The organism is Bradyrhizobium sp. 23AC (assembly GCF_054863025.1).
This window is the reverse complement of sequence record NZ_JAVAYN010000012.1, coordinates 57,672-114,067: the sequence shown is the minus strand read 5'-3', so window position 1 is coordinate 114,067 and position 56,396 is coordinate 57,672. Positions and strand designations below refer to the sequence as shown.

The window sequence follows — 56,396 nt, the reverse complement described above, 5'->3', positions numbered from 1 at the left end:
TCCAGACCCGCATCATGCCCGTCGACGTGATGCGCGAGACGCTCCGGCGTTTCGACCGCCACCGCCGTCAGCTGCTGATCTCGGAACTGGTCGATCCGCCCGGCCGCGCGTTCCAGCTCGCGTTCCAGCTGGGCCTCGGCGAATGCGCGCAAGCGCTCGAGACCATCATCGGCCGCGCCGGCCCGCTCGACGATGCGCCGCGGCGGCTGTTCCGCATCACGCTCGGCAATTATTTTGCGGCGGCCGTGATGATGCCCTACCCCGCGTTCCTCGCCGCGGCCGAGGCGCTGAATTACGACATCCACGTGCTGGCGCAGCGCTTCAATTCCGGCTTCGAGCAGGTCTGCCACCGGCTCACTACTTTGCAGCGGCCGAACGCGCGCGGCATTCCGTTCTTCCTCTTGCGCGTCGACAATGCCGGCAACGTCTCCAAGCGCTTCTCCTCCGGCACCTTCCCGTTCTCGAAATTCGGCGGCACCTGTCCGCTGTGGAACGTGCACTCGACCTTCGACACGCCCGACCGCCTGCTCAAGCAGGTGATCGAGCTGTCCGACGGCACGCGCTATTTCTCGATCGCGCAGATGGTCCGCCGCCCCGTCGCGCCGCACCCGCTGCCGCAACCGCGCTTCGCCATCGGGCTCGGCTGCGAGATCCGTCACGCCGCGCGCCTGACCTACGCCGCCGGCGTCGACCTGGAGAAAACCGAAGGCACGCCGATCGGCGTCAACTGCCGCCTTTGCGAGCGCGAAAACTGCGCCCAGCGCGCCGAGCCGCCGATCACGCGCACGCTGATTTTGGACGAGACGACACGGCGGGTGTCGAGCTTCGCGTTCTCGAATGCGCGGGAGTTGTGAGGCCGGACGCTCTCGTGTCCCGGACGCGCTGCAGCGCTCTTGCGCTGCTGCGCAGAGCCGGGACCCAGCGAGCCGCACTACATGGGCCCCGGCTCTGCAGCGCACCGCCGAAGAGGCGCTGCGCTGCGTCCGGGGCACGAGATTACGCCAGCGTATGCACGATCACCGGCCCCGCAGCCGCGCTCGCATGCCCCGCAAGCAACGGCCCGAGATCCTTCTCGATCCAGGCGATCGCGCGCCGGTTCGCCTCCTCCGCCTGCTCGAACTTGTCGAAGATCGAGATCGCGGTCACCGTGTCGTCGCCGGCATAGACGACGTAATAGGCACGGAAACCGTCGACGTCGCTGATGATCGGAACTGCGCCGTCCTTGATGCGGCGCGCCAGCTCTTCCGCGCTCCCGCTTTTCGCCTTGGCCTGACGGATGGCGGCATACATGGCATCCTCCATTTCCGGCTGTCTGGATTGTCGGGCTCGGTGCCCGGTGCTGGATGTTACGCCGAAGCCCGCCGCCAATCCACGCTTGGTTAATCCGGCACTAATCCGCCCTCGCGATCTGCAACCAACGGTTAAGCACGCCTCAACATCGCTGCCCTAGTCTCGCCGCACTCACTTTTCGCAAACGGCGAAGGCCTATTCTGCCGGGCGAAGTGACATCAGGGGGTTCATCATGCGCATTGCGTTGCTGCTGACCGCAACCATTGTCGGCGCGCTCTTCGCCAATCCATCCCAAGCCGGATCGCTCGATGCCGATGCAGCGCAGTCGCTGCCGCCGGGCTTCCAGAGCTATCGCGGCTACATGTTCGACCTGTCGGAGAACTCCGACCGCAAGGATGTCGACAAGCTCACCGACAATCTGAAGAGCCAGATCGACGCGGTCGAGGCGGCCGGCCTGTCGCCGCGCGTGCTGCGCTTCTTCCGCACCGTGCCGATCATCGCCAGCGAGCTCGCCTGCCTCGACGAAGGCGCCGCCACCGCCTGCTACGGTCGCGTCGCCCCCAACGTCGAACGCCGCGTGCCGCGGACGCTGACGGTCTGGGACCACGACAAGCAGCGCTGGACCAATCCGAACGCCGTCGACCTCGCGGTCGATTCGGGCCTCGGCGTGATCATGCTGCGGCCGGACATGATGCGCTACGAAAAGGAGGCCGTGCTGCTGCATGAGCTCCTGCACGCCTATCACGCGCGGCTGTTGCCGGACGGCTACGCCAACAAGGGCGTAATCGCCTACTTCGCCCTCGCCAAGTCCAAGGATTTACTCCCCAAGGAATCCTATGCCTTGAAGAACCCCATGGAGTTCTTTGCCGTGACCGCCAGCATCTTCCTGGCCGGAAAGAGCGAATTCCACGATCCGAAGTCGCGCGAGACGCTCAAGGAGAAGATGCCGGACTATTACAAATACCTGGTCGGCGTGTTCGGCTTCGACCCGGAGCCGGCGGCGGCAAACGGCCCGGTCGCCTCGCTGAAGTGAGGCGAACGTAGAGCTGCCTCAGCCAGATCAACCAAAGAGCCGCGCGAAATGCGCGGCTTTTTTGTTTTGCAGGCCGGAAGCTGCGGATGACGTCCAGGCGGGAATTGCCAAGGCGGGGCCCGATCTGCATAGTCCCGCCCGCATCGAGACCCATTTTTCGAAGAGGATAGAACAACATGGCGGACGCCGACCTGGATGTCGTGATCCGGCAACTGGCCAGACAGCTGCATACGGGCCTGATGACCCGCGCCAAGGAGCGGCGGGATCGCTTCAACGGCCTGGCGGCCAAGGCCAAGGGCAAGGAGACCGGCGATCGCTTCAAGATGATGGCCAAGGCCACCATGGAGCAGGCCACTGCCGCCGCCAAGCGCCTGCAGATGTCCGCCGACAACGTCGCCGACAGCTACGCGCGGTCAATGCGGCTTGCCGCCAGTACCCCGGTGGCGGCGAAGGTCGAGAAGCAGGCGAAGGAGAAGCCGGCAAAGAAGGCCGCGAAGGCAAAGAAGGCCAAAGCCAAGAAGGCGAAGTAGGCGGATGAGGAGTATCCCTCCGCACAATCAGCGCCGTAGGGTGGGTAAAGCGAAGCGTGCCCACGCGTCTGTTGCCGTATTGTAGAGATCGTGGGCACGGCGCAAGGGCGCCTTTGCCCACCCTACGATTCCAGGATTCGGTGGATAGAGCCCCCTCACTGCCTCGGCACTGACACCTGCGTCGGCTCGGCGCTGGCGAGTTCGGCGAGCCTGGCGCGCGCGGCTTCGCGGGTGCGACCGTCCTTGCCGGCCGGCAGCGCCAGCGCAGCCTCGAAATCGGCGCGCGCATCGTCGGCCTGGCCACGGGCGAGGAACGCCAGGCCACGGTCGAGGCGGGCCTGGGCGTCCGAGGGGTCGAGGCGAACCGCCGTGTTGTAGCTCAGAATCGCGCGGTCGAGATCGCCCGTGGCGGCGAGCGCGAGACCGCGCTGGTGATAGGGCGCAGCGCGCTTGGGATCATGCGCGATCGCCTCGTCATAGTCGGCGATGGCGAGTTCGAGATCGCCGTTCTGACGGCGCGCGAGCGCGCGGTCGCGATAGAGCGAGGCGCGGTTGGGATTGAGGTGAATGGCCTCGTCGAAATCGGCGACCGCCCGCCTGAAGTCGCCATGGCGCAGCGCGATCCGTCCGCGCCCCTCATAGGCAAAGGCGATCAGCGAGCCGCGCAGCGGCGAGAAGCCGATCACGGCCGAGCAGATGTCGGGATCGTCCTCGTCGCCGCAATTGACGACCATGTGCGTGGACAAGCCGACGAGCACGCACAGGACGATCAGCAATGGTACGGCAGCTCTGGTCATCTTCGACGGTGGCCGGCAGCGAGCCGGTCACGCATCCCCTTTCGAAGGAAGTGTCTCGCCCGGGTCTTAACACCGGCTCCGACGATCCTGTGTGCGCCAGGTCACAAAGCCGACCGCAAATTGCCGCAGGTTCCATATCAGCCCCAGGGACCACGCGAGGACGAGCGCCCCCATGGGCCGCGCGGCGGATAGTTCTCGTTGGCGCCAACCGACGGCGCCGGCCGCGTGCCGAGCTCGGCCGCGAGCTGCTGAAGCGCCGCGATGCGGTTCTGCGTCGAGGGATGGGTGGCGAACAGATTGTCCACGCCATGGCCCGACAGCGGATTGATGATGAACATGTGCGCGGTCGCGGGGTTTCGCTCGGCCTCATAGTTCGGCACCTGATGCGCGGCGCCCTCGATCTTCACCAGCGCGGAAGCCAGCCACATCGGCTGCCCCGCGATGCGCGCACCGAGATTGTCCGCGGCATATTCGCGGGTGCGGCTGATCGCCATCTGCACCAGCATGGCGCCGAGCGGGGCGAGGATCATCATCAGGATCGAGCCGACGATGCCGAGACCATTGTTGTTCTCGCGGTTGCCGCCGAAGAACATGCCGAACTGCGCCAGCATGGAGATCGCACCGGCGATGGTCGCAGTGATCGTCATCAGCAGCGTGTCGTGATTCTTGATATGGGCGAGCTCGTGCGCGATCACGCCGGCGAGCTCCTCGCGGCTGAGCTGGCGCATCAGGCCGGTGGTGACGGCGACGGCGGCGTTTTGCGGGTTGCGGCCGGTCGCGAACGCGTTGGGCTGCACCTCATCCATCAGGAACACGCGCGGCATCGGCAAGCCTGCCCGGCCCGCAAGTTCCGCGACCAGCCCGACCAGCTCCGGCGCGGTCGAACGATCGACCTCATGGGCGCCGTACATGCTGAGCACCATGCGATCGGAGTTCCAGTAGGTGAAGAGATTCGTTGCCGCGGCAATGACAAGCGCGATCATGGCGCCGGAGGCACCGCCGATCAGATAGCCGACGCCCATGAACAGGGCGGTGAGGCCTGCGAGCAGCATTGCGGTACGAAAATAGTTCATGGCCGTCTCCCAAGGCGGCCGCGGGCGAACCTCTGGCCGGCACCCCGGAGGTATGAAGGCTGCCTGCTACCGCAAGGTTCGTGCGTCGCCCGGCCGCACATTCCATCGTGGCGTCAGCCTTTCCCGCGCCGCTAAAGCTTGAGCGGGATTTGCGCAAAAACACCCGCAGACGTTTAGCAACCTGGAAAGCGCAATCGCGGCTTAATTCGTGGTAACCGGGCACGCCGCGCGGTCGCGGCGCATTGACCGGTTCCGTTGGCACCCCGTCAGCAAGGTGACCGTCATGATGGACCGCTCGAGCGCCGCCTCCGTCGACCCCGCATCTGCTCCCTCCCCTCACGACGCCAAGATTGACGCCAAGATCGACACGAGGACTGACGCGAAGGGATTGCAGGAGGCGCTGTATGAGCAGATGTTCGCCAATGACGAGCCCGGCCCCGCGCCCGATGCGCAGACACAGCCGGAAACGCAGCGGCGCTGGCCACATCTGAGGCGCGGCGCGAAGATCGCGATCGGACTTGCCCTCATCGCCATTTTCGGCTGGCTGCCGCTGCGCGCGGTCTGGGAGTATTCAAGCGTCGAGGCCGTGTTGAATTCCCGCCTCGTCACCCTGCGCACGCCGATCGGCGGCCGTGTGGCAGCCGCGCAGCGCTTGACCGATCAGGCCAGGCTCGACGCCGGGACCGTGGTCCTGCGCGTGGTCAACCCGCGCGGCGATCGCACCCGGCTCGACGATCTCCGGCGGCAGAAATCGCGCCTGGAGAACGAGCGGCCCAGCCTTGCCGCCAAGCTTGCCTCGGCCCAGGCAGCGCAAAAGGACCTGGCGCGGCAGGCGACGCAATTCCGCGACGGGCGCGTGCTCCAGCTCGAGGCCCGGATCGCCGAGATCCAGACCTCGATCGAGGCCGCCGCAGCGCGGCGGGAGGAAGCCAGTGCCGCGGTCGACCGCGCATCCTCGCTGGCGAAATCCGGCAATGTCTCGACCGTCGAGCTGGCACGGCTGACGCGCGAGCTCTCCGTGTCGCAGCAGACCGAGCTCGGTGCGCGCAAGCGGTTGGACGCGGCCAAGGTCGAGCTTGCCGCGGCACGGAACGGCTCCTTCCTCGGCGACAGCTACAACGACCGGCCGAGCTCGGTGCAGCGCGAGGAAGAGATGCGCCAGCGTGCCGGCGACCTCGACGCCGACCTCGCACGCGCCGACACCGAGATCGCCTGGCTCGCCAGCGAGATCATCACCGAAGAGATTCGCTTCGCCGATCTGTCCGAAGCCAACATCACGACGCCCGTCGCAGGGCGCGTCTGGGAGATGATGACCTCGCCGGGCGAGGACGTACAGGCCGGCCAGCCCCTGCTGAAGGTGCTCGATTGCAGCAGCGCCGTCATCACCGCGAACGTCACCGAGAACGTCTACAACCGTTTGCAGCTCGGCGACCACGCCACCTTCGAGCCGAACGACGGCGGTGCGCCGATCTCCGGCACCGTGGTCAACCTGACCGGCGCCGCCGGTGCGCCCGCCAATCTCGCCATCAATCCCGACGCGCTGAGCAAGGAGCCCTATCGCGTGACCGTTGCGCTCGGTGATGGCGCTGCCCACGCCTGCACGGTGGGACGCACCGGCCGCGTGGTGTTTGCAAGGCAAGAGACCGCGCCGTGACGACGGCGCTGACACCCGGCCTGATTGCGCTCGGCGCCTTCATGGCGATCGTGCCGCTGCTCAGGCGCGACAGCACGATGGCACGCTCGTTCCTGGCCATCGTGTCAGTCGTTTTCCTGCTCCGCTATCTCCATTGGCGCGTCACAGCGACTCTCCCGCCGCCGCATCTGACCGCGGATGCCGTGATCGGCTATCCCTTCATGCTGCTGGAAGCGGCCTCGCTCGTCGCGGTCAGTTTGTCTCTGCTGTTCCTGAGCCGAACAATCGATCGTTCCAGATCAGCCAGGATCGACAGCCGCGCCTTCGATCCCGGCGCGCCGCTGATCGACGTCTTCATCTGCACCTACAACGAGGAACGATCGATTCTCGAGCGCACGATCATCGGCGCGACCGGCATGACGTACGGCAACTACCGCGTCTGGGTGCTCGACGACGGCCGACGGCCCTGGCTGCGGCGACTCGCGGGTGAACTCGGCTGCCATTATCTCACGCGGCCCGACAACCATCACGCCAAGGCCGGCAATATCAATCATGCGCTCCGACATGTCGGTGCGATGCCGAAGCCGCCGCAATTCGTGGCGATCCTCGATGCGGACTTCGTGCCGCGGCCCGACTTCCTGGCGCGGACCATCTCGCTCATGGACGATGCTTCGGTCGGGGTGGTGCAGACGCCGCAGCACTTCATCAATCCCGACCCGATCCAGAGCAACCTTGCTGCAACCGACGTTTGGCCGGACGAGCAACGCTTCTTCTTCGACATCCTGCTGCCGGCGAAGGACGCCTGGGGCGTCGCATTCTGCTGCGGCACCTCATCGCTCATTCGCTACGACGGACTGATGCTGATCGGCGGCTTTCCGACCGATTCCGTTACGGAAGACTATCTCGTCACCCTTCGCCTCAAGGAACGCGGCCTCAGCACGATCTATCTCAACGAGCGGCTGACGATCGGGCTCGCGCCGGAAGGGTTGAAGGAGTACATCACCCAGCGCGCCCGCTGGTGCCTCGGCTTGATGCAAATCGTGCGCGGCCGCAGCGGACCGCTGTCGAGGGAGTCGAAGCTCTCCTTCATCGACCGACTCTCGCTGGTCGATGCTTTTATGAGCTGGTCCGCGGTCTACACGTCGAAGGTGGCGGGCCTCGTGGTGCCCTGGCTGTTCCTGCTGTTCGGCATCAAGGCGGTCCGGGCCGACCTGAGCGAGCTGCTCCAATTCTTTCTGCCGTTCTATGTCTGGCACAGCCTCAGCATGGCCTGGCTGTCGCACGGCCGCTCGCTGGCCATGATGACGGACGTGTCGCAACTCATCGCCGCGCCCGCAGTGCTGAAGGCGGTGGCAACCGGTCTGCTGAAGCCGAAAGGACACAAGTTCAAGGTCACGGCGAAAGGCGGGGACCGGGACAGGAGATTTGTCGAATGGCCGCTGCTGCGGCTCTATGGCACCGCGCTTCTCGTCACGCTCGCAGCCATCGCCTATGCCTTCATCCTGCACCTGCGCGGCGAGAACATCGCCTACGGCGGGCTGGCCCTGACCTGGAGCCTCTACAACGCATTCATCCTCACCGTGGTCTGCTTCGTCTGCATCGAGCAGCCGCGCAAGCGCAAGGCGGAGCGCTTTGATCGCAATGAGACGGTGCTGCTGCGCCAGCACGGCAAGTGGCATCTCGCGCGGCTCGCCGACATCTCGATCACCGGCGCGCGCCTGATCGATCCCGATCCGCCGCACCCCGGCAGCGCGATCGAATGCCGGATCTATGGCCGCCCGATCGCCGCGGTCGTGGTGCGGCGGACCGCGGATGGATTCGCGGTGCGTTTCGAGGAAGGCATGGATACACGCGTGCATGCGATCAGGGCGTTCTATGCCGGCGAGTATGTTCGCGCCTATCAGGGCGTCAGGGCGCTCCCGGTCGGGAAAGCGCTGCTGATGCGGCTGTTCGGCTAGGCCCGCATCCACTCGCATTCCATATGCTGGCATGGCACGGAAAGGATGGCCTGAGGCCATCACTTCACCTAAACTTCGGGCGAATCCACGCCTGCCCCTTCCCCTCCGGAACCCCTATGGTCCAGACCCGATTTCTGATCGCGGCCGTCGCGCTCCTCGCATGCTCCGCCACCGCCTCCGCCCAGTTCGCGCCGCCGCCCGCCAAACCCGTGGCGCCCAGGGCCGCAGCCTCGCCGCGTGCGGCGGCGTGCCATAACGGTGCGGGCTTCGATCGCTTTCTCGCCGACGTGAAGCAACAGGCTGTGGCCGCCGGCGTATCGCAGCGGACGATCGCGGAGGCTTCGCCCTACCTCGTCTACGACCAGGGCATCGTCAACCGCGACCGCGGCCAGCGCGTGTTCGGCCAGCTCTTCACCGAATTTGCCGGACGCATGGCGGCGCCCTATCGCATGCAGAACGGGCAGCAGCACATCAAGCAATACGCTGCCGCGTTCGCACGAGCCGAAAAGGAATACGGCGTGCCGCCGGCGGTGATCGCCGCGTTCTGGGGGCTGGAGAGCGACTTCGGCGCCAACATGGGAAATCTGCCGACGCTGAAATCGCTGGTGTCGCTCGCCTATGACTGCCGTCGCTCGGAGATGTTCGTGGGCGAGACCATCGCCGCGCTAAAGATCATCGACCGCGGCGATCTGCATCCCGATGAGATGATCGGCTCCTGGGCCGGCGAGCTCGGGCAGACCCAGTTCCTGCCCGTGCATTACGTCAACTACGCCGTCGATTATGACGGCGACGGACGGCGCGATCTGTTGCGGTCGCCAGCCGACGTGATCGGCTCGACCGCGAACTACATTGCCAACGGCCTGAAGTGGCGGCGCGGCGAGCCGTGGCTGGAAGAGATCAAGGTGCCGCAAAACCTGCCGTGGGAGCAGACCGACCTCACGGTGCGAGAGCCGCGCTCGAAATGGGCGCAGCTTGGCGTCACCTATCCCGACGGCCGGCCGCTGCCGAATGACAATCTCGCGGCCTCCGTGCTGCTGCCGATGGGACGCAATGGTCCGGCCTTCATGGCGTACCCGAATTTCGCGGCCTACACCGAGTGGAATAACTCGCTGATCTATTCGACCACCGCGGGCTATCTCGCCTCGCGCATTGCAGGTGCCGCGCCGATGCGCAAGCCGACGGCGCCGGTGGCGCAGCTGCCGTTCAACGAGCTCAAGGAATTGCAGCAACTGCTCGTGCGTGCCGGCTTCAATGTCGGCAAGGTCGACGGCGTGCTGGGCCAGCAGAGCCGCGCGGCCGTCAAGGCGATGCAGATCAAGCACGGCCTGCCGGCCGATTCGTGGCCAACGCCGGAACTCCTCGCACGCATGCGCGGCGCCACGGCGCAGGCGCAGCCGGCGGGGACGGTGCGGTAGAATTTTCGCACTGCACAAACGGCTCCCGCGATTGTATTTTTCCGTGAGCCTCCCATGTGAGTAGCTCAGGTTTTCTCCTGAGATTTCCCATTCACAAGCGAGCATCACATGTCCCTCTACGACGCGGCCGTCCCCGCCTATTTGCAAATGCTGAACAGCCTCACCGGCCTGCTCACCAAAGCCGAGGCGCATTGCGCGGCCAGGAAGATCGACCCCAGTGTCCTGCTCGGCTCGCGCCTCTTCCCGGACATGCTGCCGCTGTCGAAGCAGGTCCAGCTCGTCAGCGATTTCGCCGCCAAGGGCTGCGCCCGGCTGACCCATAGCGAGGTGCCCTCGACGCCCGACACCGAGACCAGCTTTACGGAATTGAAGCAGCGGCTGGCCAAGACCATCGACTATGTGAAGTCGTTCAAGCCCGAGCAATTCGAAGGTGCCGAGACCAAGGACGTCACCTTCCCCGCCGGCCCCGACAAATCCATCACCATGAAGGGCCAGCAATTCCTGAGCGCGTTCTCGCTGCCGAACTTCTATTTCCACGCCACGACCGCCCACGGCATTTTGCGCCACAACGGCGTCGAGATCGGCAAGCGGGATTTTATGGGCGCGAACTGATTTGCGAAATCGCACGGCCGTGGCAGTCGTAATCCACTGTCACGGCCAAGATCGCACATGAATTATGCTACGCGGGCCCCGTCGCGTAGCTCGCCTGCACTTTCCGTATGGCTCCTCCCTTGCGCCTGATGTCGCGATGCACAAGTGTTCGGGACCTCACACCCCTGGAAGCATTCCCCATGAGCCGTTCGACCAAATTGTTTGAGACCTACAAGCTCGGCCCGATCACGCTGGCGAACCGCCTGGTCATGGCGCCGCTGACGCGCAACCGTGCCGTGCCCGCCACGTTCGTGCCTGGTGCGCTCGCCGCCGACTATTACGGCCAGCGCGCCTCGGCCGGCCTCCTGATCACCGAAGCAAGCCAGGTCTCGCAGCAGGGTCAAGGCTACCAGGACACCCCCGGCATCTATTCGAAGGAGCAGGTGGCCGGCTGGCGCAAGGTCACCGACAAGGTCCATGCGCGCGGCGGCAAGATTTTCATCCAGCTCTGGCATGTCGGCCGCATCTCGCATGTCGACCTGCAGGCGGGTGGCGCAGCGCCGGTGGCACCGAGCGCGATCCGCGCCAAGGGCAAGACCTTCGTGAACGGCGGCTTCGCCGACGTCTCCGAGCCGCGCGCGCTCGAGCTCTCCGAAATCCCCGGGATTATCGACGATTTCAAGCGCGCCACGAAGAACGCGCTGGAGGCCGGCTTCGACGGCGTCGAGATTCACGGTGCCAACGGCTATTTACTTGAGCAGTTCGCCAAGGACGGCGCCAACAAGCGCACCGATGCCTATGGTGGCTCGATCGAGAACCGCGCACGGCTGATGCTGGAGGTGTCCAGGGCCGTCGTGGCCGAGGCCGGCGCCGACCGTACCGGCATCCGCATCTCGCCGGTGACGCCGGCCAACGATATCTCGGATTCCAACCCGCAAGCCCTGTACGACCATATCGTCGACGGCCTCAGCGCGCTGAAGCTGGTCTATCTCCATGTCGTCGAAGGCGCCACCGGCGGCCCGCGCGACATCGCGCCGTTCGATTATGCATCCTTGCGCAAGCGCTTTGCCGGCGCCTATGTCGCCAATAACGGCTACGATTTCGATCTCGCCACCAAGGTGCTGGACACCAAAGCGGCCGACCTCATCGCCTTCGGCAAACCCTTCATCTCCAACCCCGACCTCGTCGAGCGGCTGAAGCAGGGCGCGGCGCTGAACGACTGGGACAAGAACACGTTCTACGGCGGCAGTGCGAAGGGATATACGGATTACCCGACGCTGGCGGCCGAGCCGGCGGAGTAAGGGAGCGTCCACCCACACAGCCGCTGTCATGCCCCGCCTAGTGCGCAATTGCGCACGGGGGCGGGGGCATCCAGTACGCCGTGACCTCTCGGTTCGATCACAACCGTCTCTGGAATACTGGATTGCCCGCCTTCGCGGGCAATGAGATCGAATGTGTGGACGCGCTCGCGCCACCAGCGCAAAGAAAAAGGCCGGGATCGCTCCCGGCCTTTCGTTTTGGATGACGCTACGCGCCGCTTACTTCGCTTCCGCGCGCTTGGGCGGGGTTGCCGGCCACGACTTGATCAGGGTGTCGTAGTCGACGGTCTCGCCCTTCGGCTTCTCGTTGGCGAGCTTGCGCTGCGGAGCAATCGTGCCGTCCTTCTGGGCCTTGGCGAACCAGTATTCGGCCGTCTCCTTCTTGTGCAGCTTGGGACCGCAGGCGCCCTGCACGCCGGACTTCTCCAGGCGCTCCATGACGGAGTCCTGAGCGGCGGCCAGCGCGTCCATCGCGGCTTGCGGCGTCTTCGCACCGGACGACGCATCGCCGATGTTCTGCCACCACAGCTGCGCGAGCTTCGGATAGTCGGGCACGTTGTTGCCGGTCGGGGTCCACTGCACGCGCGCGGGCGAACGGTAGAACTCGATCAGGCCGCCGAGCTTCGGCGCACGCTCGGTGAACGACTTGTCCCAGATGTCGGATTCACGGATGAAGGTGAGACCGACATGGCTCTTCTTCAAGCTCACCGACTTCGAGATGATGAACTGGAGATAGAGCCAGGCCGCCTTGCGGCGATCCGCCGGGGTCGACTTCAGCAGCGTCACGGAGCCGGCGTCCTGGTAGCCGAGCTTCATGCCTTCCTTCCAGTACGAACCGTGCGGCGAGGGAGCCATACGCCATTTCGGCGTACCGTCCGCGTTCATCACGGCGATGCCCGGCTTCACCATGTCGGCGGTGAAAGCGGTGTACCAGAACATCTGCTGGGCGATGTTACCCTGCGCCGGCACCGGGCCTGCTTCGGAGAACGTCATGCCCTGCGCCTGCGGCGGCGCGTACTTCTTCAGCCACTCGAGATACTTGGTGATCGAGTAGACCGCGGCCGGACCGTTGGTGTCGCCACCACGCTCGACCGAGGAGCCAACCGGGCGGCAGCCTTCCATGCGGATGCCCCATTCGTCGACCGGCAGGCCGTTCGGAATGCCCTTGTCACCGTTGCCGGCCATCGACAGCCAGGCGTCGGTGAAACGCCATCCGAGCGAGGGGTCCTTCTTGCCATAGTCCATATGGCCGTAGACCTTGACGCCGTTGATCTCCTTGATGTCGTTGGTGAAGAACTCGGCGATGTCCTCATAGGCGGACCAGTTCACGGGCACACCGAGCTCGTAGCCATACTTGGCCTTGAACTTGGCCTTGTAGTCGGCGTTGGTGAACCAGTCGTAGCGGAACCAATAGAGGTTGGCGAACTGCTGGTCGGGCAGCTGATAGAGCTTGCCGTCCGGCCCCGTGGTGAACGACTTGCCGATGAAGTCGTTGACGTCGAGCATGGGATCGGTGACGTCCTTGCCCTCGCCGGTCATGTAGTCCGACAGCACGACGGTCTGGCCGTAGCGGAAATGCGTTCCGATCAGGTCGGAATCGTTGATCCAGCCGTCATAGACGTTCTTGCCGGACTGCATCTGGGTCTGCAGCTTCTCGACGACGTCACCTTCCTGGATGAGGTCGTGCTTGAGCTTGATGCCGGTGAGCTCGGAGAACGCCTTGGCCAGCGTCTGCGACTCATATTCGTGAGTCGTGATGGTCTCGGAGACGACGTTGATCTCCATGCCCTTGAAGGGCTCGGCGGCCTTGGCGAACCACTCCAGCTCCTTCTTCTGGTCTTCCTTCGACAGCGTCGAGGGCGTGAATTCCGCGATCCACTTCTGGATCACGGCGTCGTCGGCGGCGCGGACCGGCGCCGAGACGGCGAACGACACCGCAATGATGGCGGCGGCGCTGGACATGGTCAGAAAGCTATTCTTGGTCAATGGGCCTTTCCTTCTCCTAAACTGTCGCATGTTGTTCCTCCGTTGCAGCGACAAACTTTTATACAGACCCGGATTGCCCCCGGATCTGGCCGTCCCTTCGCGAGCTTCAGACCGTGCGAAAAATGAGCACGGCCGTGACCAGCGAAATTCCACTTGCGAGCCACAGGCGCGAGATTTCAACGCCCTCCTCGCCGATCGGCAGCGTTGCGATTGCATCGGTGCCGAAGAAGCCGATCCAGAGAAGGTGGATGACCGCCGCTGATATCAGCGAAATGAACAGGCGGTCGCCGCGCGTGGTCGGAATTCGGAGCACGCCGACACGCTCGGCTTCGGGATAGACCGCCGCAAGCCACGTCATCACGGCGAGCGTGCAGGCCAGCGCGGCGAAGAAGATCGCCGTCGGCAGCGTCCAGGCCATCCATGCGATCGATTCCATTGATGCCTCCTTAGACGCGACCGAGCGCAAAACCGCTCGCGATGTAGTTGCGGACGAACCAGATCACGAGCGCGCCCGGGATGATGGTGAGCACGCCGGCGGCTGCCAAGAGGCCCCAATCCATGCCCGATGCCGACACCGTGCGCGTCATGATCGCAGCGATCGGCTTGGCGGACACCGAGGTCAGCGTGCGCGCGAGCAAAAGCTCGACCCAGGAGAACATGAAGCAGAAAAAGGCGGCGACGCCGATGCCGCTCGCGATCAAGGGCACCAGGATCTTGATGAAGAAGCGCGGGAAGGAATAGCCGTCGAGGAAGGCAGTCTCGTCGATCTCGCGCGGCACGCCGGAGACGAAGCCTTCGAGGATCCACACCGCCAGCGGCACGTTGAAGATGCAGTGCGCGAGCGCAACGGCCCAGGGCGTATCGAAGAGGCCGATCGCCGAATAGAGATTGAAAAACGGCAGCGCGTAGACCGCGGCCGGCGCCATGCGGTTCGACAAGAGCCAGAAGAACAGGTGCTTGTCGCCGAGGAAGCGGTAGCGCGAGAAGGCGTAGGCCGCAGGCAAGGCAACCGAGATCGAGATGATGGTGTTGAGAACGACATATTCCAGCGAGTTGATGTAGCCGGAATACCAGCTCTCGTCGGTGAAGATGCGCTTGTAGTGCTGGAGCGTCGGGGTATGCGGCCACAGCGTCATCGTCGAGACGATCTCGGCGTTGGTCTTGAAGCTCATGTTGACGAGCCAGTAGATCGGCAGCAGCAGGAAGATCAGAAACAGCCCCATGATGAGGCGGCGGCCGGGAATCGAATGCATCAGGCCACTCCTTCCTTTGGCTTGAGCGCTGGCACGGGCTTGAGCGCGGCCGCAGGCTTCGGCTCCGCCGCCGGCTCGCTTTCGGCCTGAACCTTCCGCTCGGCGCCGGCATTGGTCATGACGGTGTAGAAGATCCAGCAGACGATCAGGATGATCAGATTGTAGACCAGCGACAGCGCCGCAGCCTTGCCGAGGTCGAACTGGCCGAGCGCGATCTTGACGAGCTCGATCGACACGAAGGTGGTGGAGTTGCCGGGCCCGCCGCCGGTGACGACGAACGGCTCGGTGTAGATCATGAAGCTGTCCATGAAGCGGAGCAGCACGGCGATCAACAGCACCCGGTTCATCTTCGGCAGCTGGATCGCCTTGAACACGGCCCAGCGCGAGGCACCGTCGATCTGGGCAGCCTGGTAATAGGCTTCGGGAATCGATTTCAGGCCGGCATAGCAGAGCAGCGCGACGAGGCTGGTCCAGTGCCAGACGTCCATCACGATGACGGTGACCCAGGCGTCGATGTCGTTGGAGACGTAATTGTAGTCGATGCCCGCGGCGTTGAGGAAGTAGCCGAGCAGCCCGATGTCAGGACGCCCGAAGATCTGCCAGATCGTGCCGACCACGTTCCACGGAATCAGCAGCGGCAGCGCGAGAATCACGAGGCAGGCCGCCACCGTCCAGCCCTCGCGCGGCATCGACAACGCGACGACAATGCCGAGCGGCACCTCGATCGCGAGGATCACCAGCGAGAAGAACAGGTTGCGGCCGAGGGAAGCGAGGAAGCGGCCGCCGAGATCGGTGGAGGGATCGAGCAGTTCCTTGAACCAGCCGACGCCGTTCCAGAAGAACTGGTTGTTGCCGAAGGTGTCCTGCATCGAATAGTTCACCACCGTCATCAGCGGCAGCACCGCCGAGAAGGCGACGACCAGGAACACCGGCAGCACCAGGAACCAGGCTTTTTGGTTGACGGTCTTGTCCATCAGGCGGCTCCTTCCACCAGAAGGCTGTCGGCATAGACGTGGACGTGTGACGGATCGAATTTCAGTCCGGCCATGCCATCCGAGCTGGTGAATCCCGCGGGCGCGCGCGCCGCGAGCTTGGCGTCACCGAAGCGTGCGCGCGCAAAACGAATGCGGCCGAGATCGTCGAGGCGCTCGATCTTCGCGGTGAGCAGGCCGGGCGCGGGGGCCACGACCTCCACGAATTCTGGACGGACGCCGATCTCGATCTTCGCGCCGACAGGCAGATTGTCGTAAGCACGGTTCAGCGCGATGACGTGACCGCCAATGCGCGCCTCGCGTCCCCTCACCTCGGCCGACAGGATGTTCATGCCGGGCGAGCCGATGAAATAGCCGACGAAGGTATGCGCCGGCTTGTCGAACAGCTCGGCAGGCGTACCGCTCTGCACCACGCGGCCGTCATGCATGACGACGACGGTGTCGGCGAAGGTCAGCGCCTCGGTCTGGTCGTGGGTGACGTAGATCATCGTGAGGTCGAGCTCGCGATGCAGCGCCTTCAGCTTGGAGCGGAGCTGCCATTTCAGCTCGGGATCGATCACCGTCAGCGGCTCGTCGAACAGCACGGCGGCGACGTCGGAACGGACGAGACCGCGGCCGAGCGAGATCTTCTGCTTGGCATCGGCCGTGAGCCGCGTCGCCTTGCGGTTCAGATAGGGTTCGAGGTCGAGCAGGCGGCCGATCTCGGCGACGCGCTTGTCGATTTCGGCCTTCGGCACGCCGCGGTTCTTCAGCGGAAACGCCAAATTCTGCCCCACAGTCATGGTGTCGTAGATCACCGGAAACTGGAACACCTGCGCGATATTGCGCTTCTGGGTTGACAGAGGTGTGATGTCCTTGCCGTCAAACAGGATTTGCCCCCGCGACGGCGTGATGATGCCGGAGATGACGTTGAGCAGCGTGGTCTTGCCGCAGCCGGACGGACCAAGCAGCGCATAAGCGCCGCCCTGCCGCCAGGTCATGGTCACCGGCTTCAGCGCAAAGCTGTCCTGCGGCGCATCGTTGCCGCCGTAGGAATGGGCGAGATCGACGAGGTCAATGCGGGCCATGGCGCATCCCCTCCTACGATCCAGGTGCTGCGACCAACCGGTCGGCAGCATCAAAGACAAAAACGTCGTTGGGATCGAGCACGGCGTCGAGCGTCTGGCCGGGCTCGAACTCGTGCACGCCGTGCAGCACCGCCACCCAGTTCGATCCTTCGCGGGTCAGATGCACGAAACTCTCCGAACCGGTGATCTCGGTCACCGTGACAGTGGCATGGAAGGCATGGCGATCAGCCTCGCCATTGGCGAGCGCGAGCTGATGCGCGCGAAAACCGACGCGATAGGCGCCGTCGGCCAGCGACGAATAGAGCCCTGAGGCCGGCGAGGCGGTGCCGCCGGCATAAGCGACCTGCCCGTTCTTCTTCTCGATACCGACGAGATTGAGCGGCGGATCGGAAAACACCTGGGCGACGCGCAGCGTCTGCGGCCGGCGGTAGACATTGGCGGTCTCGCCGATCTGGAGCGCCTGGCCTTCCCACATGCATACCGTATTGCCGCCGAGCAGCAACGCCTCGGTCGGCTCGGTGGTGGCATAGACGAAGATCGCGCCCGAGGCCTCGAAGATGCGCGGCAGCTCGGCGCGCAGCTCCTCGCGGAGCTTGTAGTCGAGATTGGCGAGCGGCTCGTCGAGCAGCACGAGATCGGCACCCTTGACCAGCGCGCGCGCGATCGCGGTGCGCTGCTGCTGGCCGCCGGAGAGCTGGAGCGGCGTGCGCTTCAGAAACGGCTCGAGCCGCAGCAGTTTTGCGGCTTCCGCCACCCGCGTCTCGATCTCGTCGCGCGGCTTGCCCTGCACGCGCAAGGGGGAGGCGATGTTCTCGTAGACCGTCAGCGAGGGGTAGTTGATGAACTGCTGGTAGACCATCGCGACCGAACGCTGGCGCACGTCGGCGCCGGTAACGTCCTTGCCGTTGACCAGCACCTTGCCCGAGGTCGGCTTGTCGAGGCCGGCGAGCAGTCGCATGATCGAGGTCTTGCCCGACAGCGTCGGCCCGAGCAGCACGTTCAGCGTGCCGCTCTCGAGCGTCAGCGAGACGTCGCGGATATGCTGGACCCCCTCGACGGTTCGGGTCACGTGATCGAGCGTCACGGTCATGAGCGTCCTCCCGCTTCCAGCAGAGGACTTTGCGGCACGGCGTGGGTCCTGATCCAGTCGTCAAGCGCAGCAATCTCATCGGCAGATAGTCGCAGGCCGAGCTTGGAACGGCGCCAGACGACGTCCTCGGCGGTCACGGCCCATTCGTTGGCCATGAGGTAGCGGACCTCGCGTTCGGTCAGCGTCGCGCCAAAGGCCTGGCCGAGATCGGCCGATGATTTGGCGTCACCGAGCAGCTTGATGGCCTTGGTGCCATAGGCGCGCGCGAGCCGCCTCGCGTGCTCGTGGCTGAGGAAGGGATAACCGCGCTGCAGCTCGGCGATCAGGCCGTCGATGTCGGACACATTCATGTCGCCGCCGGGCAGCGGCCATTTGCCGGTCCAGCCCTCCCGCGCTTTTGCGCTGCGAAGATAGGGCGCGAGCCGCTCCAGCGCCTCCTCGGCGAGGCGGCGATAGGTGGTGATCTTGCCGCCATAGATCGACAGCAGCGGCACGCCGCCGGGCGTGTCGAGCTCGAACACATAGTCCCGCGTCGCGGCCTTGGCTTCGCTGGCGCCGTCGTCATAGAGCGGCCGCACGCCGGAATAGGTCCAGACCACGTCGTCCGGGGTCACGGGCTTCGCCAGATATTCGCTCGCCGCGGTGCAGAGATACTGGATCTCCTCCGCCGTCGCCTTCACCTTGGCGGGATCGCCGTCATAATCGCGATCCGTGGTGCCGATCAGCGTGAAATCGTCCTGGTACGGGATCACGAAGATGATGCGACCGTCGGCATTCTGGAACATGTAGGCGCGGTCGTGGTCGTAGAGCTTCCTGACCACGATGTGCGAGCCCTGCACCAGGCGCACCTTGGCTTTCGCGTTGACGCCGGCGCCGCGGCCGAGCACGTCCTCGACCCAGGGGCCGCCGGCGTTGACCAGAGCCTTTGCCTGGACCTGCGAGCGCTCACCGGTCAGCGTGTTGACCATGCTCACGGTCCAGAGGCCGTCGGACTGCCTGATATCCGTTGCGCGGGTGCGGGTGCGGATCTCGGCGCCCTTGTCGGCGGCATCGCGTGCATTGAGCACGACGAGGCGGGCGTCATCGACGAAGCAGTCGGAATATTCAAAGGCGCGAGAGTAGCGATTCGGGATCAGCGGCTTGCCGACCTCGTCACGCCGCAGATCGACTGAGCGGGTTGCCGGCAACAGATGACGGCCGCCGATGTGATCATAAAGGAAGAGGCCGAGCCGCAGCAGCCAGGCGGGGCGCAGGCCGGCGTGATGCGGCAATACGAAACGCAAGGGGCGGATGATGTGGGGCCCGATACCCCAGAGAATCTCGCGCTCGATCAGCGCCTCGCGAACGAGGCGAAACTCGTAATATTCGAGATAGCGCAGGCCGCCGTGCACCAGCTTGGTCGACCAGGACGATGTCCCGCTCGCCAAATCGTTCATTTCGCACAGGAAAACCGTGTTGCCGCGGCCCACCGCGTCGCGCGCGATGCCGCAGCCATTAACACCGCCTCCAATGATGGCGAGGTCGAAAATACGCTCCAACAGACGCATCCCCCGGCGACCGCTCGTTCCGTCGAGCGGCTACTTTCGTTTTTGATTAGATCACACCGAAAAACGAAAGCAAGACGAAAGAGAGGAGGAAGGAAGTGAAAGCAAAACTTTTTCAACGCCAATACGGCGGAGAAATCAGCAGGAGAACGGACAAGTTTTGAGGCAGACGGCTCGGCTGATCGGCACAGGGGGCGCACCGCACCGCTTCAGCTGACTTGAATGTAGCAACATGCCTACATATATTCTACCCCATCGCAGGCGAGGAGGCGCGAACGATGGTCACCACCCTGACCAGTCGAGAGTTCAATCAGGATACGAGCGGTGCCAAGAAAGCAGCATCAAAGGGGCCCGTCTTCATCACCGACCGCGGCCGTCCAGCCCATGTCCTGCTGAGCATCGAAGATTATCTGCGCCTGAGCGGCGGGCACATGAGCCTTGCCGAAGCTTTGGCACAGGCGAACGCGGACTTCGATTTCGATCCGCCTCGCATCACCGGCGGAATCTCCAGGCCAGCCGATCTCGACTGATGTTTCTGCTGGACACCAACGTCATTTCCGAACTGAGGCGGCCGGACAAGGCTGATCGCAACGTGCTTGCTTGGGCCAATACAGCGCCCGCGGCGAATTTCTTCATGTCCGCCATCTCGATTCTCGAAATTGAACTTGGCGCGCGCCTGATCGAGCGCAAAGACGCGGTGCAAGGTGCTGTCCTGCGCGCCTGGATCGACGATCACATTCTGGCCCGCTTCGAAGGGCGGATCCTGGCTATCGATATGGCCGTGGCGCAGCGTTATGCACAACTTCACGTTCCCAATCCGCGGGCCGAACGCGACGCCCTTATTGCAGCCACCGCGCTTGTCCACGGCCTGACCGTCGTTACGCGCAATGTGGGGGATTTTGAACCTACGGGCGTGCCACTGCTCAATCCGTGGAGCAGTACATAAGCCTCAGCGAAGCCGCACCACCGGCGCGGCTTCCGGTGCCGCATCCTGGGCATCGGCCGGCACATCGTCGATGTCCGCCCCCTTCGGCATCGCCGCCATCACCTCGATGCCCTTGCTATGGCAGATCGTGGCGAGGCGCTCGGGAAGTTCCTGGTCGGTGACGAAGGTCTGGATCTGGGTCATGTGGGCGATGCGCACCGGCGCGCTGCGGCGGAGCTTTGTGGAATCGGCAACCAGCATCACGCTGCGGGCATTGGCGATGATGGCCTGCGCCACCTGCACCTCGCGATAGTCGAAGTCGAGCAGCGCCCCCTCCTCGTCGATCGCGGACGCGCCGATGATGGCGTAGTCGACCTTGAATTGGCCGATCAGCTGCGTCGCGGTCGAGCCGACCACGGCGCCGTCGGCCCGCCGGACCGTGCCGCCGGCGACCACCACCTCGATGCGGGGATGGCGGTAGAGCAGCATCGCGACGTTGAGATTGTTGGTGATGACGAGGAGATCCTCGTGCGAGGTCAGCGCGCTCGCGACCTCCTCCGTCGTGGTGCCGATGTTGATGAAGAGCGAGCATCCGTTCGGGATCAGCGAGGCGGCCGCCGCTCCGATCGCCTTCTTTTCGTCGGCAGCGACGAAGCGCCTTGCCTCATAAGCGAGGTTTTCGACGCCGGAGGCGATGATGGCGCCGCCATGGATGCGCGTCAGCGATCTCCGCTCGCAGAGGTCGTTGAGATCCTTGCGGATGGTCTGCGCCGAGACTTCGAAGCGGCGTGCGAGCTCCTCGACCATGACGCGGCCCGAGGCCCGCGCGATGTTGAGGATTTCGGCTTGGCGATGGGTTAGTCCGGTCACGGCAAAGGCCTCAAATCAGGAGAATGCATCGTGCGGCGGTTCGCGCCTTCGGTCAATGCGCGCGCCGATCACGGTTAACTTATGCGGCCCGTCACCACGCCATGGTGCTCGCGAGACGCGCGAGCAGCTGCGGATCGTCGAAGGCGCTGGCGGACGCGACTGCGCCGGCTGCAACCAGGTCAGCATGGCTGAGGCTGGTCCGGACGCCGATGGTCGGAATGCCGGCCGCCGTGGCCGATTGCACGCCGGTACGGGAGTCCTCGAATGCGATCGAGGCCTCTGCGCTCGCGCCGACGAAACGCAGCCCTTCCTGATAGGGCAGCGGATGCGGCTTGCCGTGCGGCAGCTCGGCGCCGATCACGAGCGCCTTGAAACGATGCGAGATGCCGAGGCCGGAGAGCAGCAGCTCGGCATTGAGACGCGGCGCATTGGTCACGGCCACCATGGGAACGCTGGCGGCGTCAGCCCGGTCGAGCAGCGCCATCAGGCCCGGAAGCGGCTCGATCTGCCCGGCCACGAGCGTACGGAAGACCTCCTCCTTCTCATCGAGGATCGAGGCGCGCCGTTCCGGCGCCTCGTCAGGCAGGAATCGCTCACCGATCGCGACATTGGCGAAACCTTGCAGCTCTCTGGAGAAGCGCGCGTGATCGAAGACGTGGCCGCGAGGGCCGAGCACCTGGTTGAACGCCTTCAAGTGCAGCGGGTCGGTGTCGGCCAGCGTGCCGTCGATGTCGAACAGCAAAGCCCTGCCCATTGCTTCCGTTTTGGCTTCGATCATTTCCGTACTTTCCCAAATCCACGGCGCATTGATGCGCGAGACGTATCAATATGGCTTCGACCGCGCAATGACGCATGGAGATGACGACGACGTGACACTCGACAAAGCCGCGCGCGGCTGCAACACTCGCCGCAAGATCAAAAAGGAGGAAACGATGACGATCAACCGACGCGATCTGGCTCTCTCGACTCTTGCCGTCTCCGCGCTTGCGCTCACGACATCGGCGCTCGCCGCTTCGGCGGACGAGGACGCCGTGGCGAAGAAGGTCGAGGCCTTCCGCCTCGCCCAGATCGCGGCCGATCCGAAGGCGCTCGGCGCACTGTGCTGGGACGATCTCAGCTACAGCCATTCCAGCGGCAAGGTCGAGGACAAGGCGACGTTCATCGCCAACGCCACCGACGGAAAGTCGAAATTCCTGTCGATCGACTACAAGGACCCCACCATCAAGGTCGTCGGTCCTGCAGCGATCGTGCGCTTCCACTGGCTGGGCGAACAGGAGATGGCAGCCGACGGGAAGAAAGTATCGACCAACCTCCACATCCTGATGAACTGGCAGAAGCAGGGCGACGAGTGGAAGCTCCTGTCGCGGGCAGCAACGAAGTTGTGACGACTCTTACCCTCTCCCCCCTGTGGGAGAGGGTGGCTCGTCGCGTAGCGGCGAGACGGGTGAGGGGTTGCCTCAGCGAGCCCCTTACTCTGAATCTCGAGAACGCCGAAATATACCCCTCACCCGGCGCTTCGCGCCACCTTCTCCCACGAGGGGAGAAGGAAGGAGCAGCGGTGTGCTCGGCAAAAAATTCCGACCGGCTCCGCGAGCCGGGAATAACCAGCAGGCGCTTTACGCCGCTTCCTTCACGTCACCGTTCACCAGCTTTTGCGCGGCGCGTTCGGCTTCGCGCGCGTTGCGGAAGAGCTGGCCTTCGAGACGGTTGAATCGGTGGGACGAGGCAAAGAAGCAATAGCCTCCCGAAGAACGAACGACGATACCTGCGGTCTGCGAATTGACTTCGATGATGTAGCTGTCCGGCATGGTCCGTGGATTCCTCAGTGCGGGCAAATAACGGCACTCCTGCCCAAAGGTTCCCAGGCATTTTGAGGCCGTTTTCACCCCGAATCGACACGCAATTGAGTACGCCGAGACCTCATCCGTTTTATGACTGGTTCTTGGCGAAGCCGCGACGCGATGACTCACGCGCGCCGCGTTTGGCGACGCCGCGCGCCTGAGGCAGAGCGTCGCGCGCGATTACGTCGCGATCGTCGTGTGGGTCGAGCGAACGGCTTGCGGGCGGCCGTGCTCGTCGATCGAGACGTAGGTGAAGTTGCCGTCGGTGACGAGGAAGGGATGCTCCTCCCCGCGGCGCAGCGCCCACGCTTCCAGATGCACGGTGAGCGAGGTGCGGCCCACGCGTACGAGATTGGCGTAGACCGACACGAGATCGCCGACATAGACCGCCTTGCGAAAATTCATTGCCTCGATCGCGACCGTCACGGTGCGCGACTTCGCCGCCTTTGACGCAAACACGCCGCCGCCGACGTCCATCTGGCTCAGCAGCCAGCCGCCGAAGATGTCGCCATTCGCATTGGTGTCGGCGGGCATCGCCAGCGTGCGGATGCAGAGATCGCCGCTCGGCCCGGTGTCGGAGCTGATAGGGGTGTGGACGTGAGGGTCGGTCATATGGTTGATCTCCGGCGGCTCTCGGCTCTGGATACAAAGCCGCGGCGCCTTGCGCAACATCGACACGAGGCAAGCTCGCGCTATCCAATCGGCCGCGGCGACCCGACGAGGATTCCGGTATCGTTCAGTTTGCGTTGCCACTCCGCATCATCGGCCCGTGGCGCGCGTCCGGTCGTTGCCGTTACCAACCGTTCCAGCCTGCTCCATAGCCGGAGATGGTCGCACGGATAATTGGCCCATCCATTGATGACACAATAGCGGATGGTGTGGTCACGGTGATGACACCAATGATGCTCGGGTGAGCAGACCAGATGCAGCCGTTGCGCCATGCGCAGGAGCAGCGGGCGGACCGGCCGGTGCGCGAGATTGTGAAAGCTCATGCCAAACAGCATGCAGGTCGCGATCACGAACCAGACGATCATCAGCGCACAGGTGAGCGCCGAAACCGGAAACAACGCCGTGACGGTGGCCGCGACTCCGACCACCGCCGCGCTCGGAGCCGCACCGAGAGACGCCTGGTCGAGGAATCCGTAGAGCAAAACGTGGCCGGGGTGGGTGTGATGCTCCCGCGTGATCGCGATGCCGCGGCCGAGCATCCCCTCGTCGAGCCAGGTGTCGACCACCCAATGCACAAGCCCTGAAAAAAGGTCAGCGAGGAAATATCCGGCCAAGAGCGCGACGATCAACCACGGCCAGTGCAATCCCGCCGTCGGATAACGCCCGACGAGATAGCCTGCGCAACAAAGGATCACGACGACATCGGCCCCGCAGCACAGCCGCGTGATGATGATCTCGCGCAGGGTCGCTTGCTTGAAGAACGGGATCGTCGGCATCGGCGATACTCCCCACGGGCTCCACCACCCATGATAGCATCTTTTGACCGACGGCCCCCTATTGCAAACTGTCCCAGCCCGCATCCGGCGCGAAACGTCCGCCGAATCGCTCGGCGAGCCCGCGCAAGGTGGACACGACATTCTCCACGCCGCGCGTGCGGGCATAGTTCAGCGGGCCGCCGCGGAACGGTGCATAGCCGGTACCGAAGATCATGGCGCCATCGACCGCATCGGCATCGTCGACGATGCCCTCGCGAAGGGCAGCAACGCAGACATTGGACATCGGCAGCACCAGGCGGTCGATCATCTGGTCGGTGACGCGTGGGCCGGTCTCGGGGAGCGGTGCCTTCTCGGCCTTGCCGTCCTTCCAGGTGTAGAAGCCCTTGCCGGTCTTGCGGCCGAGCTCGCCCTTGGCGACCTTGTCGCGCAGCCACGCCGGCGTCGGCGGCAGGAGATCGCCGAACTTGGTGCGCAGCATGTCACCGACGTCGAGGCAGATGTCGAGCCCGACCTGATCGGCCAGCTCGATCGGCCCCATCGGCATGCCGAACTGCTCCGCCGCGGCATCGATCAGACGCTGATCGATCTTCTCGTCCAGCATCACCATGGCTTCGAGCATGTAGGGCGTCAGCGCGCGGTTGACGAGGAAGCCCGGCGAGCTTTTCACGGGCAGCGGCAGGCGATCGATGGCGCCGACGAACGCGAGCGCGTCTTTCAGCACCTGCGGGTCGTTGCCGTCATGGCTGACGACTTCGACCAATTGCAGCCGCGACACCGGATTGAAGAAATGCAGGCCGACCAGCCGCTCGGGCCGCGCCAAAGTCGTGCGCAGATCCTGAAGCGGAATGCTCGACGTATTGGTCGCGAGGATCGCGCCGGGCTTCATCCGCGGCTCGAGGCCGGCATAGACCTTCTGCTTCAGCTCCAGCTTTTCGGGCACCGCCTCGATGATGAGATCGGCGTTGCGGACGCCTTCACCGTCCATATCAGGGATCAGGCGATCGAGCGCGTCGCGCTCGTCCGTGGGCTTGCGGATGATCTTGCCGTAGAGCTCGGCCGCGCGCTTGACCGCGCCTGCGATCGGCTCGGCTTTCATGTCGGCGAGCGAGACGCGTAGCCCCTGCCCGGCTACCCAAGCCGCGATATCGCCGCCCATGGCGCCGGCGCCGATGACGTGGACATGCTTCACTGTGTTGCCGGAGCCCGCCGCCTTCTTCATCTGCTCGCGCAGGAAGAAGACTCGGATCAGGTTCTGGGCAGTCGGCGTCACCATCAGCTTGGCGAAGGACGCCTGCTCCGCCTTCAGCATCGCGGCCTTGCTGCCGCCATGGGTCTCCCAGAGATCAATCAGCGCGTAAGGCGCGGGATAGTGCTCGCGGGACGCGGCCTTCGCCGCCTCCGCGCGCATGCGCCTGGCCAGGAGACCGCGCACGAAGCCAAAATTGGCTGCACGCGCGAGCAGGCCGGGCTTGGCCCGCTTCAGCCGGCCGAACAATGCATCCTTCACCGCGCCGCGGACATGGCGCTCCTGCGTCACGGTATCGACGAGGCCGAGCGATCTGGCGCGGCGCGCGTCGATGGTGCGGCCAGTCAGCATCAGCGCCATCGACTGGGTGGGATTGACCAGCGCGGTAAACCGCGCGGTGCCGCCGAGGCCGGGATGCAGGCCGAGCATCACCTCCGGGAAGCCGAAGCGCGCACCGTCGATCGCGATGCGCGACTGGCAGGCCAACGCAACCTCGAGCCCGCCGCCGAGGCAGAAGCCGTGGATGACAGCGACCGTCGGCAGCTTCAAGGCTTCGAGATGGTCGACCACCGCATGCGCGGCGCGGATACGCATCTCCACCATCTCGGGATCGGATGCGCCGCGGAATTCATTGACGTCGGCGCCGGCGATGAAGCCGGATGGCTTTGCCGAGCGGATCACGAGGCCGGCCGGGCGTTCGGTCTCGATCGCCGCGAGCACGGCGTCGAACTCCTCCATCACATCCGAGGACAGCGTGTTGGCGCTGGCATCAGTGCGGTCGAACAGCAGCCAGGCGACGCCGTCTGCATCGCGCGTCAGCTTGAAGTGCCTGTACGGGTTGTCCGTCGCGGGCTTGGGCCCGAGTTCGAGCACGCGGTCACCGAGCGCGGTCATGATCCTGGAATCCATGGTCACACCGCCTCGATCAGCATGGCACCGCCGAGCCCGCCGCCGATGCACTCGGTGGCAATTCCGCGCCGCGTGCCGAGCCGCTTCATCGCGTTGACGAGATGCAGCACGATGCGGTTGCCGGAGGTGCCGACGGGATGGCCGAGCGAGATGGCGCCGCCATCGACGTTGAGTCTGTCGCGGTCGATCTCGCCGGCGGCGCCATCGAGGCGCAAAATTTCTCGGCAGAACTTGTCGTCGTTCCACGCAGCTAAGCAGCCGAGTACCTGCGTGGCAAAGGCCTCGTTCAGCTCCCAAGTCTCGACGTCCGTGATGGTGAGGCCGTTGCGCTGTAGTAATGGTGTTGCCGACATCACCGGCCCGAGCCCCATGATGCTGGGATCGAGCGCGGCCCAGTGACTGTCGACGATCGCGGCCTTCGGTGTCAGCCTGTGCTTTGCGACGGCCGCGTCGGAGGCGAGGATCACCCAGGACGCGCCATCGGTGATCTGCGAGGAATTGCCGGCGGTGACCTGGCCCCACGCGCGCTCGAACACCGGTCGGAGCTTTGCCAGTGTCTCCGCCGTCGAGTCCGGACGCACGCCATCGTCATGGTCGAAGAATTTTCCGTCGCGGGAGAACGCGGTCTCGACCTCGCCCTTCAGAAAACCCGCGCCTTGCGCGTGGGCGAGCCGGCGGTGGCTCTCGGCGGCATAGGAATCGGATTGCGCGCGCGTAATGCCGAAGAGGTGGCCGACGACTTCGGCGGTCTGGCCCATGTTCAGATCGGTGACGGGATCGGTGAGCCCGCGCTCGAGGCCAATGATCGGCTTCAGGTCGCGCGGACGCAGCTTGAACGCGGCGGCGAGCTTGGCGGCCACGCCCTTGGCGGTGGCAAGGCCGGCGAACCAGCGCACGCCGGAGTTCGGCCAAACCAGCGGCGCATGGCTGAGCGCCTCGGTGCCGCCGGCGAGGATCATGTCGGCATGGCCTTCGCGGATGTAGCGATAGGCGGTGTCGATCGATTGCATGCCGGAGCCGCAATTGATCTGCACGGTGAAAGCGACCATGTCCTCGCCCATGCCGAGCCGGAGCGCCGCAACGCGGGCCGGGTTCATCTCGTCGGCGATGACGTTGACGCAGCCGAGGATGACCTGGTCGAAGCTGTCCGGCGCAAACGGCTGGCGCGCCAAGAGCGGCCGTCCGCATTGCACGGCGAGATCGACCGGCGTAAACGGCCCCGGCCCCGAACGCGCCTTCAGGAACGGCGTCCGACTGCCGTCGACGATGAATACCGGTCGTGCCATCAGCTCGCCGCCCTCTGTTCACCGAGTTCCTGGAAGAACTGATGCACGTCGCCGGATTTCTTGTAAATCGGCGACAGCGCTTCCGGCGCAAAATCGTCGACCTCGATCACTTTTGTGACGGCTTCGCGGGCGGCGGCCAGCTGCTCGCCTTCGACTTGCGTGATCACGCCCTTTGTAACAGCCTCCTTCCAGTCGCTTATATGCGCGGCGCGCATCCGCTTGGCGATGGCATCGGTGCTTGCGACCAGCAGGAACGCGCGCTCCAGCCGGGCAAAGCCGCCGTCGTCATCGACATGGGCGAGATCCCGCGTGAGGCGCTCGCGCGCCGCCGAGGGCTCCAGCACGATGGCAGCGCATTGATGCACGAGGCGGTCGGAGGGGCCGAGCACGCGGGCGCCGAACGGCTGGACCACGAGCTTGAGGAAGCCGGCAACAAAGCGGTTGGGCAGATTGGCGAGAATTTCGGCCAGCCGGTTCTCGATCGTCTTGAAGCCGGTCGCCATGCACCATTCGAGCGCGGCAAAGTCCTCCTTCTGACGGCCCTCGTCCTGCCAACGTTTCAGCGCGGCAGACAGGAGATAAAGTTCAGAGAGAATGTCGCCGAAACGGGCCGACAGCATCTCCTTGCGCTTGAGCGCGCCGCCGAGCGTCAGCAGCGCCATGTCGGCACAGAGTGCAAACGCGGCGGAGTAGCGCGAGAGCTGGCGATAGAATGGCGTGGCGTCGCCCGCATCGGGCGCCATCGCAAAGACGCCAAAGGTCCAGCTCTGGCCGAAGGCACGGAACAGGGTGCGGAGGCTATGGCCAATATGCTTCCAGAACGCCTTGTCGAACGCGGTCAGGCCGCGCTCTCGGTCGGTATCGGCCAGCGCGTTCATCTCGTCGAGCAGGTAGGGATGCGCACGGATGGCGCCCTGCCCGAACACGATGAGATTGCGGGTCAGGATGTTGGCGCCCTCGACCGTGATTCCGACCGGCACGGCGCGGTGCAGATTGCCGAGATAGTTTTGCGGACCGTCGATCACGGCCTTGCCGCCATGGATGTCCATGGCGTCGTCGATCGCGGTGCGCATCCGCTCGGTGGCGTGCAGCTTCATAATGCCGGAGATGACGGCAGGATGAACGCCGGCATTCAGTGCCGCGCAGGTCAGCCGCCGCGCCGCGTCGAGCTGATAGGCGGTCGCGACGATGCGCGCGAGCGGCTCCTCGACGCCCTCGAATTTCGAGATGGAGATGCCGAACTGCTCGCGGATGCGGGCATAGGCACCGGTGGCGCGCGCGGCGTAGGCGGCACCCGCAGCCGAGAGCGAGGGCAGCGAGATGCCGCGGCCGGCGGCGAGCGCGGTCATCAGCATCTTCCAGCCTTGTCCCAGCCGCTCCTTGCCGCCGATGACGTAGTCGAGCGGAATGAAGACGTCGCGGCCCCGGTTCGGGCCGTTCTGAAACACCTGCATCGACGGCAGATGGCGATGACCGATCTCGACGCCGGGCAGATGGGTCGGGATCAGCGCCACGGTGATGCCGAGCTCCTCCTGGTCGCCCACGAGGTGGTCGGGATCATAGGCCTTGAAGGCGAGGCCCAGCAGCGTCGCGACAGGGCCGAGCGTGATGTAGCGCTTGTGCCAATTGAGCCTGAGGCCGACGACCTCGCGGTCCTCGAAGGTGCCCTTGCAGATGATGCCGGTGTCGACCATCGAAGCGGCGTCGGAGCCGGCTTCCGGGCTGGTGAGGCCGAAGCAGGGAATGTCACGGCCGTCGGCGAGGCGCGGCAGCCAGCGCGCCTGCTGCTCCTTCGTGCCAAACCGCATCAGGAGCTCGCCTGGCCCGAGCGAGTTCGGCACCATGACCGTCACCGCAGCGGCGATCGAGCGGGTCGAGATCTTGCGCACCACCTCCGAATGGGCATAGGGCGAGAAGCCGAGGCCGCCGAACTCCTTCGGAATGATCATGCCAAAGAATTTTTCGTGCTTGACGAAGTGCCAGACGTCCGGCGGCAGGTCGCGCCATTCCCAGAAGATCTTCCATTCGTCGAGCATGGCGCAGAGCTCGTCGACGGGTCCCTCGAGGAAGGCCCGCTCCTCGTCGGTCAATTTGGCCGGCGCAATTTTCAGCAGCTTCGACCAATCAGGGTTGCCGGTGAACAGATCGGCATCCCACCAGACATCGCCCGCCTCCAGCGCCTCGCGTTCGGTATCGGACATCGCCGGCAGCACGCCGCGGGCCCAGGAGAAGATCGGCTTTGTGATTTTGTCGCGGCGGAAGCTCATGGCGGACCTCATGCATCGGCGCGGTTGTCGGCATTTTAGCGGAAAGCGGCCGGCGGCGGTGAAGACTTCGCCTGCGACATTGACGCGGCCAAGCGCCCCCGGACCATAACGGCCAGGGTGCGGCGGCAGTTCCGGGAGGGGAAAATGGGGCAGTCATTCCGGGGCGCGCCTCTGGGCGCGAGCCCGGAATCCACTCCCGATCGTGGTTATGGATTACGGGCCCGACGCACGCGTCGCCCCGGAATGACGGCGGAGAGAGCGGGGCCGGGCCTAATCCGGCCGCACCATCTCGAACATGTTTTCCGGCTTGATCTCGAAATAGTCGCCGCGGCGGCCGGCGCGGACGATCGGGCGGGCGGCGGCGGTCTGGTAGACGCCGTCCTTGATCATGGCTCTGTCGATGTGGACGGCGACGACCTCGCCCAGCGTCAGCCAGGCGTCGGCCTCCTTGCCGTCGGCGCCCTTGAGGCGGACGATGTCGGACACCTTGCATTCGAAGGCGACCGGGCTTTCGCCGACGCGTGGCACGTTGACGAGCTTGCCGGGCACGGCGGTGAGGCCCGCGATCTCGAATTCGTCGACCTCAGGGGCAACATGCGCGGCGGTCGCGTTCATGTGTTTGGCGAGGTCCATGGTGGCGAGATTCCAGACGAACTCGCCGGTCTGCTGGATGTTCTCGACCGAGTCCTTCCAGTTGGTGGAGGAGAAGCCGATGATCGGCGGCACGTAACAGAACGCATTGAAGAAGCTGTAGGGCGCGAGATTGACGTGGCCCTTGGTGTCGCGCGAGGAGATCCAGCCGATCGGCCGCGGCGCGATGATGGCGTTGAAGGGATCATGCTTGAGGCCGTGGCCCTTGGAGGGCTCGTAGAAGTACAGGTCTTTGTCGGTCACGCGCTTGCTTCTCCGCTATCCGTTATTCCGGGGCGATGCAAAGCATCGAACTATGGTGCGCAATTGCGCACCTGAGAATCTCGAGATTCCGGGTTCGGTCCTGCGGACCGCCCCGGAATGACGGCAATCGTGCTTATAGGAAGAAACCCGCTGCCCCGTCAGTGGCGCGGCGACAGACCCGCGATGACGAAATCGATCATCTGGTCGATGGTCGGGCCCGGCTTGGTGGCGCACTGGGCGATCATCTGGGGGTGGAAGAAGCGTATCATCGCGGTGCAGGCGCACAGCGAGGCCAGCTGGAGGTCCGGCGCCTCGAACTCGCCGGAGGCAACGCCTTGCGCGATCATCTGCCCGATCACCCCGGCAATGCACTCCATATGGGCGACGCAGACGTCCCAGTCCTCCTCCATCGCGATCGCGACCATCTCGTGCAGCTTGTTGTCGCCGACATAGCGCTCGGTGTTCATGCGATGGATGGTGGTGAGCAGCTCCCGGAAGCGCGGAAGCACCGGACCGGGCCTCGCCACGATCCGCTGCGCTTCGAGCTCGACCTCGCCCATCAGGCCCTGCGCCACCGCCTGATGGATCGCCTTCTTCGATTCGAAGAAGCGATAGACGTTGGCGGGGCTCATCCTGAGCTCCTTGGCGATGTCCCCGACCGTGGTCTTCTGGTAGCCGATCTGGCGGAACAGCCGCTCGGCCACCTCGAGAATACGATCCCGGGTGTCGCCTTCGATATGTTCCGCAATCAGTGTCATCTGTCAGGACTCGTCAATCAGCACTTCATCTCACTTATTCAGCCGCTTCAGCAAGCGGAATTGCGTGCGGGTCATTGCTCCCATGCTGCGGCGCGGCAGGCTGCTCGGGGGTACCCGCCTCGTCCAGGCTCTTCCTGAACCACAGCGCGTAGAGGCCCGGCAGGTACAGCAGCGTCAGGAAGGTCGCGACGAACAGACCGCCCATGATCGTGATCGCCATCGGGCCCCAGAAGGCCGAGCGCGACAGCGGGATCATGGCGAGGATGGCGGCGAGCGCCGTCAGCACCACCGGACGGGCGCGGCGGACGGTTGCCTCCACGATCGCCTCGCGCCGGGTCAGGCCATGGGAGACGTCAGTCTCGATCTGGTCGACCAGGATGACCGTGTTGCGCATGATCATGCCGGCGAGCGCGATCAGGCCGAGCAGCGCCACGAAGCCGAACGGGGCATTGGCGACGTTGAGCCCGAAGGAGGCGCCGACGATACCGAGCGGCGCAGTCAGGAACACCAGGATCAGGCGCGAGAAGCTCTGCAGCTGGATCATCAGCAGCGTCAGCATCACCATGACCATCAGCGGGAAGAGGACGAAGATCGAGGCGTTGCCCTTGGCGGATTCCTCGAACGCGCCGCCCGCCTCGATCCGGTAGGCCGGCTCGAGGTGGTCCTTGATCGCCTTCAGCTTCGGCGTGATCTGGCCCGTGACGTCGGGCGCCTGCACGCCGTCGACGACGTCGGAACGTACGGTGATCGCCATGTCGCGGTTGCGCCGCCACATGATCGGCTCCTCATGGGCATACTCGATCTTGGCGATCTGCTGCAGCGGCACGGCGACGCCATTGCGCGAGGTGATGGTGAGATCGCCGACGCCGCCGAGGTCGAGGCGCTCGGACGGGATCGCACGGGCGACCACGCCGACCTTCTCGATGCCGTCGCGCACGGTCGTGACCTGCGAGCCCGAGATCAGCATCGCGAGCGCCTGCGATACGTCCTGCGGGGTCAGGCCCATGGCGCGGGCGCGGTCCTGATCGACGACGAGCTTGAGGTAGGGCGACTGCTCGTTCCAGTCGAGCTGGACGTCCTTGACGCTCTTGTTCTGCCGCATGACGTCGCGGACCTGATAGGCGATCTCGCGCACCTTGTTGGCATCGGGGCCGATCACGCGGAACTGCACGGGAAAGCCGACCGGCGGGCCGAAGTTGAAGCGGTCGACGCGGACACGCGCCTCGGACAGCATGCCGTCCGCAACCGCGTTCTCGATCTTGGCCTTGACGCGCTCGCGCCCCTCAACGCCCTTGGCGACGATGACGATCTCGGCAAAGGCCTCGTTCGGCAGCTGCGGATTGAGGCCGAGCCAGAAGCGGGGCGAGCCCTGGCCGACATAGGACGTATAGGTCTCGATGTCCTTGTCGTCCTTGAGCAGCGTCTCGGCCTTCTTCACCGCCTTTTCGGTGACGTTGAAGGCAGTGCCCTCAGGCAGGCGCAGCTGGAAGAACAGCTCGGGCCGCTCCGACAGCGGGAAGAACTGCTGCTGGACATGTCCGAACCCGACGACCGAGGCGATGAAGACGCCGACGGTCGCGACCACCACGGTGATGCGGTGATTGACGCACCATTGCACGATGGCACGCAGGCCCCGGTACATGCGGGTCTCGTAGACCGCGTGCGGATCGTGGTTGTGATGGGCCTTCATCTCCGGCAGCAGCTTGACGCCGATATAGGGCGTGAAGATCACCGCCACGAACCAGGAGGCGACCAGCGCTATCGCCACGATCCAGAAGATGCTGCCGGCATATTCGCCGACGGCGGAATTGGCAAAGCCGATGGGGAGGAAGCCAGCGGCCGTGACCAGCGTTCCCGTGAGCATCGGAAACGCGGTAGATTCCCAGGCAAAAGACGCCGCGCGCATGCGGTCCCAGCCCTGCTCCATCTTCACCACCATCATCTCGACCGCGATGATGGCGTCGTCGACGAGCAGGCCGAGCGCGATGATCAGCGCACCCAGCGTGATGCGGTGCAGGTCGAGCGACATCATGTTCATGACGACGAAGACGATGCCGAGCACCAACGGCACCGACAGCGCGACCACGATGCCGGTGCGCCAGCCGAGCGCCAGGAACGACACGAACAGCACGATGACGAGGGCTTCCATGAAGGAGTGCACGAACTCGCCGACGGCGTGCTCGACCACCTTGGGCTGGTCGGCAATCAGCTTGACGTCGACGCCCTGCGGCACCGCCTTCATGAACTCAGCCGTCGCCTTCTCGACCTCCTTGCCGAGCTCGAGGATGTTGGCGCCCTTGGCGGTGACGACGCCGATGCCGATCGCGGCCTTGCCTTCCTGGCGCACGACGAAGCTCGGCGGGTCGACATAGCCGTGGGTGACGGTGGCGATGTCGCCGAGGCGGAACACGCGGCCGTTGCTCTCGACCGGCGTCTCGGCGACGGCCTTGGCGCCGTCGAGCGCACCGGTGACGCGCAGCGGCACGCGCTGCGAGGAGGTTTCGACCGTGCCGGCCGGCGTCACGTTGTTCTGCTTGGCGAGCGAATCGAACAGCGCCTGCGGGGTGATGCCGAGGGTGGCGAGCTTGGCGTGCGAGAACTCGACGAAGATGCGCTCATCCTGGTTACCGTAGACGTCGACCTTGGTCACGCCGGGCACCTTCAGGAGGCGCTGGCGGAATCCTTCCGAGACCTTCTTGAGCTGGGCATAGTCGGCGCCGTCGCCGGTCATCATGTAGAGGATGGAATCGACGTCGGAGAACTCGTCATTGACGACGGGACCGAGGATGCCGGAGGGCAGCTGGCCCTGCACGTCGACCAGCTTCTTGCGCAGAAGATAGAACAGGTAAGGCACGTCCTTCGGCGGCGTGGAGTCGCGGAAGGTGACCTGGAGCGCGGTGAAACCGGGCTTGGAGTAGGTCTGCACCTTCTCGAAATAGGGCAGCTCCTGGATCTTCTTCTCGATGGGATCGGCGACCTGGGCCTGCATCTCCTGCGCGGTCGCGCCCGGCCAGAGCACTGAGACGTTGACCACCTTCACCGTGAAGAACGGATCCTCGGCGCGGCCGAGCTTCTCATAGGAGAAGAAGCCGGCGACACCGAGCACGAGCATCAGGAAGAGAACCAGCGTCGGATGGCTGACGGCCCAGGCCGAAAGGTTGAAGCGCTTCATCGCTCTCTCCGAAAAGACGATCCAATTGCCAAAAAAAGACAGCCACTCTGTTCAGGCCGTCGTCGCGAGGCAGCGAAGCAATCCAGGGGGCTGGGCAGATTCTGGATCGCTTCGCCGCTTCAGCCTCTGCTTAGGGACAAAGGCCGAAACTCACCTCACACGACGTAACTCGCTCTCTTCTCATTCCGGGATGGTCCGAAGGACCAGACCCGGAAAGACAGAACTAGAAAGACAGCGACGAGACGACCCGCACCCGCTGGGCCGGATCGAGCTTCTGCACACCGAGGGCGACGATCTTGGCGCCCTCTTCCACACCGCCGGTGATGACGACGTCGTTGCTCTCGTAGGACTTCACCGCCACCGGCTTCAGCGTGAGCGCACCGTTGTCGTCGACGACGTAGAAGGAGGGCTTGCCGCCTTCGTTGAACAAGGCCGACAGCGGCAGCCGCGCGACGCGCTCGGTGGCGGCGTCCGACAGCGTCAGCGTCGCGGTCATGCCGAGCGCGACCTTGTCGTCGGCCTCCGGCAGCGAGAACTTTGCAAGATAAGTGCGCGTGGCCGGATCGGCCGTCGGCGCGATCTCGCGCAGCTTGGCCGTATACTTCTTGTCCGGCTCCGACCAAAGAGTGACGCTGGCGACGCCCGACTTGGCCCGTCCGACCAGCGTCTCAGGGATCGCGACGACCGCTTCCTTTTCGGCAAAGCGGGCGACACGGATCGAAGCCTGGCCCGCGGAGACCACCTGGCCGGGCTCGATCAGCGTTGCGGTGACGACGCCTCGGGCGTCGGCAACGAGCGTCGCGTAGGAAAGGGAATTCTTGGTCAGCTCGACCGAGCGGACAGCACGATCGAGGCGCGCGCGGGCCTCATCGGCGGATGCCCGGCTCGAATCCAGCTGCGCGTCGGTGGTCCAGCCCTTGGCCTTCAGATCCTTGGCGCGCTGCTCGGCAGCGGCGGCCTGGGCCAGCACGCCGGTCGCGGCGGTCTGCTCGGCGACGGATTGCTCGGCCTGGAGCTTCAGGTCGATCTCATCGAGCGTGGCAAGGGGCTGGCCGATTTCGACGGTCTGGCCGACTTCCACGAGCCGCTTGGCGACCTTGCCGGCAACGCGGAAGCCCAGATCACTTTCGATCCGGGGCCGGATGGTGCCGACGAAGCTGCGCTCGGGGGTTTCGGCATCATAATGTGCGGTTGCGACCAGAACCGGCCGCGGCGGCTCGGCTTTCTCGGCGACGGTGTCATTGCACCCGGCAAGGCCAGCCGCCATCAGGGCCAACGACACACCTGCCAACAGCCTGGAATAGCTCGACAAAACCGACCGGACGAACATCGAAGGACACTCCTGCATCTCGAATGAGAGGAATGTCGACTAATCACTGATAAAAGTCAATAATCGTCAGTCATCAGGAATGCGTGATCGTTAAGGGATGGTGAGGGTCGAGAGGGGTTGTCAGGAAGGTGAAATTTTAGGGCGGGCTGAGGCTCACAGCCCGGGTCCGGCGCCTCAGGCTGAACTCCGTAGGGTGGGCAAAGGCGCGCTAGCGCCGTGCCCACGACCTGTTTGGGTCGGAGAGAGATGGTGGGCACTCTTCCGCTTTGCCCACCCTCCGTTTGCTCGGCTCTATTCCTTCTGCTCGGCAAACTCGTGCTTGCTGTCGTGGCCCCCGACGAACACCAGGATGCCGGCGATCAGGGGGAGCACAGCGAGCACCAGCAGGCCGGTCGAAGTCTGGCCGGTGGCTTCCTTGACCCAGCCGATCAAATACGGCCCGCCGAAGCCGGCGAGGTTGCCGATCGAGTTGATCAGGGCGATGGCGCCGGCGGCCGCGGTGCCGGAGAGCCAGGCGGTCGGCAGGGTCCAGAACACACCGAAGCAGCAGAACACGCCAATCGCGGCGACCGTCAGCACCACCATCGTCATGGTGGGATCGGTGAGGTAGCTGGAGACGGCGAGCGCGACGGCAGTGAGCAGCAACGGCGCGCCGACATGCTTCACGCGCTCGCGCGTCGCATCGGAGTGACGCGCCCACAGGATCATGGCGATGGTGCCGAACAGATACGGGATCGCGGTGACGAAGCCCGTCTGCGCGTTGGTCAGCCCGAATGCCTTGACGATCTGCGGCAGCCAGAACTGCATGCCATAGAGCGCGCCGACGAAGCCGAAATAGATCAGGCTGAGCGCGATCACCTTCGGCGAGGACAGCGCCTCGCCGAGCGAGAAGTGCTTCACCGCCTGCTTGGCCGCGATTTCCGAATCGAGCTTCGCCTTCAGCCACGCCTTCTGCTCGGCCGACAGCCAATCCGCCTTCTCCGGCTTGTCGGTGAGATAGAACCAGGTGACGATGCCGAGCAGCACCGAGGGAATGCCCTCGATGATGAAGAGCCACTGCCAGCCCTTCAGGCCCATTGCACCGTCGAGCCCGAGCAGCAGGCCCGAGATCGGCGCACCGATCACGGTCGACACCGGCACGGCGATGGCGAAGGCCGCCAGGAAGCGGGCGCGATATTCGGCCGGATACCAATAGGTGAGATAGAGGATGATGCCGGGGAAGAAGCCGGCCTCGGCGACGCCGAGCAAGAAGCGCAGGACGTAGAAGCTCGTGACGCCGCTGACGAGCGCCATCAGGGCCGAGATGATGCCCCAGGTCACCATGATGCGGGCGATCCAGCGGCTGGCGCCGAACTTCTCCAGCGCCAGATTGCTCGGCACCTCGAAGATGAAATAGCCGAAGAAGAAGATGCCGGCGCCCCATGAGAAGATCAGCGGCGTGAACTTCAGCTCCGCATTCATGGTCAGCGCGGCGAAGCCGAGATTGACGCGGTCGAGATAGGAGAAGAAGTAGGCCAGCACCAGGAACGGGATCAGGCGCCAGGAGATGGCGCGGATCGTCGAGGTCTCGATTTCCGATTTGTTAAAGTTCTTGGCCGCGCCGGCGGAACCGGCATAGGTCGTGGTCTGGCTCATGGCTTCCCCCAGGGTTGTTGCTTTTATGGGCTGGTTGCGGTTTTCAGCATCGCGGCCAAAGAGTCAATGGAGCGAGCAATGCACGGGACGCAGCCGGATAAACCTGTTGCGCTGTTACGGACATCGCTGATCCGCGTTGCCCTCGCGCTCGCGGTGATCGTCTGCGGGCTGTCGCTGCGCTGGTACGGCTTTCCGCTCGGCCTGCCCGCCTTCGTCGTGAAATACGGCGGCTCGCTGTTGTGGGCGACGATGGTGTTTCTGCTGGTCGGGGTTCTGCTGCCACGGCTGTCGCGGAGCGGGCTCGCGGCCATCGTCTTGGTCATCGCGGTGATGGTCGAGTTTTCCCGACTGGTGCATACGCCCTGGCTCGATGCGTTCCGGCTGACGACGGCCGGCGCACTGCTGCTCGGGCGCATCTTCTCGCTGTGGAATCTGGTGGCGTATGCGGTTGGGATTGCGTTCGGCGTCTGGATCGATCGAGTTGCCAAGATGCGCGGTCTCGTAGGGTGGGCAAAGGCGCCCTAGCGCCGTGCCCACGTCTTCTCACCAATAGGCAAGACGTGGGCACGCTTTGCTTTGCCCACCCTACGAGACCGCTGCCTTGCAGCTCACTCCGCCAATTGAAACCGCTCGAAGCGATCGAGCTCCTCTTCGATCTTTTGCTTGAGCTCCTTGCGCCCCGCCGTCTTCTTGCCCTGCCCGACCCAGGTCCATTTCTGCATCAGCAGCTTCTTCGCCTGCCGGTCGGTCTTCAGATCGAGCGCGGCGACGATCTCGTCGCCGACCAGCACCGGCAGCGCAAAATAGCCGAGCTTGCGTTTGGCCTTCGGCACATAGGCCTCGAACAGGTGGTTGTAGCCGAAGATGAGACTGGTGCGCTTGCGCTGGATGATCAAGGGATCGAACGGCGAGAGGATGTGGACGAGATCAGGCGAGACCGCCTCGCCGTTCATCTCGAGCGCGGCCGGCGCTGCCCAATGCTCCTGCTTGCCGGCGCCGTCGATCACAACAGGCACGAGCTCGCCGCGGCGGACGCGGGAGGCGATCAGGCCGGCCACCGCCATCTTGCGTGGCGCGTCGAGGTGGCAGATCGAATCCAGACTCACCACGCTCTGCGACCGCAGCGCGCGGTCGAGCAGATAGGTCGTAATCTCCCTGGCTGAGGCTGGCCTCGGCAGTGTGTCCCAGCCGAAGTGCCGCGTCATCAACTCATAGGTCTTGAGCATGCCCTGCCGCTCGCTGATGGTCACGGCGCCGGTATAGAAGGCGAGCTGCAACGCCCGCTTCGAAGGCTTGCGGCTCTGCCACAGATGCTCCTTCTCAGTGAGCACGTCGTCCTCGATGTCGCGGATCGTCAGCGGCCCGGCGCGCACCAGCCGCATCACCTTGCGCGTGTCGGCAGGCTTCACCGAGGCGAACCATTTGTGCCCTTCGCGGCGGTGCTCGCGCATCGCCGGCAGGAAGAAGCGGAAGTCGCCGGCGGGTACGTAGGAAAGCGCGTGCGTCCAATACTCGAACACGCTTCTGTCGACGCTCTGGGCGTGGCGCAAATCGGCGCGCCGGTAGGACGGGATACGGCTGAACAGGATGTGGTGATGGCAGCGCTCGATCACGTTGATGGTGTCGATCTGCACATAGCCGAGGTGAGCGACCGCGTCCGCGACGGCCTGCGCTCCCTCGCCGAACGGGGCGCGCTCATCCAGCCGCTGGGCATGCAGCCAGATCTGCCGGGCCTGTGTCGTGGTGAGGTGGATTGGTTTCGGCGCGCGAGACATTGCGGGGAGGAATGTAGCGGGATTCGCGCCAAGAAAAAGAAGAAGAAAAAGAAGACCTCGAGGCAGCAGTCAAAAAAACCGCGCTGCCATCTGCTGACAGCGCGGCCGGATGCGGGGCGCCTCGCGCCTACTTCATCGTCATCGCCTTCTGCGACTTCATGTAGTGCATGCAGGCGCTCTTCATTTTGCCGTTGCTCATGTCCGTGTTGGCCATGGCCATTTCCTTGTTCGCCGCCATCTTGGCCGGCGTGTCGGGCGTACCGCCCATCATGGCTGCTGACTTCATCATGTTGTCCTTGGTGCACGCCATCATCGCGGCGGACGCGGGGGACAGCGAAAGGGTGAACGCGACAATGGCTGCCGACGTGAGCAAGATCTTCATGGAAAAGCCTCCTCCGTAAAACAAAACCGGCGTCATGCCGGCCTTCGCAATTACGTATTCTCTCGCGCTGACGTTTCGCGGAGAAGACAATTTTCTTGCTGCGATGCGAAGGCGGAGGGCCTAGCGGCCATCCTTCGGGGTCTTGGGCCGGTCCCCGAGGCTTCCGGTGGCGACATCCGGCTCGCACAGGGCCTTGCCGCGCCCCTCCGCCTGGCAGCGATAGACGCTGCCGGTGAGGCGATCGACCAGCCACACGTTCTCGTCGGTCGGCGCTTCGAGTCCGACATAGCGGGAGGTCAGCCCCGTGATCAGCGTCGACAGCAGGATCGCCACCGCGATCATGGCCGCACCGATATAGATGGGCATCGAGCTCAGGGACACTGTCCGATCCGGCGGGCCACTGCGATTGAAGTAGTCACGCTGATAGTCACTTGGCCTCGGCACTGGACGGAACTCGGCTCCTTCATTCGGAGATTGGCGGGGACAACGTCCTGCTAGGCGCGCATCTGGCCGATTTCTTGTTCACGGCCGGGCCAAGCGGCGACGGCTTTGCGACGATCGGTGTGCAGAGGTTTCCGACGCCGAGTCTGCGGGCCATCGCCTGCGCCGGAACCCTTGGTCAGCCACCTCCCACGGCAAGGAGGGGAATGAGGCTGCTCGCAAGGTGATTTCAATCACACCGGTGATTGCCGCTGCTTGAACCCACGCCGCGGAGCGTGCGACGACTGCTATTGGTCCGATCGGCCCCGTCCCCGGGGCCATCGCGAAACGCGCCGGTCCGATGCCCGAAACGCCCGGGAATGCGCCAGGATAGGCTTGGAAGCGGCTGTGGCCACCGTGACCAAGATCACATCGGGACCTTTGAACCTGCCCTATGCTCGCAGCATCAAATCGCTATCAGGCGTAACAGCGAGGATACGACAATGACCCGTTTTGATAAGTTCTTTGGACTGAAGGCGATAACTCTTTCCGCCGCGCTGTCGATGACGGCGGGCCTAGCTGTAGCCGGTGACAACAATGTCTCCACAGGCCAGATCCTGGATGCACTGAAGCCGAAGCCGGCGACCCGTGGCCTGTCCGCCGGTCCGCAGGCCGATCCGGCGACGCAGGCCAAGGAATCGACATTCCTGAACACCGTGCGCAACCGCTCGACCCGGTCGCTCTCGACGGGTGAGCGCGAGCAGATCGCCGAGCTCGCCGCGACCAAGCCGAAGATCGACCTGGAAATTCAGTTCGACTACAACTCGGCCGATATCGCCAAGACCTCGATGACCTCGGTGCAGGCGCTCGGCAAGGCCCTGTCCGATCCGGCGCTCAAGGGCTCGACCTTCGTGGTCGCCGGCCACACCGATGCGACCGGCGGCGAAGAGTACAATCAAGGCCTCTCCGAACGGCGCGCCGACACCATCAAGAAGTACCTGGTGCAGAATTACGGCCTCAACGGCACCGATCTGGTCACCGTCGGCTACGGCGAGACCAAGCTGAAGGACACTGCCAACGGGGCCGACCCGGTCAACCGCCGCGTCCAGGTCGTGAACATGGACACCAAGACCGCGTCGAAGTGATCTCGATTTGATCGCTACCGAAGACACGCCGCCTGCCGCCCCAGCAGGCGGCGATGTCATATCCAGCTCTGGAACAGCATCAGCCGGCCAAAGCTCCGCATCGACGTGCCGATGAAGGCCGCAGAGACCGGCAGCATGACCGCAAAGCCGATCGCGGCGACACCGACATAGGCCCACAGCAGCCAGCGCGGCAGGCCGTCCCGGCGCAGCACATAGACCAGCGCGAGCGACGCTGCGGTGGCGGCCGGCAGATAGTAGTAGATGAACCCGAGCGTACGAGGCAGCAATGCCCAGGCGAGCCAGGGACCGAAATAGAACGCCGCGATCAGGAATGCATCCCACCGGCGCAGCACGATGAAATCGCGCAGCACGAGCGCGAGTGCGAGCAGAGCCGGCCACAACACCAGCGGATTGCCGAGGAAGACGATCGCGGAGACGTTGTCCTCTCCCGTCTTGTCGAACAGGAACCACACCGGGCGCGCGAGCAGCGGCCAGGATGGCCACGCGCTCATATAGGTGTGTCCGGCGATCGCGGTGGTGGTGTTGTCGGCGAAGATCCGGCGCTGCGCCTCGATCAGATCCGGCAACGACACGCCGTAGAGCGGAACGAAAGCCGCAAGATACGTCATCGCCGGGAGGATGGCGAAGCAGAGCGCGACATGATGCAGCCTCAGGCCAGGCCAGAAGTCCGGCCGGTACCAGTCGTCCGGCTTCGCGTCGGCGAACAGCGTGCGCCAGCCCTGCATCAGGCGGATCACCGCAACGATGACGATGCAGACGCCGAGTGGAAACAGGCCACTCCATTTGCAGGAAGCGGCCAGGCCGAACAAGCTGCCGGCAAGTGCGAACAGCGCCTGCGGCCGCTCCCGTCGAAAGCCGTGCATGAAGGCGGCGGTCGCGAGCAGACCGAAGCCGAGCGCAAAGATGTCGAGCATGGCAATGCGCGCCTGCACGTAGAGCATCTGGTTCAAGGCGGCGATCAGCGCCGCGGCGATCGCGGGCCCTTGCGCGGAGAACAGCGCGAGGCCGCACAGATAGATTGCGACGATCGCCAACGCGCCGAACAATGTCGCGGGATAACGCCAGCCGAGCGCGTTGTCGCCGAAGGCCGCGATCGAGGCCGCAATCAGCTCCTTGGCGAGCGGCGGATGCATCGGATTGAGCATCGGCTGCGACATCGCCGGTGCCAGCATCTGCCGCGCCGCCGGCACGTAGTGCACCTCGTCGAAGACGAACTTCTCCGGCGTCGTCAGTCCGATCAGCAGCGCGAGATGGGCAGCTAGGAAAATAGCGACAGCAACCACTGCGCTTCGCGACAATCTCGGAACTGCGGACCGTTCAAGCGGCTGCTGTGGGGATGTTTTGCGTGGCAAATTTGCGTCACCGCGGACAAAAATAAGGATCGCGGTTTTCATTGAACGCATTCCGCCGCGGCTGTCACTAAGCATAACGCACGTCCGCGCCGCTTGTGATAATTTCGCCACATCAGAAGCGCGCGCGATCCGGTACGATCAGGGGCACATCGATCGGTTGTGAAATGAATTTGCGTTTCTGGCTTTTCTCCACCCTGTTGTCGGCCGCACTGTGCGCGGCGCCTGCTGCGCTGGCGCAGACGCGCGTCGGCGAAGCCGTCGTGATCCAGAACGAAGTGGTGCGCGTGGCCGCGGCCACCACGCCGATCAGTGTCGGCGACAGCATGCTGCGCGACGAGACCGTGCGCACCGGCGCCGACAGCGCCGCGCGCTTCGTGATGGCCGACAGCACCAATCTGTCGCTCGGTCCGAGCGCGACGCTCAAGCTCGACCGCACCGTCTTCAACGACGAGCGCAGCTATCGCGACGTCGCGATCCGCATGACAACAGGCGCGTTCCGTTTCGTCACCGGACATTCCGAGAAGACCGCCTACAAGATCACGACGCCGCTTGCGACCATCGGCGTGCGCGGCACGACGCTCGACATCCTCTCGCAGCGGGGACGCTCCGTCGTCGTACTCCAGGACGGCGCAGCCAGCGTCTGCACGACGAGCTCACAATGCGTGCAGCTCACCCAGCCGGGCGACACCGCAATCATCACATCGACCGGCGGCAAGGTCTCGATCACCAAGACCAACACGCCGCCCTGGACCTTCGCCGCCAACTGCGCCGCAAGTGCCGGGCTCTGCGCGGTGAACCAATATGCCGGCGCCTCGCCGACCATCACGCCGGCCGTCCAGGACGACGGCATGCTGTGCGGGCGCTGACGATGGCGAAATTCAACTTTCGGCTCTTCGCCCTCACCGGCCTGCTGACCGCGGCCGCTGCGCTGGCATTTGTCGCGCTCGACGTTCGTCCCGCCGCAGCTCAAGCGACCTGCGAAATCGGATGCGGCGAGCCGACGCCCTACCCGACCTATTCACCGTCTCCGACGCCGACATATTCTCCGTCGCCCTCACCCTCCCCTTCGCCGAGCCCCTATCCTTCCCCGTCGCCGAGTCCATATCCCTCGCCGAGCCCAACACCGACCGGGGCCGATTCCAGCGGCAATTCGATCGGCGGCCTCGCGGGCCAGCGCTTCAACCAGATGATCACCAACCGGGTGCTCGGCACGGTCCTGCTCGGCGTCAACGAGCAGGTCAATTGCAGCGACTGCATCAGCGCGTTTGGCTCGGCAGGCTCGTTCTCGGCCGGCATCCACGGCCGCAAGGAGCTCACCAACAATCTGTCGCTGCTCGCCGGCATCGCCTACACGCACTACAACGAGGGCGGCTACAAGATCACGAGCGCGCCGATCGGCGCCTTCGCGCTGCGTTACGACTTCACCGACTGGGGATCGTCGCGTCCGTTCTTCGACATCGGAACGATCCTGACGCCGTGGGAGAAGGCGCGCTATACCCGCAGCTACAACACCAACCTCGGTCCGGTGAGCGTGACGAGCTCGACCAACGCTTCGAACTACGCGGTCTACGGCCGCGCCGGCTGGATGAGCCGCGTGTCGCCGCGCGACGAGGTCGCAGCTTCGATCGAAGTCTGGCAGCTCTGGCAGCGCGTGTCCGGCTATAGCGACAATGCCGTGGCCTTCAACCCGTTCGACGCCACCATCGCGACCGGCACCGACCGCACCAGCCTGGTCAAGATCGGCGGCCAGTGGACGCATCTGTTCGGCAGCAACGTCGAGACCAACATCAATGGCGGCTGGGTGCAGTCGTTTGCGAGCCGCAGCGGCATCGTCGCCACCGTGACCGGCGACGGCGTGGTGGTGCCGACCATGGGCAACCAGGGCTGGTTCGAATATGGGGGCCGGCTCGGTTTCCGCGTGCAGAAGGGCTGGGTCGTGGATCTCTTCGCCAACGGCACGCTGGGTCCGCAGCCGGTCGGCAACACCATCCACGGCGGCGTGGGGCTGCGGATAAATTACTGAGGCAGCTTCGTAGGGTGGGCAAAGCGAACGCGTGCCCACCACTTCTCTCCACCGGAGACGGATCGTGGGCACGGCGCAAGAGCGCCTTTGCTCACCCTACGGCACCTGTGTCGTCGTCACGCCGCCGACTTACCCTCGAACGCGCGGCGCAGCGCGTCGACATCCAGCTTCACCATCTTCATCATCGCCTGCATCGCGCGCGCGGCCGCTGCCCTGTCCGGGCTCGACAGGAATTCGAACATCACCTTCGGCACGACCTGCCAGGCCACGCCCCAGCGATCCCGGAGCCAGCCGCACTGCTCCTCCTTGCCGCCATCGGCGAGGAAAGCATCCCAGACGCTGTCGACCTGGGCCTGATCATCACAATGGATCATCAGCGAAATGGCGTGGGTATATTCCATCTTCATCCCGCCGTTGAGCGCGACCAGCGGCTGACCGGCGACCGTGAACTCGACGACGAGCACGGAGCCTTCCTTGCCGGAGGGCCCGTCCGAAACATTGCGCTGAACGTGCGTGATCGCCGAATTCGGCACGAGCGAGACATAGAACTTCGCGGCTTCCTCGGCATCGCCGTTGAACCACATGCAGGGTACGACCTTGGACATCGTGAATGTTCCTCGTTGGTTTATCGTTCGACGGGCTGCGATCAGGCATTCGCCATGGCGGGCTGCGGAGGGACGGCCGCCATGTCCAGCCAGTTCACACCCCACATATGACCATCCGGATCCTCGAAGCTGCGGCCGTACATGAAGCTGTATTCGTCCTTCGGGCCGGGATCGGCCACCCCGCCCGCCGCCTCTGCCTTGCCGACAATCGCGTCGACCTCGTTGCGGGTGTCGGCGGACAGGCAGAACAGCGCCTGGTTCGAGGTCCTGGCATCTGCGATCGGCTTCGGCGTGAACTGGCGGAATTTGTCGTGGGTCGCCAGCATCACGTAGATGGCCTCGGAAAAGACCATGCAGCTCGCCGTGTCGTCGCTGAATTGCGGGTTCCGGGTCGCGCCGACCGCCTCATAGAAGGCGGTCGCACGTTTGAGGTCGGTCACGGGAAGGTTGAGGAAGATCATCCTGGGCATCGGAAGCTCCTTGGGCGGGTTCTGCCCAAGGACGGATCGCCGGGGGGCCACCCGACACAGCTTCCGAATATTTTTTCACCCCCCGGAGACGATCGCGCCTCCCACCGCGGGGCGGTCTTACTTCTTCTCGTTCGGATCCCGGTGGATGGGGTCGACCCACAGCACGGTCTCGGGCTTCTCGACCGGCTCGATGTCGAGGTTGATCGCCACCGCCTCGCCGTCGCTGCGCACCAGCACGCATTCCAGCACCTCGTCCGGGCTGGCGTTGATCTCCTGATGCGGCACGTAGGGCGGGACGAATATGAAATCGCCGGGGCCGGCCTCGGCGGTGAATTGCAGGCTCTCGCCCCAGCGCATCCGCGCCTTGCCCTTCACGACATAGATGACGCTTTCGAGATGGCCGTGGTGGTGTGCACCGGTCTTGGCATCCGGCTTGATGCTGACGGTGCCGGCCCACAATTTCTGGGCGCCGACGCGCGCGAAATTGATCGCGGCCGCTCGGTCCATGCCCGCCGTCGACGGCACGTTGGTATCGAGCTGGTTGCCGGGAATGACGCGCACGCCGTCATGTTTCCAGCGATCATCGTGATCGTGGTCATGGTGGGAATGCGAATGGTCATGGCCGGTCATGGGACTTGCTTTCTGTTGGTTCCGTGCGCGGCAAACTAACCCGAAGCCGCACTCGCGAGCCATGCCAAAATCGGAACCCTCGTAGCTGCGGGACGTTGCCTTTGCGAGCAAAATGGAAGGAGAGTTTCATGGGTAGCGCGACCGACAAGATCAAGGGTAACGCCAACGAGGCCATCGGCAAGGCCAAGCAAGGCATCGGTGAAGCCACCGGTTCCGAACGCATGAAGGGCGAAGGCGTGGTCCAGGAAGTGAAGGGCAAGGGCCAGCAGGCCATGGGCGATGCCAAGGACGCCGCAAAGGACGCGATCGATCGCGCAGCGGCAGGGGCAAAGCGCGCGACGGAATAGCACGCGCAAAACTGAACGCGAAAAGACCGGCCTTTCGGCCGGTCTTTTTGTTCGTATCGATTATCCGTCATGGCCGGGCTTGACCCGGCCATTCACATCTTAGCAGCACGAAGAAAGAACGTGGATGCCCGCGACAAGCGCGGGCATGACGACGTGAAGACGTCAGCTATTTCACCGCAAGCAATTCTACGTCGAACATCAGCGTCGCATTCGGCGGGATCACGCCGCCGGCGCCGCGGGCGCCGTAGCCAAGCTGCGGCGGGATGATCAGCGTGCGCTTGCCGCCGACCTTCATCGAGGCGACGCCCTCGTCCCAGCCGGCGATAACACGGCCCTTGCCGATCGGGAATTCGAACGGCTCCTTGCGATCGACGGAGCTATCGAATTTCTTGCCCTTCTGGCCGTTCTCATAGAGCCAGCCGGTATAGTGCATCACGCAGGTCTGGCCGGGCTGCGGCGAGGCACCGGTGCCGACGGTGGAATCGATGATCTGCAAGCCTGAAGCTGTGGTCATGGTCTTTCCTGCGGTCTGGGCCGAGGCCGTGGTGGAAACGAAATGCGACACGCCTGCGATCACCGTGATCGCGAGTGCCGACATCAGGGTGAGGAGCGCGCGCTGGAAACGCTGCATAAGGCACCTTCCGTTTGAGGCGGAAGGTGTCTAGCGCAACGCGGATGCGGTTTCCACCCCTCACACCTCGATATTTTCCAGCCGAACCGGGAGCTTGCGGATGCGCTGTCCGGTGGCATGGTGGATCGCGTTGCAGATCGCGGCATTGGTGCCGACATTGGCGAGTTCGCCGAGGCCCTTCACGCCGACGGGATTGATGCGGTCATCCTGCTCGGAGAGCAAAATGACCTCGACGCCGGCGACGTCCGCATTCACGGGCACGAGGTAGTCGGCAAGATTGTCGTTGACATAGCGCGCATTGCGCTCGTCGATTTCGGTGGCCTCCAGCAATGCCGACGACATGCCCCAGATCAGTCCGCCCATCAGCTGGCTGCGCGCCGTGCGCGGATTCATGATCCTGCCCGCCGCAAACGCACCGACGAGGCGAGGACAGCGGATTTCGTGGGTGAAGCGATTGACACGGACCTCGACGAACTCGGCGCCGAATGCGTAGGCGATCTGGTCTTTCATGGCGTGGCCACCAACGAGCCGCACCTGCCCGTTGTGCATGGCGCGGAAGGAATCCAGCGGCGCGCCTTCCGGCTTCCACTCGCCATATTCCTCGACGACGCCGACACCGAGCGCATCGAAGGCCTTCTCGATGTCGAGCGGACGATCGCCCTTCGCGGCCTGCGTGGACGGTGTCTGGCCGAGGCCCACGGTCTCCTTGGCCCGGTCGGCCAGGCTTTGAGCCGGCATCGCGGCCTTGAATAGGCGCTGGCGAATCTGGTCGCACACCATCATCACCGCCGAGCAGGTGCTCGCGGTCGAGTTCGAGCCGCCGGCAACCGGCGCCGGTGGCAGATCGCTGTCACCCATGAAGACGGCAACTTTCTCGAGGGGCACGCCGAGGCGCTCGGCCGCGGTCTGGGCGATGACCGTATAGGCGCCGGTGCCGATCTCGTGGCCGGCGATCTCGACCCGGGTCCGGCCGTCGCGCTGCAGGCGTACGCGCGCGGCCGACGGACCCATCTGCGTCGGATAGCAGGTCGCGGCACAGCCATAGCCGATCAGCCAGTCGCCGTCCGACATCGATTTCGGCTGCGGCGAGCGCTGCGCCCAGCCGAAGGCCTTGGCGGCCTCGTCGAAGCATGCCATCAGCGAGCGCGAGGTGTAGGGCTTGCCACCGATCGGCTCGTTGGTGGTGTCGTTGATGCGCCGAAGCTCGACCGGATCCATGTTCAGCTTGACCGCGAGCTCGTCCATCGCGCTCTCCAGCGCAAACAGATACGGCACCTCCGGCGGCGAGCGCATGAAGCCCGGCGTGTTGCGGTCGGCGCGCACGATCGACACCAGGCTGTCGACGTTCGGGCAGGCATAGAGCCGCGTCGTCGTCTTGGTGCCGCCGACGCAATAGGCGTCGGCGCGCGAGGAGACCTCGGCGCCCTCATGCCTCAAAGCCAGCAGCTTGCCGTCCCGGTTTGCGCCAAGCTTGATCTCCTGGCGCGTCTCGGCACGGTGGGTCGTAATTGTGAAACCCTGATCGCGGGTCGGGACCAGCTTGATCGGGCGGCCCAGGCGCTTGGCTATGCCGGCGATGATGGCGGTCCGCGGCGTCATCGAACCGCGCGAACCAAAGCCGCCGCCGACATAGGGATTGACCACGCGTACCTTGTCGGCGTCGATACCGAGCTGCTCGGCGACGCCGTTCTTCAAGCCATGGACGAATTGGCTGCCTTCGTAGATCACGAGATTGTCGCCCATCCAGGCGCAGCTCGTCGAAAACAGCTCCATCGGATTGTGGTGCTGCGTCGGCGTGTCATAGGCGGCGGTGAGCTTGACCTCGGCCGCATCGAATGCCTTGGCGAAATCGCCGACCGCGGGGTCTTCCTTGAACTGCGCGTTCTGTCCCTTTGCGGCGGCCGTGGTCGTTCCCGGCGAATCGAAGCTCGCGCTGGGCGCGGTGGCGGTGTAGCTGACCCTGACACGATTGGCCGCCTCGCGCGCGGCCTCGTAACTTTCCGCGACAACGACAGCGATGATCTCGCCGTCATGCGCGATGTCGGCCGACTTCAGCGGTTGGATCGTGGTCCCGGCATAGCCGCCGTTGCTGAACAGCTTCGACTCCTTCAGATTCGGGGCGTTCTCGTGCGTGACGATCTCGATCACGCCGCGGACACCCTTGGCCTCATCGAGATCGAAACGGTCGATGCGGCCCTTGGCAATCGCACTGGTGACCAGGAATGCGTAGGCCGGATTGTCCAGCGGCATGTCGGAGGCGTAGGTCGCCCGCCCCGTGACCTTTGCAGCCGCATCATAGCGCGGCACGGGCTGGCCCATATTCGCCTTGGGCGCGGGAGCTGCAGCGGTCATGATCAGATCTCCATCGTTACGGCCTGCTGGAGCGCGCGCGCCACCACGCGCTTGCCGAGCGCGATCTTGAAGCTGTTGTGCCGGCGGCCGCGGGCGTCTGCAAAGGCGGCATCGGCGACGCGCTGCGCCAGAGCTTCGTCGAACTTTTGTCCCTTCAGCAGCGCCTCCGCCTCGCGCGCCCGCCAGGGCATGGTGGCGACGCCGCCGAGCCCGACGCGCGCATCCCGAATCGTGCCGTCCTGCACGTCAAGCGCGATCGCGGCCGATGACAGTGCGAACTCATAGGATTGCCGGTCGCGCGCCTTGAGATACACCGAGCGCGGCCAGCGGCCCCGGATCGAGAAGGCCGAAATCAGCTCGCCGGGCTGAAGCGTGGTCTCGATGTCGGGGGAGTTCCCCGGCGCCTTGTGCAGCTCCGCGAACGGTATGCTGCGCGTACCGGCCTTGCCGGTGATTTCGACCAGGGCATCGAGGGCGATCAACGCCTGCGCGAAATCGCCGGGATAGGTCGCAATGCACTGATCGGACGTGCCGAGCACGGCATGCATCCGGTTGACGCCGTCCATGGCGGCACAGCCGGAGCCGGGATTGCGCTTGTTGCAATTCTCGTAGGAGACGTCGCGGAAATAACTGCAACGCGTCCGCTGCATCACGTTGCCGCCGAGCGTCGCCATGTTGCGCAGCTGGGCGCTGGCGGCGAGCTTCAGGGAATTGGCGATCACCGGATAATTACGCTGGATCTCGGCATGGGCGGCCACGTCGGACATCTTTGCGAGCGCGCCGAGCCGCAAGCCGTCGCTGCCCGGTTCGATTGCCGACCAGGCGTGCGCGAGCGGATTGATATCGACGATCGCGGCGGGCCGCATCACGTCGAGCTTCATCAGATCGATCAGCGTGGTGCCGCCCGCAAGCGGCTGGGCTGTCGCCTGCGTCAACGGATTATTGGCTGCTGCCGCGGCGGCGCTCAGCGCCTGCACGGCCATGTCGGGGTCTGTTGCCCGCTGATACGAAAAAGGTCGCATGCGCCTAGCCTTTCATGATCTCGGGCGCGGCTTGCTTCACGGCCGCGACGATGTTGGGATAGGCCGCGCAACGGCAGATGTTGCCGCTCATATATTCGCGGATGTCGGCCTCGCTCCCGGCATGTCCCTCCTTGACGCAGGCCACGGCGGACATGATCTGGCCGGGCGTGCAATAGCCGCACTGGAACGCATCGTTGTCGACGAAGGCCTGTTGCATCGGGTGCAGGCGATCGTCGGTCGCCAGCCCCTCGATCGTCATGATCTCCTGCCCTTCCGCCGCGAGCGCCAGCGTCAGGCATGACACCACCCGCCGATCGTCGATCAGCACCGTGCAGGCGCCGCACTGGCCGTGGTCGCAGCCTTTCTTGCTGCCTGTGAGCTTGAGGTGATCGCGCAGCGCATCGAGCACCGTGGTGCGTGCGTCGATGCGCAGGCGCTTGTCCTTGCCGTTGACGCGTAGCGTGACTTCGACGGGAAGTGAGGGGTCCTGTGCAGCTGGGGCCTTGGCTTCCTCTGTGGCCGCGCGCGCTGTGATCGGGACGAGCGCACTGCCAGCCGCGCCGGCCATGAAGGCGCGCCGATCGAATGCTGATTGTTTGGAACCTGATGTGTCGGACATCGACGCCTCCGCCGCTCATCTGCGAAGCAGCGCACGCCTGCACCGCTCATCGGCCCTTAACCGGAAGCGATGAACTCTGTTCCGAACGAGAACGGGCGACGCAGCAAATGCCGCGCCGCCCTTCGTCAACTTTTCCTGATCTTGCGCGCGGAACCGCGCGCGGCAGCACTCAATAGCCGAGCGCGCAGCCGTCCTTGCGCGGATCGGAGCCGCCGGTGAGCGTGCCCTTGTCCCAGTCGATCCAGATCGCCTGCGCGCCACCGAGCGGGCCGACCACGCTGGTGGTCTTGTGGCCGAGCTTCTTCAGGCCCTCGACGATCGCAGCCGGCACGCTGTCCTCGAGCTGATACTGGCCCTCGTAGTGCAGGCCGCGCGGCATGTCGATCGCCTCTTGCACGTCGCAGCCATAGTCGAGGATGTTGGTCACGACGCGGGTCTGGCCGACCGGCTGGTACTGCCCGCCCATCACCGCGAACGGCATCACGGAGCGGCCGCCCTTGGTGAGCAGGCTCGGCATGATCGTGTGCAGCGGCCGCTTGCCGCCGGCGATGCAGTTGGGATGGCCCGGCTGGATGCGGAAGCCGCCGGCGCGGTTCTGGAACAGGACGCCGGTCTTGTTCGAGACGATCGCCGAGCCGAAGGAATGCGCGATCGAATTGATGAACGAGCAGACGTTGCGATCCTTGTCCACGACGGTGATGTAGATCGTCGACGGATTCATTGGCGGTGCGACGTTCGGCAGGTCGAGCATTCCGTCCATGCGGATCTTGGCGATATGCTCGTCGCAGAATTCCTTGGCGAGGATCCTGGCGACCTCGACCTGCATGTGGTCGGGATCGGCGACGTGCAGCTCGCGGTGCATGTAGGCGATGCGCGCGGCTTCCGCTTCGAGATGGAAACGCTCGATGCTGAGCGGCGCGTATTTCGTCAGGTCGAACCGCGACAGGATATTCAGCATCAGCAGCATGGTGAGGCCGGGTCCGTTCGGCGGGCACTGCCAGACGTCGTAGCCCTTATACATGGTGCCGATCGGCGTCGTCGTCTCGGTGGTGTGCGCGGCGAAATCGTCGAGCGTGTGCAGGCCGCCGATGCCCCTGAGGGTCTCGACCATGTCTTCGGCAATCGGGCCCTTGTAGAAGGCGTCGCGGCCGTCCTTGGCGATCGCGCGCAGCGTCTTGCCGAGCTCGGCCTGGCGGATGACGTCGCCGGCCACCGGCGGCTTGCCGCCCGGCAACAGGTAGCGCACGGTGTTGGTACCGCCCTTCAGCTTCTCGAACTGGTTCTTCCAGTCGAAGGCGATGCGGGGGGCGACGACGTAGCCTTCCTCGGCCGCCCTGATCGCGGGCTGGAGCAGCCGGTCGAAGCCGAACTTGCCATGGTCGCGCAAGACGGTCGCGAAGGCATCGACCACACCGGGAATCGAGACCGCATGCGCCGAGGTCAGCGGCACCGAGTTGATCTTACGCTCCAGGTACCAATCGGCGTTCGCCGCCTTCGGGGCACGGCCGGAGCCGTTATAGGCGATGATCTTGCCCTCGCCGCGCGGCTGGATCAGCGCAAAGCAGTCGCCGCCGATGCCGGTCGATTGCGGCTCGATCACGCCAAGCAGGGCCGAACCCGCAACCGCCGCGTCCACCGCGGTGCCCCCTTCGCGCAACACCTCGATCGCGGCGAGCGAGGCCTGCGGATGCGAGGTCGCCACCATCGCGTTGGTGGCGTGGACCGTGGACCTGCCTGGGAAATGAAAGTTTCTCATCGAATTCTTGCTCTCTTGGGCCCGTGGCGCGGATGGCGCGCCATCTCGGAAAAACCGGGGTTACATGACACATTCCGGCGGCCTTCGGCAATGCTGGCATACCAGGGAAATGGCTGCCATCCGCTGAGCGAATAGACCTTTCGAGGCCGGCGGCCATGCGGGTTTTCCGGGCCGCCTGCGCCTGCTAAACGAGCCGCCATGTCTGATCCGGATTCGATCAAGGTCGCCGCCTTCTACCAATTCGCCGCACTCCCGGATTACCGCGAGCTGCGCGAGCCGCTGCGCGCGTTCTGCGCCGGCCTTAAGCTGAAGGGCAGCGTGCTGCTGGCGCATGAGGGCATCAACGGCACGCTCGCCGGTGCGCCGGGGGCAATCGACGCTCTTGCCCACGAGCTCGCTCACGGCGACATGTTCGGCGGCAGGCTGAACAATCTCGAATTGAAGTTCTCGGCCGCCGAAGCGATGCCGTTCGGGCGGCTCAAGGTGCGGCTGAAGAAGGAGATCGTCACGCTTGGCGATACGGCTGCCGATCCGACCCGCCAGGTCGGCACCTATGTCGATGCGAGCGAATGGAACGCGCTGATCTCCGCGCCCGACACGCTGCTGCTCGACACCCGCAACGCCTTCGAGGTGGCGATGGGAACGTTCGAAGGCGCCGTCGATCCCGGCATCAGGAGCTTTGGCCAGTTCAAGGATTTTGCCGCCGTCGAGCTTGATCCGGCAAAGCACCGCAGGATCGCGATGTTCTGCACCGGCGGCATCCGCTGCGAAAAGGCTAGCGCGCATCTGCTCGCGCGCGGCTTTGCCGAGGTCTATCACCTCAAGGGCGGTATTCTCAAATACCTGGAAGAGGTGCCGGAGGCGCAGAGCCGCTGGCGCGGCGAATGCTTCGTGTTCGACGAGCGCGTCGCGCTCGGCCATGGTCTGCAAGAATCTGGCTTGCAAGAATCCGGTTTGCGCGAACGGGACAAGGGTGCGACGCGTGACGAATGAGATCAAGACGCTGGGCGAGCGCATCGACACGCTGGAAACGCGCCTCGCCTACCAGGACGACACGATCGAGACGTTGAACCAGACCATCACTGCGCAGTGGAAGCAGATCGATCTGCTGACGCGCAAGATCGCAGAGCTCGGCGAGCGGCTGCAGGAAGCCGAGGCCAATGCGCCGGGGCCTACCAACGAACCTCCGCCGCATTATTGAGCCGTCTTACTGGCCGGAGGCCTTGGGCATCAAATTCATGAGCTCGCCGGACATCACCAGGCGGTCGCGGCCTGCATCCTTGGCGGCGTAGAGCGCCCGGTCGGCAGCCTCAACCAGCGAGGCCACGCCCGCCGTGCGCTCCAGCGCCGGCCGACAGGTCGCACCGCCGACCGAGGCGGTGACGCATCCGGATTCCAGATTGGTGGCATGAACGAGGCCGGCCTCGTGGATGGCGCTGCGGATCCGTTGGCCGAAAAGGGCGCAGCCGGTGGCATCGGTGTTGGGCAGCAGCATGGCGAATTCCTCGCCGCCATAGCGCGCCGCCAGATCGCCGGCGCGTTGCGTCTCGGCCGCGATGATCTTTGCGACCAGACGCAGGCAGGCATCGCCCGCCGGATGGCCGTATTCGTCGTTATAGGCCTTGAAGTGATCCACATCGATCATCAGCAAAGCAAGGCTCGAGCGGTCGCGATAGGCGCGCGCCCATTCCTCTTTCAGCCGCTCGTCGAAGCGTCGGCGATTGGCAAGGCCGGTGAGGCTGTCCTCGATCGCAAGCGTCTCGAGCCTGGTTTCCAGCTTCTTGTGCTCGGTAATGTCGCGGGAGATCGCGACCACGCCGTCGACGCGGCCATTGTCCTTGCGCGTCACCCGCATGGTCGATTCCAGCCAGACTTCGCCGTTCTGCCGGTGCGAGTTGCGGTAGGTGAGACGCGCCTCCTCCCGCTCGCCACGCTTCATGGCGTCGACGATCGCCTGGACCTCCGGCAGATCCTCCGGATTGATGCCCGCCAGCGCCGGCGTGCCGATCAATTGATTGGCGCGCCAGCCGACGACGCGCGCGGACGAGGGCGAGACATAGCGCAGCCGCTCGTCGAGCCCGATGCGGGTCACCATGTCGCTGGAGCCTTCGGCGAGCAGGCGGAAGTGAGCCTCTTTCTCGACCAGGGCCGCGGCCATGCGCTGGCCCCGCTGCAACTGCCGCACCAGCACGGCGCCGATGATCGCAATCAGCATCACCAGCGCGACGACGTAGAGCATGCGGGAGATTGCCGCGGCGCGCCAGGGCGCGAGCAACTCGTCCTTGTCGACTGTGGCAAGCAAAAGGAGCGGGAAACGGCTGCTGCGCTTGAAGAAGCTGACGCGCTCGGCGCCGTCCAGGGGAGACTTGAAATAGTAGGCCCCACTCGGCCGTTGCAGGCTGGCGTCGCGGAATAACGGCTTGTCGGAAACGCTGCGTCCGACGAATGTCTCGTTGCTGGGGTTGCGCGCGATGATCAGGCCATCGCCATGCGTGAGCGACACCGAGCTGTTGCGGCCGATCTCGAACTGCTCGTAGAAATGCGAAAGATATTTTGAGCTGATGGTCGCGAGCACCACCCCGCCGAAGCTGCCGTCGGGCTTGTTGAAGCGGCGCGACAGGGTGACGACCCATTCGCCGTCCAGGAGGCTCTTTACGGGACGGCCGACATAGGGCTCTCGTTTCGGGGAGAGCTGAT

At 64.7% G+C, this 56,396-nt stretch carries 53 protein-coding genes and 1 pseudogene (2 of these 54 cut by a window edge); 18 read left to right on the top strand and 36 right to left on the bottom strand.

Features of this window, described 5'->3' with window-relative positions:
* On the top strand, positions 1–854 hold the 3' portion of the coding sequence (locus tag RAD10_RS25580) for a helix-turn-helix domain-containing protein (protein ID WP_461619670.1). It extends 592 nt beyond the left edge of the window; 854 of the gene's 1,446 nt are visible here — the last part of the coding sequence; the start codon falls outside the window, past its left edge; it ends in the stop codon at positions 852–854.
* A gap of 142 nt (positions 855–996) precedes the next feature.
* Here RAD10_RS25580 and RAD10_RS25575 read toward each other — a convergent pair whose 3' ends face one another.
* On the bottom strand, positions 997–1,290 hold the full coding sequence (locus tag RAD10_RS25575; protein WP_014497428.1) for an antibiotic biosynthesis monooxygenase: 294 nt from the start codon (positions 1,288–1,290) through the stop codon (positions 997–999).
* A 232-nt stretch (positions 1,291–1,522) separates the two neighbouring features.
* Between RAD10_RS25575 and RAD10_RS25570 the strand changes: the two genes are divergently transcribed.
* Together RAD10_RS25570 and RAD10_RS25565 are read left to right on the top strand one after the other, a co-directional pair.
* Positions 1,523–2,323 carry a hypothetical protein gene (locus RAD10_RS25570; protein ID WP_026202904.1) on the top strand — a complete coding sequence of 267 codons (801 nt, stop codon included), beginning with the start codon at positions 1,523–1,525 and terminating at the stop codon, positions 2,321–2,323.
* A gap of 176 nt (positions 2,324–2,499) precedes the next feature.
* A complete protein-coding gene (locus tag RAD10_RS25565; protein ID WP_461619669.1) occupies positions 2,500–2,853 on the top strand; it encodes a hypothetical protein in 354 nt (117 codons plus the stop codon).
* Between the two features lie 155 nt (positions 2,854–3,008).
* Here the strand turns inward: RAD10_RS25565 and RAD10_RS25560 are convergent, their stop codons facing one another.
* Positions 3,009–3,650, bottom strand: coding sequence for a tetratricopeptide repeat protein (locus tag RAD10_RS25560; protein ID WP_018323277.1), 642 nt, complete (start codon positions 3,648–3,650; stop codon positions 3,009–3,011).
* A 137-nt stretch (positions 3,651–3,787) separates the two neighbouring features.
* Positions 3,788–4,723 (bottom strand): zinc metalloprotease HtpX, encoded by a 936-nt coding sequence (htpX, locus tag RAD10_RS25555; protein WP_461619668.1) that lies wholly within the window; start codon positions 4,721–4,723, stop codon positions 3,788–3,790.
* 283 nt (positions 4,724–5,006) lie between these two features.
* Between htpX and RAD10_RS25550 the strand changes: the two genes are divergently transcribed.
* The 5 genes from RAD10_RS25550 to RAD10_RS25530 all read left to right on the top strand — a co-directional run bounded on the left by RAD10_RS25550 (position 5,007) and on the right by RAD10_RS25530 (position 11,621).
* A complete protein-coding gene (locus RAD10_RS25550; RefSeq protein WP_461619667.1) occupies positions 5,007–6,377 on the top strand; it encodes an HlyD family secretion protein in 1,371 nt (456 codons plus the stop codon).
* On the top strand, positions 6,374–8,314 hold the full coding sequence (locus tag RAD10_RS25545) for a glycosyltransferase (protein ID WP_461619666.1): 1,941 nt from the start codon (positions 6,374–6,376) through the stop codon (positions 8,312–8,314). The genes RAD10_RS25550 and RAD10_RS25545 overlap by 4 nt, the downstream gene beginning before the upstream one ends.
* Positions 8,315–8,430: 116 nt before the next feature.
* On the top strand, positions 8,431–9,729 hold the full coding sequence (locus tag RAD10_RS25540) for a lytic murein transglycosylase (RefSeq protein WP_461619665.1): 1,299 nt from the start codon (positions 8,431–8,433) through the stop codon (positions 9,727–9,729).
* 108 nt (positions 9,730–9,837) lie between these two features.
* A complete protein-coding gene (locus RAD10_RS25535) occupies positions 9,838–10,341 on the top strand; it encodes a DUF1993 domain-containing protein (protein ID WP_091956111.1) in 504 nt (167 codons plus the stop codon).
* A 179-nt stretch (positions 10,342–10,520) separates the two neighbouring features.
* Positions 10,521–11,621 carry an alkene reductase gene (locus RAD10_RS25530; RefSeq protein ID WP_461619664.1) on the top strand — a complete coding sequence of 367 codons (1,101 nt, stop codon included), beginning with the start codon at positions 10,521–10,523 and terminating at the stop codon, positions 11,619–11,621.
* Between the two features lie 237 nt (positions 11,622–11,858).
* Here the strand turns inward: RAD10_RS25530 and RAD10_RS25525 are convergent, their stop codons facing one another.
* From RAD10_RS25525 to glpD, 7 genes are all read right to left on the bottom strand, one after another.
* Positions 11,859–13,601 (bottom strand): ABC transporter substrate-binding protein, encoded by a 1,743-nt coding sequence (locus RAD10_RS25525; protein ID WP_212249373.1) that lies wholly within the window; start codon positions 13,599–13,601, stop codon positions 11,859–11,861.
* A gap of 130 nt (positions 13,602–13,731) precedes the next feature.
* Positions 13,732–14,061, bottom strand: coding sequence for a DUF2160 domain-containing protein (locus RAD10_RS25520; RefSeq protein ID WP_018323269.1), 330 nt, complete (start codon positions 14,059–14,061; stop codon positions 13,732–13,734).
* 10 nt (positions 14,062–14,071) lie between these two features.
* A complete protein-coding gene (locus RAD10_RS25515; RefSeq protein ID WP_194406557.1) occupies positions 14,072–14,878 on the bottom strand; it encodes a carbohydrate ABC transporter permease in 807 nt (268 codons plus the stop codon).
* On the bottom strand, positions 14,878–15,852 hold the full coding sequence (locus RAD10_RS25510; RefSeq protein ID WP_461619663.1) for a carbohydrate ABC transporter permease: 975 nt from the start codon (positions 15,850–15,852) through the stop codon (positions 14,878–14,880). Before RAD10_RS25510 ends, RAD10_RS25515 begins: the two co-directional genes overlap by 1 nt.
* Positions 15,852–16,937, bottom strand: a complete 1,086-nt coding sequence (locus RAD10_RS25505) for an ABC transporter ATP-binding protein (RefSeq protein WP_461619662.1) — start codon at positions 16,935–16,937, stop codon at positions 15,852–15,854. The genes RAD10_RS25510 and RAD10_RS25505 overlap by 1 nt, the downstream gene beginning before the upstream one ends.
* A 13-nt stretch (positions 16,938–16,950) precedes the next feature.
* Entirely contained in the window at positions 16,951–18,027 is a 1,077-nt protein-coding gene (locus RAD10_RS25500; protein ID WP_183259755.1) for an ABC transporter ATP-binding protein, read from the bottom strand.
* The gene (glpD, locus tag RAD10_RS25495; RefSeq protein WP_461619661.1) at positions 18,024–19,574 is read right to left on the bottom strand and encodes a glycerol-3-phosphate dehydrogenase; all 1,551 of its coding nucleotides are present in this window, start codon (positions 19,572–19,574) and stop codon (positions 18,024–18,026) included. Before glpD ends, RAD10_RS25500 begins: the two co-directional genes overlap by 4 nt.
* Positions 19,575–19,849: 275 nt before the next feature.
* Between glpD and RAD10_RS25490 the strand changes: the two genes are divergently transcribed.
* Together RAD10_RS25490 and RAD10_RS25485 are read left to right on the top strand one after the other, a co-directional pair.
* Positions 19,850–20,101: a type II toxin-antitoxin system Phd/YefM family antitoxin gene (locus tag RAD10_RS25490; RefSeq protein WP_028141741.1), complete on the top strand. Its 252-nt coding sequence runs from the start codon at positions 19,850–19,852 to the stop codon at positions 20,099–20,101.
* Positions 20,101–20,517 (top strand): PIN domain-containing protein, encoded by a 417-nt coding sequence (locus RAD10_RS25485; RefSeq protein WP_461619660.1) that lies wholly within the window; start codon positions 20,101–20,103, stop codon positions 20,515–20,517. The genes RAD10_RS25490 and RAD10_RS25485 overlap by 1 nt, the downstream gene beginning before the upstream one ends.
* 3 nt (positions 20,518–20,520) lie before the next feature.
* On the opposite strand, the gene RAD10_RS25480 is transcribed toward RAD10_RS25485, so the two are convergent.
* Both RAD10_RS25480 and RAD10_RS25475 read right to left on the bottom strand, forming a co-directional pair.
* A complete protein-coding gene (locus RAD10_RS25480) occupies positions 20,521–21,366 on the bottom strand; it encodes a DeoR/GlpR family DNA-binding transcription regulator (RefSeq protein ID WP_461619659.1) in 846 nt (281 codons plus the stop codon).
* Between the two features lie 91 nt (positions 21,367–21,457).
* Positions 21,458–22,144: an HAD family hydrolase gene (locus tag RAD10_RS25475; protein WP_461619658.1), complete on the bottom strand. Its 687-nt coding sequence runs from the start codon at positions 22,142–22,144 to the stop codon at positions 21,458–21,460.
* A 154-nt stretch (positions 22,145–22,298) separates the two neighbouring features.
* Here RAD10_RS25475 and RAD10_RS25470 point away from each other — a divergent pair, with 154 nt between their 5' ends.
* On the top strand, positions 22,299–22,751 hold the full coding sequence (locus RAD10_RS25470; RefSeq protein WP_091956352.1) for a nuclear transport factor 2 family protein: 453 nt from the start codon (positions 22,299–22,301) through the stop codon (positions 22,749–22,751).
* Between the two features lie 231 nt (positions 22,752–22,982).
* Here RAD10_RS25470 and RAD10_RS25465 read toward each other — a convergent pair whose 3' ends face one another.
* The 11 genes and pseudogenes from RAD10_RS25465 to RAD10_RS25415 all read right to left on the bottom strand — a co-directional run bounded on the left by RAD10_RS25465 (position 22,983) and on the right by RAD10_RS25415 (position 38,149).
* Positions 22,983–23,174 carry a hypothetical protein gene (locus RAD10_RS25465; protein WP_461619657.1) on the bottom strand — a complete coding sequence of 64 codons (192 nt, stop codon included), beginning with the start codon at positions 23,172–23,174 and terminating at the stop codon, positions 22,983–22,985.
* 213 nt (positions 23,175–23,387) lie between these two features.
* Positions 23,388–23,819: an acyl-CoA thioesterase gene (locus tag RAD10_RS25460; RefSeq protein WP_461619656.1), complete on the bottom strand. Its 432-nt coding sequence runs from the start codon at positions 23,817–23,819 to the stop codon at positions 23,388–23,390.
* 209 nt (positions 23,820–24,028) lie between these two features.
* Positions 24,029–24,652: pseudogene (locus RAD10_RS25455) on the bottom strand (fatty acid desaturase CarF family protein); the annotation flags it as partial.
* 58 nt (positions 24,653–24,710) lie between these two features.
* Positions 24,711–26,807, bottom strand: a complete 2,097-nt coding sequence (locus RAD10_RS25450; RefSeq protein ID WP_461619655.1) for a 3-hydroxyacyl-CoA dehydrogenase NAD-binding domain-containing protein — start codon at positions 26,805–26,807, stop codon at positions 24,711–24,713.
* 2 nt (positions 26,808–26,809) lie between these two features.
* Positions 26,810–28,093, bottom strand: a complete 1,284-nt coding sequence (locus tag RAD10_RS25445) for an acetyl-CoA C-acetyltransferase (RefSeq protein ID WP_461619654.1) — start codon at positions 28,091–28,093, stop codon at positions 26,810–26,812.
* A complete protein-coding gene (locus tag RAD10_RS25440) occupies positions 28,093–30,360 on the bottom strand; it encodes an acyl-CoA dehydrogenase (RefSeq protein ID WP_461619653.1) in 2,268 nt (755 codons plus the stop codon). Before RAD10_RS25440 ends, RAD10_RS25445 begins: the two co-directional genes overlap by 1 nt.
* Positions 30,361–30,630: 270 nt before the next feature.
* The gene (locus RAD10_RS25435; RefSeq protein ID WP_028141751.1) at positions 30,631–31,254 is read right to left on the bottom strand and encodes a flavin reductase family protein; all 624 of its coding nucleotides are present in this window, start codon (positions 31,252–31,254) and stop codon (positions 30,631–30,633) included.
* Positions 31,255–31,412: 158 nt separating this feature from the next.
* On the bottom strand, positions 31,413–32,012 hold the full coding sequence (locus tag RAD10_RS25430) for a TetR/AcrR family transcriptional regulator (protein ID WP_461619652.1): 600 nt from the start codon (positions 32,010–32,012) through the stop codon (positions 31,413–31,415).
* Between the two features lie 34 nt (positions 32,013–32,046).
* Entirely contained in the window at positions 32,047–35,184 is a 3,138-nt protein-coding gene (locus RAD10_RS25425) for an efflux RND transporter permease subunit (protein WP_091956127.1), read from the bottom strand.
* Positions 35,185–35,407: 223 nt separating this feature from the next.
* Positions 35,408–36,514, bottom strand: coding sequence for an efflux RND transporter periplasmic adaptor subunit (locus tag RAD10_RS25420; protein WP_104464574.1), 1,107 nt, complete (start codon positions 36,512–36,514; stop codon positions 35,408–35,410).
* Positions 36,515–36,805: 291 nt separating this feature from the next.
* Complete coding sequence (locus RAD10_RS25415; RefSeq protein WP_038948351.1) at positions 36,806–38,149, bottom strand: MFS transporter; 1,344 nt, start codon at positions 38,147–38,149, stop codon at positions 36,806–36,808.
* Between the two features lie 78 nt (positions 38,150–38,227).
* Between RAD10_RS25415 and RAD10_RS25410 the strand changes: the two genes are divergently transcribed.
* Positions 38,228–38,674 (top strand): ribosomal maturation YjgA family protein, encoded by a 447-nt coding sequence (locus RAD10_RS25410; protein ID WP_461619651.1) that lies wholly within the window; start codon positions 38,228–38,230, stop codon positions 38,672–38,674.
* A gap of 83 nt (positions 38,675–38,757) precedes the next feature.
* Here RAD10_RS25410 and RAD10_RS25405 read toward each other — a convergent pair whose 3' ends face one another.
* The 3 genes from RAD10_RS25405 to RAD10_RS25395 all read right to left on the bottom strand — a co-directional run bounded on the left by RAD10_RS25405 (position 38,758) and on the right by RAD10_RS25395 (position 40,672).
* The gene (locus RAD10_RS25405) at positions 38,758–39,924 is read right to left on the bottom strand and encodes a winged helix-turn-helix domain-containing protein (RefSeq protein WP_461619650.1); all 1,167 of its coding nucleotides are present in this window, start codon (positions 39,922–39,924) and stop codon (positions 38,758–38,760) included.
* Positions 39,925–40,051: 127 nt separating this feature from the next.
* On the bottom strand, positions 40,052–40,306 hold the full coding sequence (locus tag RAD10_RS25400) for a hypothetical protein (RefSeq protein WP_461619649.1): 255 nt from the start codon (positions 40,304–40,306) through the stop codon (positions 40,052–40,054).
* Between the two features lie 120 nt (positions 40,307–40,426).
* Positions 40,427–40,672 (bottom strand): hypothetical protein, encoded by a 246-nt coding sequence (locus RAD10_RS25395; protein WP_091956132.1) that lies wholly within the window; start codon positions 40,670–40,672, stop codon positions 40,427–40,429.
* A 557-nt stretch (positions 40,673–41,229) separates the two neighbouring features.
* Between RAD10_RS25395 and RAD10_RS25390 the strand changes: the two genes are divergently transcribed.
* The gene (locus tag RAD10_RS25390) at positions 41,230–41,871 is read left to right on the top strand and encodes an OmpA family protein (RefSeq protein ID WP_461619648.1); all 642 of its coding nucleotides are present in this window, start codon (positions 41,230–41,232) and stop codon (positions 41,869–41,871) included.
* Positions 41,872–41,927: 56 nt separating this feature from the next.
* Here the strand turns inward: RAD10_RS25390 and RAD10_RS25385 are convergent, their stop codons facing one another.
* Positions 41,928–43,286, bottom strand: a complete 1,359-nt coding sequence (locus RAD10_RS25385; protein WP_461619647.1) for a phospholipid carrier-dependent glycosyltransferase — start codon at positions 43,284–43,286, stop codon at positions 41,928–41,930.
* Positions 43,287–43,408: 122 nt separating this feature from the next.
* Here RAD10_RS25385 and RAD10_RS25380 point away from each other — a divergent pair, with 122 nt between their 5' ends.
* Together RAD10_RS25380 and RAD10_RS25375 are read left to right on the top strand one after the other, a co-directional pair.
* Entirely contained in the window at positions 43,409–44,110 is a 702-nt protein-coding gene (locus RAD10_RS25380) for a FecR family protein (protein WP_201759819.1), read from the top strand.
* Between the two features lie 2 nt (positions 44,111–44,112).
* On the top strand, positions 44,113–45,267 hold the full coding sequence (locus tag RAD10_RS25375; RefSeq protein ID WP_461619646.1) for a hypothetical protein: 1,155 nt from the start codon (positions 44,113–44,115) through the stop codon (positions 45,265–45,267).
* A gap of 116 nt (positions 45,268–45,383) precedes the next feature.
* On the opposite strand, the gene RAD10_RS25370 is transcribed toward RAD10_RS25375, so the two are convergent.
* The 3 genes from RAD10_RS25370 to RAD10_RS25360 all read right to left on the bottom strand — a co-directional run bounded on the left by RAD10_RS25370 (position 45,384) and on the right by RAD10_RS25360 (position 46,972).
* Positions 45,384–45,872, bottom strand: coding sequence for a VOC family protein (locus RAD10_RS25370; protein ID WP_461619645.1), 489 nt, complete (start codon positions 45,870–45,872; stop codon positions 45,384–45,386).
* Between the two features lie 41 nt (positions 45,873–45,913).
* Complete coding sequence (locus RAD10_RS25365) at positions 45,914–46,342, bottom strand: VOC family protein (RefSeq protein WP_461619644.1); 429 nt, start codon at positions 46,340–46,342, stop codon at positions 45,914–45,916.
* Between the two features lie 117 nt (positions 46,343–46,459).
* The gene (locus RAD10_RS25360) at positions 46,460–46,972 is read right to left on the bottom strand and encodes a cupin domain-containing protein (protein ID WP_007606929.1); all 513 of its coding nucleotides are present in this window, start codon (positions 46,970–46,972) and stop codon (positions 46,460–46,462) included.
* Positions 46,973–47,100: 128 nt separating this feature from the next.
* Here RAD10_RS25360 and RAD10_RS25355 point away from each other — a divergent pair, with 128 nt between their 5' ends.
* A complete protein-coding gene (locus RAD10_RS25355) occupies positions 47,101–47,319 on the top strand; it encodes a CsbD family protein (RefSeq protein ID WP_461619643.1) in 219 nt (72 codons plus the stop codon).
* A 166-nt stretch (positions 47,320–47,485) separates the two neighbouring features.
* On the opposite strand, the gene RAD10_RS25350 is transcribed toward RAD10_RS25355, so the two are convergent.
* From RAD10_RS25350 to ggt, 5 genes are all read right to left on the bottom strand, one after another.
* Entirely contained in the window at positions 47,486–47,950 is a 465-nt protein-coding gene (locus RAD10_RS25350) for an FKBP-type peptidyl-prolyl cis-trans isomerase (protein ID WP_094892743.1), read from the bottom strand.
* A gap of 60 nt (positions 47,951–48,010) precedes the next feature.
* Positions 48,011–50,302 (bottom strand): xanthine dehydrogenase family protein molybdopterin-binding subunit, encoded by a 2,292-nt coding sequence (locus RAD10_RS25345; protein WP_461619642.1) that lies wholly within the window; start codon positions 50,300–50,302, stop codon positions 48,011–48,013.
* Between the two features lie 2 nt (positions 50,303–50,304).
* A complete protein-coding gene (locus RAD10_RS25340; protein WP_461619641.1) occupies positions 50,305–51,324 on the bottom strand; it encodes an FAD binding domain-containing protein in 1,020 nt (339 codons plus the stop codon).
* 4 nt (positions 51,325–51,328) lie between these two features.
* Complete coding sequence (locus RAD10_RS25335) at positions 51,329–51,943, bottom strand: (2Fe-2S)-binding protein (RefSeq protein WP_461619640.1); 615 nt, start codon at positions 51,941–51,943, stop codon at positions 51,329–51,331.
* A 169-nt stretch (positions 51,944–52,112) separates the two neighbouring features.
* On the bottom strand, positions 52,113–53,699 hold the full coding sequence (ggt, locus tag RAD10_RS25330) for a gamma-glutamyltransferase (protein ID WP_461619639.1): 1,587 nt from the start codon (positions 53,697–53,699) through the stop codon (positions 52,113–52,115).
* Positions 53,700–53,897: 198 nt separating this feature from the next.
* Here ggt and trhO point away from each other — a divergent pair, with 198 nt between their 5' ends.
* Both trhO and RAD10_RS25320 read left to right on the top strand, forming a co-directional pair.
* Positions 53,898–54,692, top strand: coding sequence for an oxygen-dependent tRNA uridine(34) hydroxylase TrhO (trhO, locus tag RAD10_RS25325; protein ID WP_461619638.1), 795 nt, complete (start codon positions 53,898–53,900; stop codon positions 54,690–54,692).
* Positions 54,682–54,900: a SlyX family protein gene (locus tag RAD10_RS25320; RefSeq protein ID WP_461619637.1), complete on the top strand. Its 219-nt coding sequence runs from the start codon at positions 54,682–54,684 to the stop codon at positions 54,898–54,900. Before trhO ends, RAD10_RS25320 begins: the two co-directional genes overlap by 11 nt.
* 6 nt (positions 54,901–54,906) lie before the next feature.
* Here RAD10_RS25320 and RAD10_RS25315 read toward each other — a convergent pair whose 3' ends face one another.
* A protein-coding gene (locus RAD10_RS25315) for a sensor domain-containing diguanylate cyclase (protein ID WP_461619636.1) crosses the window boundary here: on the bottom strand, positions 54,907–56,396 show its 3' portion. 415 nt of this gene lie beyond the right edge of the window; only the last 1,490 of its 1,905 coding nucleotides appear in the window; its start codon lies beyond the right edge, outside the window; the stop codon is at positions 54,907–54,909.

Bases quoted from the DNA above. Each gene is read 5' to 3' on its own strand.
- RAD10_RS25575 (WP_014497428.1), bottom strand. From the start codon at position 1,290: ATGTATGCCGCCATCCGTCAGGCCAAGGCGAAAAGCGGGAGCGCGGAA.
- RAD10_RS25570 (WP_026202904.1), top strand. From the start codon at position 1,523: ATGCGCATTGCGTTGCTGCTGACCGCAACCATTGTCGGCGCGCTCTTC.
- RAD10_RS25565 (WP_461619669.1), top strand. From the start codon at position 2,500: ATGGCGGACGCCGACCTGGATGTCGTGATCCGGCAACTGGCCAGACAG.
- RAD10_RS25560 (WP_018323277.1), bottom strand. From the start codon at position 3,650: ATGACCAGAGCTGCCGTACCATTGCTGATCGTCCTGTGCGTGCTCGTC.
- htpX (WP_461619668.1), bottom strand. From the start codon at position 4,723: ATGAACTATTTTCGTACCGCAATGCTGCTCGCAGGCCTCACCGCCCTG.
- RAD10_RS25550 (WP_461619667.1), top strand. From the start codon at position 5,007: ATGATGGACCGCTCGAGCGCCGCCTCCGTCGACCCCGCATCTGCTCCC.
- RAD10_RS25540 (WP_461619665.1), top strand. From the start codon at position 8,431: ATGGTCCAGACCCGATTTCTGATCGCGGCCGTCGCGCTCCTCGCATGC.
- RAD10_RS25535 (WP_091956111.1), top strand. From the start codon at position 9,838: ATGTCCCTCTACGACGCGGCCGTCCCCGCCTATTTGCAAATGCTGAAC.
- RAD10_RS25530 (WP_461619664.1), top strand. From the start codon at position 10,521: ATGAGCCGTTCGACCAAATTGTTTGAGACCTACAAGCTCGGCCCGATC.
- RAD10_RS25525 (WP_212249373.1), bottom strand. From the start codon at position 13,601: ATGTCCAGCGCCGCCGCCATCATTGCGGTGTCGTTCGCCGTCTCGGCG.
- RAD10_RS25520 (WP_018323269.1), bottom strand. From the start codon at position 14,061: ATGGAATCGATCGCATGGATGGCCTGGACGCTGCCGACGGCGATCTTC.
- RAD10_RS25515 (WP_194406557.1), bottom strand. From the start codon at position 14,878: ATGCATTCGATTCCCGGCCGCCGCCTCATCATGGGGCTGTTTCTGATC.
- RAD10_RS25510 (WP_461619663.1), bottom strand. From the start codon at position 15,852: ATGGACAAGACCGTCAACCAAAAAGCCTGGTTCCTGGTGCTGCCGGTG.
- RAD10_RS25505 (WP_461619662.1), bottom strand. From the start codon at position 16,937: ATGGCCCGCATTGACCTCGTCGATCTCGCCCATTCCTACGGCGGCAAC.
- RAD10_RS25500 (WP_183259755.1), bottom strand. From the start codon at position 18,027: ATGACCGTGACGCTCGATCACGTGACCCGAACCGTCGAGGGGGTCCAG.
- glpD (WP_461619661.1), bottom strand. From the start codon at position 19,574: ATGCGTCTGTTGGAGCGTATTTTCGACCTCGCCATCATTGGAGGCGGT.
- RAD10_RS25490 (WP_028141741.1), top strand. From the start codon at position 19,850: ATGGTCACCACCCTGACCAGTCGAGAGTTCAATCAGGATACGAGCGGT.
- RAD10_RS25485 (WP_461619660.1), top strand. From the start codon at position 20,101: ATGTTTCTGCTGGACACCAACGTCATTTCCGAACTGAGGCGGCCGGAC.
- RAD10_RS25475 (WP_461619658.1), bottom strand. From the start codon at position 22,144: ATGATCGAAGCCAAAACGGAAGCAATGGGCAGGGCTTTGCTGTTCGAC.
- RAD10_RS25470 (WP_091956352.1), top strand. From the start codon at position 22,299: ATGACGATCAACCGACGCGATCTGGCTCTCTCGACTCTTGCCGTCTCC.
- RAD10_RS25465 (WP_461619657.1), bottom strand. From the start codon at position 23,174: ATGCCGGACAGCTACATCATCGAAGTCAATTCGCAGACCGCAGGTATC.
- RAD10_RS25460 (WP_461619656.1), bottom strand. From the start codon at position 23,819: ATGACCGACCCTCACGTCCACACCCCTATCAGCTCCGACACCGGGCCG.
- RAD10_RS25450 (WP_461619655.1), bottom strand. From the start codon at position 26,807: ATGGATTCCAGGATCATGACCGCGCTCGGTGACCGCGTGCTCGAACTC.
- RAD10_RS25445 (WP_461619654.1), bottom strand. From the start codon at position 28,093: ATGGCACGACCGGTATTCATCGTCGACGGCAGTCGGACGCCGTTCCTG.
- RAD10_RS25440 (WP_461619653.1), bottom strand. From the start codon at position 30,360: ATGAGCTTCCGCCGCGACAAAATCACAAAGCCGATCTTCTCCTGGGCC.
- RAD10_RS25430 (WP_461619652.1), bottom strand. From the start codon at position 32,012: ATGACACTGATTGCGGAACATATCGAAGGCGACACCCGGGATCGTATT.
- RAD10_RS25425 (WP_091956127.1), bottom strand. From the start codon at position 35,184: ATGAAGCGCTTCAACCTTTCGGCCTGGGCCGTCAGCCATCCGACGCTG.
- RAD10_RS25420 (WP_104464574.1), bottom strand. From the start codon at position 36,514: ATGTTCGTCCGGTCGGTTTTGTCGAGCTATTCCAGGCTGTTGGCAGGT.
- RAD10_RS25415 (WP_038948351.1), bottom strand. From the start codon at position 38,149: ATGAGCCAGACCACGACCTATGCCGGTTCCGCCGGCGCGGCCAAGAAC.
- RAD10_RS25410 (WP_461619651.1), top strand. From the start codon at position 38,228: ATGCACGGGACGCAGCCGGATAAACCTGTTGCGCTGTTACGGACATCG.
- RAD10_RS25405 (WP_461619650.1), bottom strand. From the start codon at position 39,924: ATGTCTCGCGCGCCGAAACCAATCCACCTCACCACGACACAGGCCCGG.
- RAD10_RS25400 (WP_461619649.1), bottom strand. From the start codon at position 40,306: ATGAAGATCTTGCTCACGTCGGCAGCCATTGTCGCGTTCACCCTTTCG.
- RAD10_RS25395 (WP_091956132.1), bottom strand. From the start codon at position 40,672: ATGCCCATCTATATCGGTGCGGCCATGATCGCGGTGGCGATCCTGCTG.
- RAD10_RS25390 (WP_461619648.1), top strand. From the start codon at position 41,230: ATGACCCGTTTTGATAAGTTCTTTGGACTGAAGGCGATAACTCTTTCC.
- RAD10_RS25385 (WP_461619647.1), bottom strand. From the start codon at position 43,286: ATGAAAACCGCGATCCTTATTTTTGTCCGCGGTGACGCAAATTTGCCA.
- RAD10_RS25380 (WP_201759819.1), top strand. From the start codon at position 43,409: ATGAATTTGCGTTTCTGGCTTTTCTCCACCCTGTTGTCGGCCGCACTG.
- RAD10_RS25375 (WP_461619646.1), top strand. From the start codon at position 44,113: ATGGCGAAATTCAACTTTCGGCTCTTCGCCCTCACCGGCCTGCTGACC.
- RAD10_RS25370 (WP_461619645.1), bottom strand. From the start codon at position 45,872: ATGTCCAAGGTCGTACCCTGCATGTGGTTCAACGGCGATGCCGAGGAA.
- RAD10_RS25365 (WP_461619644.1), bottom strand. From the start codon at position 46,342: ATGCCCAGGATGATCTTCCTCAACCTTCCCGTGACCGACCTCAAACGT.
- RAD10_RS25360 (WP_007606929.1), bottom strand. From the start codon at position 46,972: ATGACCGGCCATGACCATTCGCATTCCCACCATGACCACGATCACGAT.
- RAD10_RS25355 (WP_461619643.1), top strand. From the start codon at position 47,101: ATGGGTAGCGCGACCGACAAGATCAAGGGTAACGCCAACGAGGCCATC.
- RAD10_RS25350 (WP_094892743.1), bottom strand. From the start codon at position 47,950: ATGCAGCGTTTCCAGCGCGCGCTCCTCACCCTGATGTCGGCACTCGCG.
- RAD10_RS25345 (WP_461619642.1), bottom strand. From the start codon at position 50,302: ATGACCGCTGCAGCTCCCGCGCCCAAGGCGAATATGGGCCAGCCCGTG.
- RAD10_RS25340 (WP_461619641.1), bottom strand. From the start codon at position 51,324: ATGCGACCTTTTTCGTATCAGCGGGCAACAGACCCCGACATGGCCGTG.
- RAD10_RS25335 (WP_461619640.1), bottom strand. From the start codon at position 51,943: ATGTCCGACACATCAGGTTCCAAACAATCAGCATTCGATCGGCGCGCC.
- ggt (WP_461619639.1), bottom strand. From the start codon at position 53,699: ATGAGAAACTTTCATTTCCCAGGCAGGTCCACGGTCCACGCCACCAAC.
- trhO (WP_461619638.1), top strand. From the start codon at position 53,898: ATGTCTGATCCGGATTCGATCAAGGTCGCCGCCTTCTACCAATTCGCC.